We start from the raw sequence: 56,727 nt of genomic DNA on the forward strand, positions 1-56,727 counted from the left end.
GCGGGCGGCACGGCGCGTGTTGCGCAGCACGTTGGTGGCGATGCCGTACAACCAGGGGCGCAGCCCGTCGCCGTCGGGCACCTCGGCGTCTTCGTCCGGGGCCGCGGCTTCGGGTCTCAGCTTCTCCCGGAGCCGCCAGGCTTCCAGGAAGGTCAGGGACACCGCGTCCTCCGCAGTGCCCCGGTCCGCTCGGCACTTGCCGTCTCTGTGGCGACGATCACATCACGAGCGGATCCGCGAACCTGCGCGAGTTCGAGTCCAGCGTTCCAGCGCCGTGTGGAGTTGTTCGGGGTGCGGGGTGTCGGCGGCCCAGGCGATATGGCCGTCCGGGCGGATCAGGAGGGTGGTGCGCAGGGGGCCGTCGGGGGCGACCACTCGCAGCCAGTCCGTCTCAGGTACCGGGTGGCCTGCGGTGATCAGAACGAAACGGCCGTCGCGCAGCACCTCGTACAGCCGCTGCCCGCCCGCGATCCGCAGGTCGGGCGCCCGGCGGCCGGTGAGGCGGTGGCTGCCGGGCGGGGACGGGTAGGCGATGCCGATGCCGGAGAGCAGGCGCTCTCCCACGCCAGTGAGCGAGTTCGCCAGGGAGAGCAACGGCAGGGCGGCATCCCGGAGTTGTCGCACCAGGCCGCTGCGGGGGGTGTTCAACACTCCTCGGGTGATGGCCCCGGAGACGCGCAGCGCCTGCTTTCCGACGGGGTGGCGCTCTCCCTCGTAGGAGTCGAGCAGCGGCTCTCCGGCCCGGCCCTGCGCGACCGCGGCCAGCTTCCAGCCCAGGTTGGCGGCGTCCTGCAGCCCCGTGTTCATCCCCATGCCTCCGGCGGGCGAGTGCACATGCGCGGCGTCGCCCGCCAGCAGCACCCGGCCGTCGCGGTAGCGCACGGCCTGCCGCTCGTCGCTGTGGAAGCGCGAGATCCAGCGCGGGTCGTGCATGCCGAAGTCGGTGCCGAGGACGCGACGCAGCAGGCCGGAGAGTTCCTCCGGGGTCGCGGGTGCGTCGTCGGGGCGGTCGTCGCCCGCGATGCGGCCGATCGCCCGGTACCAGCCGTCGCCGAAGGGGACGAGAGAGGCGAAGCCGTACTTGTTGGAGTTGGTGGTCACCGCGTCTGCGGGCACCGCCTTGAGCCGGACGTCGGCCAGCATCACCGAACGCACCACCGAGCGGCCGGGGAAGCCGATCCCGGTCAGCCGCCGCACGGCGCTGCGTACGCCGTCGCATCCGACGACGTACGAGGCGCCGAAGGTGCCCTTGGCCGCCGTGTCCACGGCGACGCCGTCGGCCCGCTGCCGAAGCGCCACTACCTCGGCGCCCCGCACGATCCGCGCTCCGGCGGCGAGCGCGCGCCGTTCCAGCAGTTCCTCGACGTGGTACTGCGGGGTGATCAGCACGAACGGGAAGCGGGTGCGCAGCCGGTGCAGGCGCAGTTCGATCCTGCCGAACAGCCCCACCACGGGTGCCGTCCTGCCGCGGGCGACCAGTTCGTCGGCGAGGCCGCGCGCGTCCAGCACCTCCAGGGTGCGGGCGTGCACCGCGAAGGCACGGGTCATGCCGGGGTCGGCGGCGCGTTCCCGCCGCTCCAGCAGGGTGACCCGCACCCCGGCCGCGGCCAGGTCCCCGGCCAGGAGGAGACCGGTGGGCCCGGCGCCCACCACCAGGACATCGGCGTTACGGGTCATGGCGCCGTCGCTTCGATCAGGTGCTGGTAGGAGTTGACCGGCCGTACGTCCCGGACGACCAGGCCGGCCCGCTCCACGAGCGCGAGCAGGCCCTGCCGGGTGTGCTTGCGGCCGCCGACGGTGAGCAGCATCCGCAGGTCCATCGCGGTGCTGAACCGCTGCCCCGGGCCGTCGTCGACGAGGTTCTCGACGATGACCACCCTGGTTCCGGCGCGGGCCGTCCGTACGACATTGCCGAGCACGACGGCGGCGTCCTCGTCGTTCATCCCCAGGATGTTCTTGAAGACGTACACGTCGACGCCGGCCGGGATCGCCTCACGGCAGTCTCCGGCCAACAGCCTTGCCCTGTCGGCCAGTTCACCGCCGTCGCGCAGCCGGGCGTCGGCGCCCGCGACCACGTCGGGCCGGTCGAACAGGATCCCCCGCACGCCGGGGTTGCGCTCCAGCAGCGCGGCCAGCAGGAAGCCCTGTCCGCCGCCGATGTCGGCGACGGTCCGCGCACCGGACAGCGGCAGGGCGTTCGCGACGGCCGCGGCGGACTGCCTGCTGGCCTGGGTCATCGCGCGGTCGAACACCGCCGCCGACTGAGGCCAGACCGTGTGCACGTGCTCGAAGAACTCCCCGCCGTACGTGGCGGCGAACACGTCCTTCCCGGTGCGCACCGACTCGTCGAGACGGCCCCACAGCTCCCAGGTCCACGGTTCGGTCAGCCACAGCACGAGCTGGTCGAGCCGGTCCGGGGAGTCCTCGCGCAGCAGTCGCGAGAGCTCCGTGTGGACGAACCGGCCCTCGGAGGTCTCGGCGAAGACCCCGTGGCCGGTGAGCGAGCGCAGCAGTCGCCGGAGCGCGTCGGGGTCGGCGTCGACCGCCACGGCGAGGCTCTCCGCCCTTGCCGGGGTGTCGCCGAGGACGTCGGCCAGGCCGAGCTTCACGGCCGCACGCAGCGAGGCCGCGCAGCCGGCGCTCAGCGAGCGTTCCAACAGCCCCAGCACCTGCGGTTCGGTGGACGTTTCACAGGTCACGGTGGGAGGCCTCTCGGTCGGGGTGGGCTTCGACGGTGCCGGGAAAGTGCGCCTGAAGGGCCTGCCGGACCCCGTCCCGCCAGGACGTCGTGCAGGCGCCGGCGATGCTCCTGCGGCGGGTGTCGTCGAACGCGACGACGGCGCGGGTGACGTCGCTCGGCACGAAGTCGACCGGCACGCCGGTCAGTTCGGAGATGTACGTCATGAGGTCGCGCACGCCGACGACCTCGTCCCCGCCCCAGTTCACGACGGTCGCGGGGGTGCGGGCCGCGGCCCACAGCCGGGGCACGTGGCGCGCGATGTCGTCGGTGTGGATCGGGGAGCAGTAGTGCTGTTCTTCGTGAGGTACGGCGATGGGGTTCCCGGCGAGCATCTGCCGGTGCAGGATCACCGGGAGCCCGCCGTGCCCATGGGGGCCGTAGGCGACGTTGAGCCGGGCGATGGTGGTGGGCAGGCCGAGCGTCACGGCGAGCGCACGTACGGCGCCCTCGGTGGCCAGCTTGCCGACCGGGTACGTCGGCAGCCATGCCGAGACGGTGCCCAGCGGGTCGCCCTCGGTGTACCGGTGGTCCGGTGCCTTGGGCGCGTAGACCGCGCTGGTGGAGACGTACAGGAAAGCCTCGGCGCGGCGGCAGTGGGTCATCAGGCGGCCGGTGGCGACGGAGTTCACCGCCACGACCTCCTCGAAGTCGCTGCCGCCGCGCTCGACCGCCGCGTGCAGGACGTGCGTGAAGTCGTCGGGCAGACCGCCGAGTTCGTCCACGGCCATGTCCCAGCGCCACGTCCGTATGCCCCGGTCCTTCAGGCGCCGCTCCGTCTCCGGGTCCGAGAAGCGGCCCGTGCACCACACCTCGTTGTGCTCCGCGAGCGTCTCGGCCGCGGTGCGCGCCACCAGGCCGGTCGCCCCGGTGATCAGGATCTTCTTCCCGGCTAGCACTGGGGTGCACCGCCTTCTCCGAGCGCCCGGTCGAGCTCGGCCCGCAGCACCGACTGGAAGGCGGCCACATGCTTCGGTCCCATGAGGGTGTAGTGCTCGCCCGGCACATCGAGGTACCGGGGTGGCTCGCGGGTGAAGTCCGACCAGCGGCTGAGTTCGTTGTCGAGCCAGTCCTGCTTGCTGCCGCGCAGCGGGACGGCGTAAAAGACGCTCATCCGCGCGACCGTGCCGGAGGGCCGGTAGGTCCGGCCGAGGCCGGTCAGGCCGTCGGCGAGGTCCGCCCAGGCGGTGAACCTGTCCAGATCCAGGTCGAGTTCGGTGAGCCGGTCCGGGGCGGCGAGGGCGATCAGACGGGCGAGCTGCTCCTGCCTGCTCAGCGGGCGCAAGTCGGCCGGCAGTGTCTTCGCCTGCTGCTGGGAGATCAGGTCGAGGAACATCGCCAGGTTGACCGCGGTCTCGACGAAGTCCAGCTCGTCCATGCGGTACTTGATGTGCGGCGGCAGATTGAAGCTGCCGAGGAAGTCCACCCGCTCGCCCTGCGCCTCCAGCAGCTTGGCCACCTCGAAGGCCACCGCCGCGCCGAAGGAGTACCCGGCGATCGCATAAGGGCCGTGCGGCTGCTTGGCGCGGATCGCGTCCGCGTAGGTGCGCACCATCTCCGCGAAGCTCTCGAAGGGCTTCTCCCCCGGGTTGAACCCGCGTGCCCGAAGGGCGTAGAAGGGCCGCTCGTGCACGAAGTACTTGGCCAGGTTGACGAAGACGAGCACCTCGCCGACCCCGGGGTGGACACAGAAGAGGGGCGTCCCGTCCCCGCTGGTCTGCAGCGGGACGATCGGGTCGTAAGGAGTGCTCTCCCCGCTTTGGCCCGCCTCGATCCGCGCGGCCAGCTCCCGGACGCTGGGCGAGGTGAGGACCGCGAGGACCGGCAGGTCGGCGCCGGGGAAGCGCCGGGAGACCAGGCTCTTGAGGCGCAGGATGTCCAGCGAGGTTCCGCCGAGGTCGAAGAAGCTCGCGGTGGCGCTGATCGTGGACGGTTCGGCGTCGAAGAGCTCGCCGTACAGCTCCGCGAGCGTCTCCTCCGTAGGTCCGAACGGCTCGACATGGCCCCCGAGTTGACGGGTGATCAGCTCCCGGACGGAGTCCACATGCCCGGCGTAGTCACCGGCCTCCAGCCGGCGCCGCATCAGCGCTCGCGGGATCTTGCCCAGGCTCGTCTTCGGGAAGGCGTCCTTGGGCAGCGGCAGCAGCAGCGCCGGACGGAAACCCCAGTGCAGTACGACACTGTTCCTGACCGCGACGATCAGACGGTGGAGCGCCGCCTCGTCGCCGGCCACGTCGGGGGTGACGGCGAACGCGACCGCGAGCTGCTCGGTGTCGCCGCCCCGCGGGCGCGTCGGGAACGCGGCGACGAAGGACTTCTCGATGCCGTCGAGGTCGCCGAGCACCGACTCGATGTCGTGGCTGTGGTAGTTGACGCCGTTGACGATGACGCTGTCCTTGCTCCGCCCCACGAGGGTCAGCCGCTCCCCGTCGAGCCGGCCGAGGTCACCGGTGCGGAACCAGCCGTCCGCCGTGAACGCGGCCCCGGTCGCCTCCTCGTTGTTCCAGTACCCGCCCGTGATCATCGGTCCCGTGAGCTGCACCTCGCCGACCTCGCCGTCCCCCGCCGCGACCCTGATCCGCAGCCCGCGGACCGGTCGGCCGACCGAGGCGAACTCGGCGCCGTGGTCGGCGTCGGGGAACTCCCGGTTGTAGATGCTGCCGGCGCAGGTCTCGGTCATCCCGAACGCGGGCCACAGGGCCCCGCGGTGCAGTCCGTACGGGGCCAGCCGGTCGAGGAAGCCGACGCCCGTGGCGACCGGATTCGCCTCACCACCGGAGACGATGTGCCGTACGCAGGACAGGTCCAGCGGCAGGGGGTGCGGCAGCTGATCGAGGGCCTTGTTGATCAGCCCCAGCAGGAAGTTGGGGGTGAACGTCATCGTCACCCGGTGGGCGTCCATCAGCCTGAGGAAGTGCGTGGGGTCGGCCAGTACCGACTCCGGTGATGTGTGCAGCTGCACGGCGCCCACGGACAGGGGCAGCAGATGTGCCTCCAGCAGTGCGGCGACATGGTCGTAGGAGATCCAGTTGAGCGTCACGTCCGCGGGGGTGAGCGACTGCGTCTCGGCCTTCGCCGCCATGGAGGCCAGCAGGTTTCCGTGGGTGAGCCGGACCGCCTTGGCGGCGCCGGTGGAGCCGGAGGTGAGGACCAGCAGAGCGGTGTCGTCGGGAGAGGCGGGGGTCGACTCGGCCGTGTCGGTCGCGGTCAGGGCCAGCTCTTCGATCGTGGTGACCGACAGCCCCTGGACCGCGGGGAGTTCCTCGCGCGTACGGCTGTCGGTGACCACGAGCGGGCCGTCGAGCAGCGTGTCGACATGGTTCAACTGCGCTGCCCAGCGCTGCGGGTCGGTCCGGACGGGGACCAGCGGGCAGACGGGGATGCCGCCGAGCAGACAGGCCCAGAAGGCCGGGATGAAGTCCTCGGGCCGCTCCAGCAGCAGTGCCACGGCGCGGCCCGGGCGAACTCCCTTCTCGTGCAGGGCGTTCAGCAGGCGCAGCGACTCGTTCAGGAGCTGCGGATAGGTGTGCTCCAGGGGTTGCTCCGAGGAGAGGTAGCGCACCCCGTGCTCGGGGAACTCCGCCGCCGCCCGCACCAGCAGAGCGCCCAGACCGCGTCCCTCGACCGCTCGACGGACCGGTATCTCCTGGATCGTTGTCATGATCTCTTCCTTCGGCGTCGACGGCAGGTCAGGCCGGGTGCGGGACCGGGGCCTTGAAGCGCTGGGAGGGGACCTCCGGCAGGGTGCGACGGGCCAGGCCGGCGAGGGTGGCGCCGGGGCCGATGTCCAGGAACGCGGTGGAGTCCAGCTCCTCGTGGAGGACGTTCAGGGTGTCCGCCCAGCGGACCGGGCTGACCAGCTGACGCGCGCACAGGTCACGCCAGTGGCCGCCGCCTCGGTGGGGGCGGGCGTCGACGTTGGCCACCACGGGGACCGCCCCGGTGGCGAAGCTCGTCAGTTCCAGGGCCCGGCGCAGGGCCGTGCCGGCGGGCTCCATGTAGGGGCTGTGGCAGGCGGCGGTGACCGGCAGGACGCTGTAGCGCAGGCCGGCCCCGGCCGCACGGGCGGCGGTGGCCTCCACGGCACTGCGGCTGCCGGCGATCACCGTCTGCTGGGGGCTGTTGTGGTTGGCGAGCCACAGCTCGGCACCGTCCCGGCGGGCCTGCGCCACCAGGGCCGTGACCTGTTCCGGGTCGCCGCCCATCACGGCGGCCATCGCTCCGGGCCGCTGCCGGGCCGCCTCGGCCATGGCCCGGCCCCGCTCGCCCACCAGCCAGGCGCCGTCCGTCACCGACAGCACCCCGGCGGCCACCAGCGCCGAGTACTCGCCGAGGCTGTGCCCGGCGACTGCCACCACCTGCGCGGACGGTTCGTGCCGGTGGAACTCCGACCAGGCCAGCAGGGACGCGGTGAACACCGAGATCTGGGCGTGGTCGGTGCGGGACAGGGTCTCCTGGTCCGCCGTCAGCAGCAGCTCGGCGACGTCGAAGCCGGAGGCCCGGGAGACGGAGTCGACCAACTCCCAGGACGGCGTGTCCCGCCACGGCTCGCCCATACCGGGGCGCTGCACCCCCTGACCGGGGAAAAGGACGGCGTACCGCGGCTCGGCGGTGGACTCCTGAACGTGCGCGGCCATGATCTGCCCTTTCGAGATTCCGACGACGGTCGGGAACATCGTCCGAGGGGGCCGCTCAAGTTCCGGACCGCTTTTCTCTCACACCCCGCCTGCCTTTCACTCAAGGCCCGGAACAGAAGTCGGCGGCTTTTTCACGGCTTGAGTCAGGCATTGTCCAGGGCCCCGAACCCTTCTTCCGGGCGGCCTCGGTCCAGAGGGCGTCCGGATGGGAGGACAAGGCATGACCACCGTGGTCGAAAAACCCGTGGCACACAGCCCGGTGCCGCCTGCCGGGTCGGAACCCGAGCGTCCCGACAGCATGCATGTGCGCGTGGAGGAGCTGCGGCGGCTGCGCGCCGAGGTGCACGCGGGTCCCGGACAGCGGGCCACCGAGGCACAGCACGCACGCGGCAAGCTCACCGCCCGCGAGCGCATCGAACTCCTGCTGGACGAGGGGTCGTTCACCGAGCTGGAGCCGCTGCGCCGGCACCGCGCGACCGGCTTCGGCCTGGAGCACAAGAGGCCGCACACCGACGGCGTCGTCACCGGCTGGGGCACCGTCGACGGCCGCCAGGTCTTCGTCTACGCGCATGACTTCCGCATCTTCGGCGGCGCGCTCGGCGAGTCCCACGCGATGAAGATCCACAAGCTGATGGACCTCGCGGAGGCGTCCGGCGCCCCGCTGGTGAGCCTCTGCGACGGCGCGGGCGCCCGTATCCAGGAAGGAGTGACCGCACTCGCCGGATACGGCGGCATCTTCAGCCGCAACGCGCGTTCCTCGGGCGTCATCCCGCAGATCAGCGTGATCCTCGGCCCGTGCGCGGGAGGCGCGGCCTACTCGCCGGCGCTGACCGACTTCACCTTCATGGTCCGGGGCGTGTCCCAGATGTTCATCACCGGCCCGGACGTGGTGCGTGCGGTCACCGGCGAGCAGGTGAGCATGGACGAGCTGGGCGGCGCCGACGTGCACGCGTCGGTGTCCGGGGTGGCCGCGTTCGCGTACGACGACGAGGCGACCTGCCTGGAGGACGTGCGCCACCTGCTGTCGTATCTGCCGTCCAACAACCGGCAGGCCCCGCCCGTGCTGCCGGGCGACGATCCGGCGGACCGGCGCACCGACCGGCTCGCCGACCTCGTCCCGGCCGACCCCTCGCGCGGCTACGACGTGCGGGAGGTCATCGAGGAGATCGTCGACCACGGCGAGTACTTCGAGACGCACCCCACCTGGGCGGTCAACGTCGTGTGCGCGCTGGCCCGGATCGACGGGCACGTGGTGGGCATCGTCGCCAACCAGCCGCTCGCCAGCGCCGGAGTGCTGGACATCAAGGCCAGCGAGAAGGCCGCCCGGTTCGTCTCCCTGTGCGACGCCTTCAACATCCCGCTGGTCACCATGCTGGACGTGCCCGGCTTCCTGCCCGGCGTGGACCAGGAGCACAACGGGATCATCCGGCACGGCGCGAAGCTGCTGTACGCGTACTGCAACGCCACCGTGCCCCGCATCCAGCTGATCCTGCGCAAGGCGTACGGCGGCGCCTACATCGTCATGGACTCCCGCTCCGTCGGCGCGGACCTGTCCTTCGCCTGGCCCACCAACGAGGTGGCGGTGATGGGCGCCGAGGGTGCCGCCAACGTCGTCTTCCGCCGGCAGATCGCCGACGCCGACGACCCCGCGGCGATGCGCGAGCGGATGGTCAAGGAGTACAAGGCCGAGCTGATGCACCCGTACTACGCGGCCGAACGCGGTCTGGTCGACGACGTCGTCGAACCGGGCGAGACCCGCGCGGTGCTGGCCCGCTCGCTGGCCATGCTGCGGACCAAACACCGGGCGCTGCCACAGCGCAAGCACGGGATCACACCGCTGTGAACGCCGCCTTCCGTGTCGTACGCGGCAACCCGGATCCGGACGAACTGGCCGCGCTGGTGGCCGTGTTGACCGTACTTCGGACACGCGCCGCCACCGCTGACGACGCCCCCGCGCCCACCGTTCCGCGTGCGACCTGGGACCGGGCCGGCAACGGCTACAGCAGTCCGCTCGCCTGGGTGGTCCAGCGAACAGCCCCTTGAGTTCGCTTTTAGTGAGCGCTTTGCCACCTCCCCCGACAATGAAATCAAGCGAGAGAAAAGGGAATTGGATCCCATGACCTCCACCGAAAAGAAGACCTGCCTGCCGGGTGCCGCGAACCTCGAATTCATGCGCACCGTGGACCGTTCTCTGCTGCACCGCTGGGCACTTTCCGAGGTGTTTCTCACCGACGCCCGCCAGACCGGCGAGGAGGAATATCTCGCCGCCGCCCAACTCCCCCCGCTGCACGCCTACTACACCGGGCACACCTCGCGGCTCGGCTGCCCCGACCCGATGCTGCTGCTGGAGTGCTGCCGGCAGGCCGAGACCTACGGCGGCCACGAGTACGCCGGGGTCTCGCGCAAGAGCAAGTTCCTGCTGCGGAACTGGTCGATGGAGCTGCCGGGGCTGCTCACCCTCCCGCAGCAGGAGCAGCCCGGCGAGCTGCGGATCTCGGTGCGCACCAGCAACCGCCGCGGCACGCCCGGCGATGTGCGCCGGCTGTCCTTCGGCATCGACATGAAGCTCGCCCAGCGCTGCCTCGGCTTTGTGCGCATGGACGTCGGCTACATCCCTGCCGAGGTCTACGACACGGTCCGCCTGCAGGGCCGCGGCCGGCCGCTGGTGCCGTTCAAGGACCTGCCCCGCCAGACCGCGTACGTCGACCCGCACCTGGTCGGCCGCAGCGACCCGGCGAACGTCGTCCTCAGCTCCGCCACCGTGGGCAGCGACAACGCCACCGCGACCGTACGGGTCCCGCTGGAGAACCGCAGCATGTTCGACCACGGGCAGGACCATGTGCCCGGCATGGTGCTCATGGAGGCGGCCCGGCAGCTGTGCCTGCTCGGCGTGTCCGACCTGTGGGGCGCCTCGGTCAGCCGCAGCACGGTGGCCGGCTTCGAGTTCTCCTTCACCCGCTACGCCGAGCTGGACGCCCCCACGACGGTGCACATCCGCAAGACCGAGCCGTACGCGCACGAGGACAACCTCAGCCTGATGCTCCCGGACCTCAGGACCTTCCACATCGACTTCGAGCAGGACGGCGACATCATCGCCTCCGGTCAGATGCACACCACGACGGCGTCGACGGGCGTGCCGCTGCTCGACGGCGAGGAGTGCATATGACCTCCGACGACGCATGGCTCGCGCCCGCCGAGTGGCTGCCGGCCGCCACCGAGAAGACGGCGGACGCGCTGGCCGCCGGCCGGGTGACCGCCGACGAGGCCGACGCGATGGGCTACGGGCAACTGCCCGTCTCCCCCGACCTGTCCGCCCCCGAGATGGCGGTGCGCGCCGCCCGGCACGCCCTGTCCCGGGCCGGTGTCCGGGCCGGTGACCTCTCCGCCGTCCTGCACGCCTGGACGTACCACCAGGGCCACGACTTCTGGTCGCCCGCGCACTACGTGGCCGCCCGGACCGGCGCCCTGGACGCGATCCCGACCGGCGTCCAGCAGATGTGCAACGGCGCGGCGGCGGCCCTGCGCACGGCGGTGCACCAGCTCGCCGCGCGGCCCGGTGACGGCCCGGTCCTGGTGACCACAGCCGACCGTTTCGCACCGCCGGGTTTCGACCGGTGGGGCGGTGACTACGGCGTCTGGTACGGCGACGGTGCCACCGCGGCCGTCGTCGGCGCCGGGCCCCGCCCCGAGGGTGCGCTGGCACTGCGCGCCCTGCACACCCGGGCGGCGCCTGAGCTGGAGAGCGCCCACCGCGACACCGAAGCCTTCCACCCGGCACCGCACACCCGTAGTGCGGCCGTGGACGTGCGCCGGACCAAGAAGGCGTTCCTCGCCGAGCACGGCAGGCCGCGCTTCCTCGACCGGCTGCGCCGGGAGACCACGGCCGTCCTGGCCGAGGCGCTGACCGAGGCGGGCATCGGCAGCGGCGGGCGGCAGTTGAGCGCCGTACTGCTGCCGCGGCTCGGCCGGGCCACCGCACGGGACGTGTACGGCCCCGCCGTCGGCGCGGTCACCGACGCGCCCCTGGCCGACCTGGGCGAGAACACCGGCCACCTCGGCGCCGGCGACCTGCTGTCCAACCTGGCCGCCCTGGCCGCGGACACCGGCCCGCACCGCCTCGGACGCGGCGAGTACGCCGCCGTGCTGAGCGCGGGCGCCGGGTTCACGTGGAGCGCGGTCGTAGTGCAACGGACCTGAATACCCCCGGACTTCCCACCCTCTCCGCTTCGATTTCGATGAAAGGCACTGTCATGACGTTCCCTCAGCGCGAGGGCCCCGGTGAGCGGCGTCCCGTCCTCGTCGTGGGCGCGGGCCCCGTGGGACTCGTACTCGCCACCGAACTGCTCGCGCAGGGTGTTCCGGTGCGGCTGATCGACCACTCGGCCGCCGGGCCCGTCCAGCACTCCCGGGCCAGCGTCGTCTGGCCGCGCAGCCTGGAACTCCTCGGCCGTATCGGCGCCTCCGAGCCGCTGATCGAGCTGGGCAACCGACTGGACTCGGTGCAGTACTACTCGGACAAGCGGCACCTCGGCGCCATCGAGATGAGCCGACTCGCCGACACCCCGTACCCCTTCGGCGTGGTCGTCCCGCAGGACACCACCGAGGAGGTGATCCGCACCCGGCTGGCCGCGTACGGCGGCGAGATCGAGTTCGGCTCCCTCACCGGGCTCGACACCTCGGGGCCCCGGCCGGTCGCGGAGATACAGCGGGCCGACGGAACCGCCGAGCAGATCGAGGCGGACTATGTGATCGGCGCGGACGGGGCGCACAGCGCCGTGCGGCGCCTCGCCGGGATCGAGCTCCTCGGCACCGGCAACGACGTGCTGTTCGCGATCGGTGACGGTCCCGTGGCCGGCGACCTGGACCAGCACGCGCTGATGTACTGCTACTCCCGCTCCGGCGCTCTGGGCATCGCCCCCTTCGGCGGCGGGATGTACCGGCTCGCCATCAGCGTGCCGGACTGGCGCGAGGAGCAGGGGCCGCCGCCGGAGCTGTTCCAGCGGTTCGTCGACGAGCGTTCCCCGCGGGCCGGGATCGTCGGTGAGCTCGACTGGTCCACCATCTTCCGGGCGCGGCGCCGGGTGGCCGAGACCATGCGCGCGGGCCGGGTCTTCCTCGCGGGCGACGCCGCCCATGTGTTCAGCGCGGCCGGTGCGCAGGGCATGAACACCGGCATCCAGGACGCGGTCAACCTCGCCTGGAAGCTGGCCGGCGTGGTCAGGGGCGCCTTCGAACCGGGCATCCTCGACACCTACGACAGCGATCGCCACCTGGCCGCGGAGCGCATCGTGCTGACCACGGCCAAGCAGACCAGCTGGGGGCTGTTCAAGCGGCGTCACGAGCTCGCCCTGCGCGACGCCACCGTACGGCTGGCCCATCGGACCGGGGTGCTGCAGCGGTTCGGTGCCCCGCTGATGGCGCAGCACGACGTCAGCTACCGGCCGGCCGAGTCCCTGCGCGACACGCTGCCGGGGCTGACCCGCAGGATCCGCGTCGGCGACCGGCTGCCGGTGTTCGCCGCGCACGACGACTCCCAGCCGGGCGCCGAGCGCTGGCCCTCGATCGACCCGGCGCGGCTGACGCTGCTGCTCTGGGCCGGCGAGCGTCAGGACGCCGGCTGGCTGGCCGCCCGCGAGTCCGTGTCGACGGCCGCCCCCGACGGTGTACCGGTACGGGACATCTCCGCCTGGCCGGGCTTCACCCCCCTGCTCGGCACCACCCCGAAGGCCCTCGTGGTGCGCCCCGACGGGCACGTGGCGGCGATCGTCGCCCCTGAGCCGGCGGCCGTCCGTACGGCACTGCGCAGGGTGGGGAGCAGCTTCCGGGCGGGCGGCACCGTGACGGCCCTGGCCCTGCCCTCGGCCCGTACGGCCGACGAGGCCGAGGAGCTGGCGTCATGAGCCGCGCCGCTGTCCTGTGCGGTCTGGGTGGTGCGCTGCCGGAGAGGGTCGTGTCCAATGAGGAGCTGGCGGAGCAGTTGGACACCTCGGACCGGTGGATCCGTACCCGGACCGGGATCGGCCGGCGTCATGTCGTCGCCCCGGGCGAGGCCACCTCCGACCTCGCGGTGGCGGCCGGACGGGATGCGCTGGCCTCCGCCCGCCTCGGCGACGTGGACCTGGTGGTGCTGGCCACCAGCACCCCGGACCGGCCGTGCCCGGCCACCGCGCCGGACGTCGCCCACCGGCTCGGGCTCGGGACGGTGCCCGCCTTCGACGTGGCCGCCGTGTGCACCGGGTTCGTGTACGCGCTGGCCGCCGCGTCCTCAATGATCACCGCGGGGGTCGCCGAACGGGCCCTGGTGATCGGCGCGGACACCTTCTCCACCATCCTCGACCCGGCCGACCGCACCACCCGGGCCATCTTCGGCGACGGAGCCGGAGCCGTGGTCCTGCGGGCGGGCGAGGCGGACGAGCCGGGCGCGCTGCTCGGCTTCGACCTGGGCAGCGACGGCTCGGGCGGCGACCTGATCACCGTGCGCGCCGGAGGCTCCCGACAGCGCTCCACGCCCGAACCCCCGGGCGCCGGCGACCACTTCTTCACCATGGACGGCCGGCCCGTGTTCACCCAGGCAGTACTGAACATGAGCCGCTCCTCGGGGACCCTCCTCGAACGGATCGGCTGGACCCCCGCCGAAGTGGACAAGGTCGTGGCGCACCAGGCCAACATCCGCATCCTCAACGCCGTCGGCGAGCAACTCGGCCTGGAGGAGAAGCAGATCGTGGCCAACCTGGACCGGGTCGGCAACACCGTCGCCGCCTCGATCCCCCTTGCACTGCGCGACGCCGCCGCCGACGGCGATCTGCAGCCCGGCCACCGCGTGCTCCTCACCGGCTTCGGCGGCGGCCTCACCTGGGGCTCGGCCGCGCTGGTCTGGCCGGCCCTGGAACCCACCGACCACACCGACAACCCAGAGAACGAACAACGAGAGGAAACCACCATGAGCACTCCCGTCATCCAGACCCAGGAATCCCTCAAGCACCGCGTCTCCGCCCTGATCAGCGAGAAGTTCGGCCTCGACGAGGCGGAGCTGCTCTCCGGCGCCACCTTCGACGAGCTGGAGATCGACTCGCTGATACTCGTGGAGCTGAGCCTGATCCTGCGCAAGGAGATGGACATCGTCCTGCAGGAGGGCGAGCTGAAGTCCGCCTTCACCCTGGACGAGGCCGTCGCGGTGATCCGTGCGAAGGCGGATCAGGCGTGAGCGGCGTGGCCCGGGGCCGCGGAGTCGCGGTCACCGGCATGGGCCTGGTCACCCCGGCCGGTATCGGGGTGGAGGAGAACTGGCGGCGTGTGCTGTCCGGTGTCTCCGCCGGGGCCACCGACCCCGAACTCAAGGGCGAGAAGGTCGACATCTCCTGCCGGGTTCCCGGCTTCGACCCGACGGCCGAGCTGGGCCGGCGCACCGCCTGGAAGCTGGACCGCTTCACCCAGCTCGCCGTGGTCGGCGCCCGGCAGGCGGTCGCCGACTCCGGCCTGGACACCGGGTCCTGGGACTGCACCCGGGTGGGCGTGGTCATCGGCAACTCCCTGGGCGGCGCGGCCACCCTGGAGAAGCAGCTGCGCACCTACTCGGAGGGCACCCCCGAGGACGTGTCGGCGCTGATGATCCCCATGAGCATGGTCAACATGGTCGCCGGATACGTCGCGATGGACCTGCGTATCCACGGCCCCAGCCTGGTCACGGCGACCGCGTGCGCGTCGGGGGCGTCCGCGATCGGCACGGCCCGCGAATGGCTGCTGTCGGGGCTGTGCGACGTGGTCCTGGCCGGCGGCACCGAATCGGCGATCAGCCCCGGCACGCTCAACGGGCTGTCCCGGATGGGCGCCCTGTCCGGCCGTACCGACCAACCGGCCGCGGCGTCCCGCCCGTTCGCGGCGGACCGGGACGGCTTCGTGGCCGGCGAGGGCGCGGCGATCCTCGTGCTGGAACGGTGCGCGGACGCCACCGCCCGGGGCGCCCGGCGCTATGCGGACATCGCCGGCTTCAGCGCCACGTCCGACGCGCACCACGCCACCGCCCCGCACCCGCAGGGCGAGGGCCTGGCGCGGGCGCTGCGGGCCGCCCTGGACGACGCCGGAGTGCTCCCCGACGAAGTGGAGCACGTCAACGCGCACGGCACCTCCACCCCGATGAACGACCTCACGGAGGCCCGCGCCCTGCACTCGGTGCTCGGCGACCGCGCGGCGATCACCTCCACCAAGGGCGTCACCGGCCACACCCTCGCCGCGGCGGGTGCCGTCGAGGCCGCGTACACCGCACTGGCGCTGTACCACGGCGCCATGCCGCCCACCGCCAACGTCGAGTCGCTGGACCCGGCGATCGACGTCGACATCGACGTGGTCACCGGCTCGGCGCGGCACCGGCGGTTGAGTGTCGCCGCGAGCACCTCCCTGGGGTTCGGGGGGCACAACGCCGCCCTGGTCCTCACCGCCGCGGCCTGACGGGGCCGGGGTGTCCGCACCCCGGCCCCTCCGATCCCCCCTGACAGGAAGGAACTTCGCGTGAGCACGCGCAGCCTCGGCCCGACCGGACTCGACGTCCACCCCGTCGGCCTCGGATGCATGGGAATGAGCTGGGGCTATGCAGAGTCCCAGCGCGACGACGCGGTCTCGGTCGCGGTGATCCGGCAGGCGCTGGACGCCGGGCCGGTGCTGCTGGACACGGCCGATGCCTACGGCGAGGGCCACAACGAAACCCTCGTCGGCCGCGCCCTCGCCGGCCGCCGCGGCGACGCCGTGGTCGCGACCAAGACCGGCATCGTCGTGGACGACCTCGCCACCCGCGCCCTGAGCCGCGACGGTTCCCCCGAGCACATCCGGCGCTCGGCCGACGCCTCCCTGAGGCGGCTCGGCGTCGACGTCATCGACCTGTACTACCTGCACCGCGTCGACCCCGCCGTACCGCTGGAGGAGTCCTGGGGCGCACTGTCCGAGCTGGTGCGCGCGGGCAAGGTGCGCCACCTCGGGCTGTCGGAGGTGACCCGGGAGCAGGCCGACACCGCCCACCGCGCGCATCCGGTGGCGGCGGTGCAGTCCGAACTGTCCCTGTGGACAAGGGAACCGCTCGACCCCGACAGCGGGATCTCCGGCTGGTGCGCCGAACACGGCGCCGCCTTCGTGCCGTTCGCCCCGCTGGGCCGGGGTTTCCTCACCGGCCGCTACACCCGGCCCGAGGACTTCGAGGCCGGCGACTTCCGCGCCACCAACCCCCGTTTCACGGGTACGGCGTTCATCGCCAACCTGCGCATCACGCATGCGGTGGAGAAGGTCGCCGCCCGGCACGGCGCCACCGCCGCCCAGGTCGCCATCGCCTGGACCCTCGCCCAGGGCGACCACGTCGTCCCGATCCCCGGCACCAAGCAGCCCCGCTATCTGACGGACAACCTGACGGCGGCCGAACTGCCGCTCACCGCAGAGGACTTGAAGGAACTGGACGCGGCCCCGGACCCCACCGGCAGCCGCTACTGACCGCACGCCCCTCCACCCACAGGAGCACACCATGCCCGATCAGCCGGACGGCGCCCCCGCGCCGTCCCCGTACACCGTGGCCGTCGTCGGTCTGGGCGGCACCGGACTGACCCTGGTGCGCCGACTGGCCGGCGCGGGACTCACCGTCGTCGGCATCGACGACGACCCGGCGGCCCTGGTCCGCGCCCAGGAACTGCCCCCGTCCGAACGCCCCCGCACGGTGACCCGCTTCCCGGCCGGGGTCACCGCCGCCGACCTGGTCATCGAGGCGGTACCGGAACCGGCGGCGCTGAAGCGGCTGGTGCTGGCCAAGGTGCGACAGCGCGTCAGGCCCGGCACCCCGGTGCTCACCACCGCGCTGACCACGCCCCTCGCCGAACTCCAGGAGGCCGCGGGCCCGGACCTGTTCGCGCTGCGCTTCCTGCGCGCGGACGACCTGGACTCCGTGGAGGTCGCCCGCGCTCCCGGCGCCGGGGACGCCGCGGCCGAGCGGGTGGAACAGATACTGACGGCGGCCGGAATCACGGCGCACCAGGTCGTCGACCGGCCGGGCTCGCTCGCCCCCGGCCTGCTGCTCGGCCTGCTGAACCGGGCCGCGTGGATGGTCCACGACGGGTACGCCACCGCCGAGGACATCGACACAGCGGTACGGCTCGGCTGCGGCTGGCGGGAAGGTCCGTTGGCCGTGCTGGACGCGATCGGCCTGGACACGGCACGCGACCTGCTCTCCCGCCTCGCCGAGACGGCCGACGGGCACCCGGCGCCGGCCCCGGTCCTCGACGAACTGATCGCCCGGGGCGGGCTCGGCCGCAAGACGGGCCACGGCTTCCACCGCCACGACCGGGGCGAGGGGCCGCGCCGCCCGGCGGAGCCGACCGCCCCGCCCGGCCGCCGGGTGGTGGTCGTGGGCTCCGGGACCATGGCCACCGGCATCGCGGAGTCCTTCGTGCGCGGCGGCTTCGACACCACACTGCTGGCCCGGACCGAGGAGAAGGCACAAGAGGCCGCGGAACGCGTGGAGTTCGCGCTGCGGCGCACGGACGAGGAAGGAGGGCAGGGCGGCTTCACCGCGACCGCGGACCGCTCGATGCTGGGCACGGTGGACATCGTCGTCGAGGCCGTGGTGGAGGACCTGGAGGTCAAGCGGCGGCTCTTCGCCGAGCTGGGCGCGGTCTGCGCGCCGCACACCCTGCTGGCCACATCCACCTCCAGCCTGCCGGTCGCCGCGTGCACCGAGCCCGCGGGCCGTCCCGCGGACGTGCTGGGCCTGCACTTCTTCAACCCGGCTGCGGTGATGCGCCTGGTGGAGCTGGTCCCGGCGAAGGGCACCAGCAGGCACTCTCTGGCCCGTGCCCGCGCGGTGGCCGAACGGCTCGGCAAGCAGACCGTGCAGTGCGGCGACCGGGCCGGTTTCATCGTCAACGCGCTGCTCTTCCCGTATCTGAACCAGGCTCTCGAACTGCTGGACGCGGACGAGACGACGACCGCGGCGCTGGACGCGACCGCGCGCGCCGTGGGCGGCCAGCCGCTCGGTCCCGTACGGCTGCTCGACACGGTGGGCGCCGATGTGGCGCTGGAGGTGCAGCGCCGGCTCCAGGCCGACCCGCGCTGCCGGGCACCGGAGACGGCCCCCCTGCTGGAGCAGCTGGTGGCCGCGGGGCACCTGGGCCGCAAGACGCCCGGCAAGGGCACCCGCACCTACCTGGCCGCCCGCGCCACGGCGCCGGTTCCCGCGTCCGTCTGATCCCGCCGGGCGGCGGCTCTTCCCCCCTCCCCCCAGGTGGGGCCGCCGCCCGGCTTCCCCCTCCCACCGCACGGAAGGCCGTACCACCATGTCCGCTGTCCCCGGCACACCTGACGCCCCCGTCGAGATCGCCTTCTTCGACGTCGACGAGACGCTGATCACCGTCAAGAGCATGTTCCGCTTCCTGGAGTTCCACTACCGCGAGCGCGGGCTGCCGCCGTCCGCCTACGAGGAGGCGGCGGGCACACTGCGGCGCAGGTCGGCGGCGGGTGTCTCACGGCTGGTCACCAACCGTGAGTACTACCGCCTGTACGCGGACCGCCCGCGCGAGGAGCTGTTCGCGCACGGCCGCGCCTGGTTCGACGCGGAGCTCGCCGCCGGCACGCTGCTGCATCAGCCGGTGGTGTCCGCGCTGCGCCGGCACCGCGAGCAGGGCGCGCTGACCGTGCTGGTGTCGGGCTCGTTCCGGCCCTGTCTGGAGCCGGTCGCGGAGCTGCTCGGCGCCGACGAGATCCTGTGCAGCGAGCCGGAGTACGTCGGCGGGTACTGCACGGGTCTGGTGGAACACCCCGTCATCGGCGTCGAGAAGGGCCGGCTGGCGCGCACGCTGATGCGGCGGCGCGCGGTGTCCCCGTCGCACGCCGCCGCCTACGCGGATCACGCCTCCGACCTCGACCTCCTGCGCTCCGTGGGCCATCCCGTCGCCGTCGGCGACGACATGGTGCTCGGCGCCCATGTCGCCCGGGTGGGCGGAGGGACACTGCCGGGGGTCGGCCGGGTCGTGGAGGTCAGCCGGTCGGTTCCTGCGCGACCGACACCAGCGCGGTGAAGCACAGCATGCCCTCCTGATGCATCGTCACCAGGAAACGGGCACGGCCGAGTTGGTCGTCGGGCAGCAGCTGAGCCTCCACCCAGCAGGGGGAGTCCAGTTCGACGTAGCGGTGGAAGACGGTCTCCATCGCCTCGGCGACACCGACCCGGGGGTGCCGCAGGGTGCGCACGGCCTGCTTGGCCGCCTCCAGCAGGAGGATGCCCGGGGTGTGGTCGCTGGGGTGGTCGAAGTACATCGGGTGGTGGGTGTCGATCCGCAGCTGCCAGCGGTCCCTCGCGTCGGTGGGCGAGAGCACCACGTCCCGCAGCTCCTCGCCGGCGCCGGAGACCGGGGGCGGCAGCGGGCGGCTCCGGGCCAGCTCCAGCATGCGGTGCGCGTCGCCGCAGGAGCCGCGCAGCCGCTCGTAGATGGCGGGCGGCTGGATGGTGAACCGGGTGTGGGCGGTGGCCAGTTGCTCGCCGTCGCGCAGCACGGTGATGTGCAGGGACAGGGCCGAGACCCGGCCGCGGCGGCGGACCACGTCGTAGCAGCGGATGTACAGATCGGGCCGGCCGCCGATGCCCTCCTCGCGCAGCGTCCTCAGGTTGAGCGCGTAGCGGTACTCGCTCCAGAGCAGACGGTGGCCGAACGGGACGTCGTAACCGGCGTGCGACAGCAGCGGAAAGGCCTGCCGAATCGTTTCCGTGAGCAGTACGGCGCTGTCCTCGCGGCAGTCACCGCCGGCCAGGAGACCGCCGGGGTCCGTCCAGTCCGCCGCGACCAGGAACTCGTCCTCCGCCAGACGCTTCAGGCCCGACAGCAGCACCTGGCCGGCGTCGTGCTTGTGGACGAGGCCCTTCGCCACCCGGGCCGGTCTCGAAACAGCAGCTATCGCCAACTCGTTCATGTGGAATCCCCCTGTTTTCCCGCTTCGACATGCGCGCCCCCACGCAGTGGCGAAGGCGCGCCACAGCCAGTAACATAGAGGACGTTCTTTTTCTTGTCGAGACCGGGATGCAGCCATGGCACGAGCGAACACGAATCGCGCACCCAAGCAGGAGCGCGCGATTCACACCCGAGAACAGCTCCTGAAGGCGGCCGCGGAAGTCTTCGACGAGTACGGCTACGCCGGCGCCGGGATCAACAAGATCCTGCAGCGCGCGGGCGTGACGGCGGGGGCGCTGTACTTCCACTTCAAGGACAAGCAGAACCTCGCGATGGAGGTGATGAACGCCCAGCGCAGCACCATCGAGCCGCATGTGCCCACGACCGGCCTGCAGCGCCTGGTGGACATCACCCTCATCTGGTCGCACTCGCTCCAGGCCGACCCGCTGCTGCGGGCCGGCGTCCGGCTCACCGGCGAGCAGGCCGCCTTCGGCCTGCAGGACGCCACGCCGTACACGGTCTGGGCCCGCAGCTTCGAGGACTGCCTCGAAACGGCGCGCGCCCAGGGGGAGTTGCGGGAGCACGTTCGCACCGGGGAGCTGGCCGAGTTCGTCGTCGGCGCGTGCACCGGCATGCAGGAGTACGCGCAGGTCGTCTCCGGGCGTGCCGACCTGCCCCGCCGCACGGTGAACATGTGGCGCCTGCTGCTGCCCGGCATCGCCACCGACCCGGCTCTCGACGGGATCGAGAACAGCGAGGAGCGCGCTCTGTCCCTGTGGACGTCAGTGAGCGCGCCCGATCAAGGGGAGGGAACCCGAACATGACCGACCGACTCCACAAGCTGAGACTGGCGGCCGTCAACATCGACGGCGTCCTGCTGGGCGACACCTTCAGCCCGCTCATCCACCGGTTCGTCACCCGCCGCGGCGGCATCTACTCGGCCGATGTCGAGCGCAGCGTCTTCTCGCAGCGGCAGGCCGACGCCGGCCGCGCCATGGCGGCCGCGGTGCCGCAGACGCTGACCGGCGAGGAGGCCCTGGCCGCCTACTTCGAGGAGCGCGCCGCCTACCTCGCCGACCACCCCGTGGAGGTCACCGAGGGAGCCGGGGCACTGCTGCGACGGCTGCGCGCCGCCGGGCTCGACGTGGTCTGCTACGGCGGCCTGGCCAAGTCCCACTTCGACGAGCATCTCGGGGCGTACGCCGGGCTGTTCACCCCTCCCCACTACATCTGCACCAACGATGTGCGCCCCGGACTGCGGGAGATCACCGCGCACTTCGGGCTGGAAGACGGCCAGGTGCTCTTCATCGACGACGTGGCCCGGGTCGCCGAGGCGGCCAGGGCCCTCGGGGCACCGTTCATCGGCCGGCCCAGCCGGTTCGAGCACAGCCACCAGGCCGAGCTGATGCGGCAGGCCGGGGCACGCCACCTGGTGGACGGGCTGGACGAGATCGACGACGCGCTGCTGCGCACGGTCGACGAGGAGGCGACGGCCGGCACGCTGTGGCCGACCCGCGCCGCCGAACCGGTCCCGACGGCCGGTTAGCCCCTTCTCGCCCGTGGGCCGTCCGGACCCCCTGAGGGAAGCGGGGTCGCGGACGGCTCATGGGCCGCCCGGACCGTGGGGCGCCCGGGCCGTCGTACGGCATCTCCCGGCCCCCGCCATACGACACCCCCGGACAGTCGTAGAACCTCTCAGACGGCCAGCGTGCCGCCGTCGACCGGGACGGTCGCGCCCGTCACGAAGGACGAGGCACCGCTGCACAGCCACAGCGCCGCCTGCGCCACCTCGACCGGGGCGGCGAACCTCTTCTGGACGGCACGCGCGAAGAACGACTGCTCCATGCCCGGCATCTGCTCGACGACCGACTCCATCATCTCGGTGAGCGTGCTGCCCACGGCCAGGGCGTTGACCCGGATACCCCGGTCCCCGTACGAGGCCGCCGCGGCCTTGGTGAGGCCGATCACCGCGTGCTTCGCGGCCACGTAGGGCGCGCCCACTCCGGTGGCGATCAGGCCGGCCACGCTCGCGGTGTTGACGATCGTGCCGCCGCCGGTGGGGAGCATGGCGCGGATCTGGTGGCGCATGCAGTTCCACACGCCCCGGACGTTGACGTCCATGACGGTGTCGTAGTCGTCGTCCGACATCTCGTGCAGATCGACGCCGAGCGTGGCGTGGCCGGCATTGTTGAAGGCAGCGTCCAGGCGGCCGAAGCGCTCCACCGCGGTGGCCACGACCCGTTCGACGTCCTCGCCACGGCGTATGTCCCCGGTGACATACGCCGCCCGGCCGCCCTTGGCCTCGATCTCCTCGGCCACCGAGGCGAGTTGCTCCTTACGGCGGGCCGTGAGCACGACGGCCGCGCCATGCTCGGCGAAGAGCCGTGCCGCCGCCGCGCCGATGCCCGACGAAGCTCCGGTGATCATGACTACCCGGTCGCTCATTACGCACGCTTGTTCGATCATGACGGTCAGTCAAACAGGCACCTGCCAGACCGTCAGCCGGATTGGGCAGTCGTTACCGGCCAACCTGCCAAGAACGTTCCGAGCTGCTCGTTTTCCGGATCTCTTGGGAATTTCTTGACCTATGGTGGTGCCGTCGCGGGCCCGCCGCGGCACACGGGGGCGGGAGGAGGTGCGAGCACATATGCCGCGACAGGAGAGGGCCGAGCAGACCCGGCAGCGGATCGTCAGGGCCGCGGCCGCCGAGTTCGCCGAGCACGGCTACGACGGCACCTCCCTGCACCGGATCGTCAGATCGGCCGGCGTCACCATGGGCGCGCTGACCTTCCACTTCCCCAGCAAGTCGGCCCTGGCGGACGCCGTCCAGGAAGCGGGCACGACCGCCACCCGCGAGGTGATGCTCATCGCCGCCCCCGCGCCGGGACTGCAGGGCGTGCTCGACGGGGTGCTGACCCTGGCCGACGCCCTGCGCACCACACAGAGCATCCGCGCGGCCGCCCGGCTCACCCGCGAGGGGCACGCCGCCGACCACGGATGGTACGGCTCCTGGGCCCCCGGCCTGCGCGAGGCGCTGGAGCGGGCCTGGCGCGAGGAGCACCTGGACGGCGGACTGACCGCGCCGGCGGCCGCCTCCCTGCTCTCCCACGTCCTGCTCGGCGTCGAAACCGCCGCCACCGCCCCGGACGCGGTGCGCACGATCACGGGTGACGGCCCCGAGGAGACCCTGACCGAAGCCCTGAAGGCGCTGGGCACCCTTCTCGCCCCCAACTCCCCTCACTGAATGCGCAGTTCCGCACACGTGCCGTATCGCTCGATCGCCACGCTCCACACGTAGTACGGAATTTTCCGCGCCCGGTCCACTGCCCGGCGCGTCACTCCCGCCGCAGCTCAGCACCCCTGAGCGCATCGCCGCACACCCCCTCCCCGTCACCGCCGTCCCGACACTCGACCTGGAAACATAGAGAATGTTCTGTATATTTGCGGCTGACCGGGAGAGAGGAGTCCGTCCATGCATCCGGCCACAGAGCACGTCCCGCCGGCCCAGCGGCTCTTCGCCCATCTGCCGCGGGCCGACCAACGGCGGTGGGCCGGCGTCTACTTGAAGGGACTGCTGGCCACCCCGGGCAAGAAGTCGCTGCGGCGCATAGCGGCTTCGGTGACGCCGTCCCCGACGGCGCCCCAGTCGCTGCAGCAGTTCGTCAACGACAGCGCCTGGCGGTGGCGCCCGGTCCGCGCCGAACTCGCCCGCTGGGTCGCCGGGCACACCGCCGCGCATGCCTGGACGCTCTGCCCCGTGGTCATCCCCAAGCGGGGCGAGCTGTCCGCCGGCGTCCACCGGCGCTTCGTGCCCGCCTTCGGACGTACCGTCAACTGCCAGCTCGCGGTGGGCGCATTCCTCTCCGGCGAGCTCGGCGACCTCTCCGTGGACTGGCGGCTGTACCTGCCGCGGCGCTGGACCGAGGACGCCACGCTGCGGCACCAGGCCCGCATCCCCGAGCCGACCGGGCATGCCAGCGCGGCCGATCTGTGCCTCGCCCTCGCCGACCAGCTGTCGGGGATCACACCCGAGATGCCGCCGGTGGTCGTCCACACCGACGGTCACATCGACGCCATGGCCGTGATCGAGGGCCTCGGGGCCCGCGGCCTGGACTGGATCGTGGGTGTGCCCGACAGCCTGCCCCTGTCGCTCGCCCCGGCCGCCGCCCCCCACCCGGCCGACCCGGCGGCACTCCACGCGGCCCCGGAGCCGGCGGGCGACCTGCTGCGGCGGCACGCCCGGCCGGCCGCCACCGCCCCCCTCGCCCCCGGGCAGCCCCGGCTCGGCACCGTACGGGTGCTGCTCCCGGCACAGAACCGGCCGGCCCTGCTGGTCGGCGTCTGGACCGCCGCACACCCACGGCCCGACCGGATCTGGCTGACCGACCTGCTGCCGGCGTGGCGCGCCCGGGCCGTAGGACCTGTTGCGGAAGTCCCGCCGGCCCCGCGACCTTCGACACGCGCCCCCATCGCCGCACCGGGCACAAGCCCAAGTACGTCCGGACCGTCGACGAGGCCTCGCACCCGGCACGCCGGGACTCTCGCAACAGGCCCTCGCGGTCATCGGCTCCGCAACCGCCGCACGGGTCGGGGTCGCGGAGGCCGAGCTGGGGCTGCACGACTTCGCGGGCCGGTCCTATCCCGGCTGGCACCGCCACGCCACGCTGGTCTCCATCGCCTCGGCGCACCGCCGGCTCGGGCACGAGGTGTGCCTGGTCCCGTCCCCGGGCGACGGCTGACCGCCGTAAGCCGGTCGGCGACCGCCGATCGACAGCCCCTCCCCCCACACAGCACCACCGGAACCCCGCAGCGACGCAGGGCTCCCGCTGATCCGTTCGCCCGTACACCGGTACACCGCTCCCCGGGCGGTGACACCCAACCTTGAGGAGGGGCTGTGGAGTTCCGTGTCCTTGGACCGATCGACATCCGCGAGCAGGGGCGTGACATCACCCCCCGCGCGCCCAAGCAGCGGCAGGTGCTCGCCCTGCTCATGGCGAAGGCCAACCACCGTGTGTCCGTGCCGGCGCTGCTGAGCGAGGTGTGGGACGGCGAGCCGCCCCGCACCGCCACCACCGCCCTGCAGACGTACATCGGGGCGATACGCAAGGCGCTGGCCGCCGGCACCGGCGCCGGCGCCCGTGAGATCGCCGACCACCGGCTGGTCACCGACGGCAACGGCTATGTGCTGTGCCTGCGGCCCGACGAATGGGACCGTCCCCGCTTCGAGCGGCTGGTCCTCGACGCCCGTGGCCTGCTGGAGAAGCGCGAGGCGCACGCCGCCGCCGAGGTGCTCGGCGAGGCGCTGGCCGTGTGGCGCGGGGCGCCCTTCGGGAACGTCCGGCACGGCAGTCTGCTCACCGTGCAGGCGCGGGTGCTGAACGAGGCGCACCTCGCGGCATGCGAGGCGCGGATCGACGCGCTGCTGCTGTGCCGGCGCTTCCAGGAGGCGGTCGGGGAGGCCATCGCTCTGGTCGGCGAGCACCCGTACCACGAGAACCTGCACACCCAGCTGATGCGGGCGCTCTACGCCTCGGGCCGCCGGGCCACGGCGCTGGAGGTCTACCAGTCCCTGCACCGCCGTATGACCGACGACCTCGGCATCCCCCCGTCGCCCTCCACCACGACGCTCCACCACGTGATGCTCCAGGACAACCCCGACCAGCGCTATCTCGCGGCCGCGGGCGCGGGGGCCCTGCAGTGACGCCCCACCACCCTCGGCTAAGGGGCGCCCTCGTCCGTCCACAGGCTCTCCACGGCCCGCGAAGGGCCGCCCACCGCGCGTACCTGCTCCATGGCCGCCTGGACGAAAGCCCGTAGCCGGGCGGTCTCGTGGCCGGTGGGCCAGACGAAGGCGTAGTCGATGCCCGGGGCGTCCGTGAACGGCTTGAAGACCAGGCCGGGCCGGCTGTAGTAGTGGGCGCCGGCGGCCGCCACCGGTGTCACGCCCTTGCCCGCGAGAACCAGGGAGAGCGCGTCCTCCCAGTGCGTCATGGCCTGCCCGTGCGGGATGGGCCGCCCCGACGGCGTCTGCCGCGGGAAGTGGTGGTCAAGCCAGTGCGTCGGCACATTCCCGGCGACCGTCAGCAGCGTCGCCTCCGCGAGGTCCTCCACGCTCACCGAGTCACGCCGCGCGAACGGGTGCGCCGACGACATCAGCAGCACCCTCGGCTGCGCCACCAGCACCGGACCCAGCGTCAGATCCGGTTCGGCCAGCGGTGGTTCGGTGACCTGGAGCTCGATGTCCCCCGCGCGCAGCGGACCGTAGGGGTCCGAGATCTGCACCTGCCGTATCTGCACGTCCACACCCGGGTGGCGACGCCCGAACACCTCGGCGATGCTGTGCAGCAGATGGCCCGTGAACGCGCCGGAGAAACCGATCCGCAGCGAGCCGGTGATGCCCCGCCCGGCCGCCATGGCCCTGGCGACGGCCTCCTCGACCCCCCGCCACGCGGGCGCGAGCTCGCCCCCGAGCTGTTCCCCGATGGGTGTGAGGGTGACCTGACGGCTGGTGCGGTCGAACAGCTTGGCACCGATACGGCGCTCCAGCCGGGCGACGGTCTGGCTGACCCGGCTCTGCGAGACACCCACGCGCTCGGCGGTCCGCCCGAAGTGCAGTTCTTCCGCGAGGGTCAGGAAAATCTCGATCTCCTGGCGTTCCATCACCGGTTCTCCCGCGCCCCTCACTTCCGCGACCTCGAACGATGAGCCCAGCGAATCGATCGTTGCACAGATCGTCCTTGTTGCGCAGGTCCCCCGATTCGAAGCTGGACATGCCAGCGAGATCATCAGGAAGGACCGCTCATGGCCGTCACCGAATCCTCACCGCCCACCAACCCCACGCACGAGGCCGTCGCACCACCCGGGCCCGTCGCCGACAGCACCGTCTTCGGGACACGCGAGTGGCTGGTGCTGATCACCCTGTGCTGCGCCACCTTCATGTGCGGCCTGGACTTCTCCATCGTCACCGTCGCCCTGCCCGACATCGGCACCGCTCTCGGCTTCTCCTCGGCCGGCACCCTGCAGTGGGTGGCCACCGCCAGCCTGCTGCCGTCGGCGAGCCTGCTGCCCCTGTTCGCCCGGGTCGCCGACCTGATCGGCCGCAAGCGGCTGTTCACCCTCGGCGTCGCCGTCTTCACCCTGTTCTCGCTCGGCGCCGCCCTCGCGAACAGCCCCGGCGTGCTGATCGCCACCCGCATCGGCCAGGGCACCGCCGCCGCGATGATCGCCCCGTCCGCCATCGCCCTGATGACCGGCTACTTCCAGGAGGGCCCCAAGCGCGCCCGCGCCCTGGGCCTGAACGGCGCCGTGATGTCGCTGGGCTTTGTGCTCGGCGCGCTCGGCGGCGGTGTCATCACCAACGGCTTCAGCTGGCGCTGGACCATGGTCGCGCTGTGCGTGATGGGTGCGCTGGCGCTGGCCGGGGCGCTGGCCCTGCCGGCGATCCACGAGTCCGGTGCCGCCCGCCGGATGGACATCCCGGGCGCGATCCTGGCCACGCTCGGCCTGTTCGGCCTGGTCTACGGCATCTCCACCGGCGGTGACCAGGGCTGGACCCGTCCCGCGGCGCTCGGCCCGATCGTCGGCGGTCTGGTGCTGCTGGCCGCGTTCCTGCTGGTCGAGCGGAGCCACCCGGAGCCGCTGGTGCCGCTGTCGGTGCTGAACCGGCCGTCCGTGAAGTGGTCGGGGCTGTTCGGTGTCATCACCTTCGGCATGTGCGCCGGTACGACGGTGCTGCTGAGCCTGTACATGCAGGACGTGCTGGGCTTCACCGCCCTTCAGGCAGGGCTGAGCTACCTCGGCGAGGGCGCGGCCGCGACCATCGGCGGCATGTACGTCGCGAAGCTGCTCGGCCGGTTCGGCGGGGTGAAGGTGCTGGCCGCGGGTCTGCTCATCCAGGGCGTCGGCACGGTCGCGATGTTCGCCCTGCCGCAGGACGTGAACCTGGCCGCGCTGCTCGTCACCTCCTCCGTGATGGGACTCGGCCACGTCTTCAGCGTCGTCTCCTTCATCACCGTGATGACCACGGGCGTCACCGAGGAGGACCAGGGCGTCGTCGGCGGTCTGTCGCAGCTGCCGCAGTACGTGGCCGCGATCGGTGTCTCGGGGCTGAGCGCGATCGCCGCGGCCCGCACGGGCGCCCTCTCGTCGGGCGCCACCCCGTCCCGCGCCGACATCCTGGGCGGGCTGCACGCGGGCATGGTCACGGCCGGTGTCGTCGCCCTCGCCGGTGCCCTGCTCGTGGGCGCCGTACTGCGCAAGCGGACCACGGCCTAGGCGGCCTTGCCGAATTCCGGTGCGGTACCGCGCCCTAAGGGGCGCGGGGCTGTGCTTGATATGCGGCTCCGCCGCGTGGGCGCGACCAGCCACGGCGGCGCCGCAGACGACCGACGGCACATCAACCGTCCGCGCCGTCCCCGTATCCGAGCCGCTCCGGGCGCCTTCGCCGCCTGCGAGGAGACCATCCGTGAACGACAGCCGACTGCGCAGGCCTTCCGCCGTACGTACCGTGCGCGTGGGCGAGATGAAGGTCAGCTATGTGCCCGACGGGGCGATGCTGCTGAAGCCGGCCGGCCGTCTGCCCGCGGCCGTCGACCGCCACTGGAGCAGTTACAGCGCCCACCTCAACGACACCCGCCGGCTCGTCGCCAACACCGGCGGCCTGCTCGTCGAGCACGGCACCCGGGCTCTGCTCATCGACGCCGGGTTCGGCCCGCGCGCGGTACCGGAGGACCCCGCCCACCCCGACCGGGGCGCGGTGCACGGCGGCTCGCTGCCCGGCAATCTGGCCCTGCTGGGGCGCTCGCCCAAGGACATCGAGACGGTGGCCTTCACCCACCTCCACGCCGACCACATCGGCTGGGCCTGCGTCGACCCGCCCCTGTTCACCCGGGCCACCTTTGTCGTCCCCAAGGCCGAATGGGACGACCGCGACCCGGCGGTGGCGGCCCTCGAACCCCGCACCCGGCTGGTACTCGCCGGTGACGAGGTCTTCCCCGGCGTCCACGCCGTGGCCCTGCCCGGCCACACCGCCGGTCACACCGGCTTCGTCATCGCCTCCCACGGCACCCGCCTGCTCGCCTTCGGCGACGCCCTGCTCTCCCCCCTCCAGATACGGCACCCCGAGTGGTCCGCGATCGCCGACGCCGACGCCGACCCCGCCCGGTCGGAGCGCCACCGCCGCTGTCTGATCGCCGAACTCCTGCGCCCGGACACCCTCGGCTTCGGCATCCACTTCGCGGACGTGGTCTTCGGCCGGGTGCGGTCGCACGGGCAGCGGGCGGCCTGGCATCCGCTGTGACTCTGCTCGGAGCGCTGAGCGGTACGGCCCTGCGCCGGCACAGTCCGCGTGCACCCGGCCGAACCGATGCGAACAGGGCATGTCCGCCGACTCTCCGACATGGTCCAATCGGTCGGACGGCCGACAGTGAGTGGGGACGTGACCTATGGAGCACGCCGACGGGGAGGGGGCGAGACGGGACGCCCCGGGGCCGGGCCTCCGCCCGGCTGCCGGGCTCCGGGTCGGTGTCCTCGGTGAGTTGGCCGTGACGTACGACGGGCGGGCCCTGAGCCTCGGCGGGCCCCGGCCGCGTGCGGTGTTCGCGCTGCTGGTGCTGGCCCGGGGCGCCGTGGTCACCGGCGACCGGCTGATCGACGTCGTGTGGGGCGAGGAGCCGCCGCCGAGCGCGGTCGGTGCTCTGCAGGCGTATGTCTCGCGGCTGCGGCGGGTCCTGGAACCGGCCCGGACGGCCGGTGCCCGCAGCAGTGTCATCGTGCGGGAAGGCGCCGGTTACGCGATCCGTCTCGCCGCGGACGAGGTCGACGCCCGGCGGTTCGAGGCGCTGCTCAAGCAGTGCGGGCAGGCCGTGCCGCCACCGCCGGCGGAGCGGGTGGCCCTGCTCACCGAGGCGCTCGCCCTCTGGCGAGGCCGGGCCTTCGCCGGGTTCGCGGACGAGCCGTGGGCACGGACGGAGGCGGCGCGCCTGGGCGAACTGCGTGAGGTGGTACGGGAACAGCTGCTGGCCGCCCGCCTGGAGTGCGGGCAGCACACCGAGGGGCTGCTCGCCGAGGCCGAGGCCCTCGTCGCCGAACAACCCCTGCGCGAGGAGCGCTGGTCCCTGCTGGCCCTGGCCCACTACCGCGCCCATGGCCAGGCCGACGCCCTCTCCGTACTCCGCCGCGCCCGCCGCACCCTCGCCGACCGGCTGGGCATCGACCCCGGCCCCGCCCTGCGCGGCATCGAGGCCGAGGTCCTGTCCCATGCACCGCGTCTCGCCGCACCCCGGCCGGCCGCTCCGCCCACTTCCGCGCCTGCGTCCGTACCCGCCGCCGTATTCGGTCAACTCGTCGAGCGGGAAAAGGAGTTGGCTGAGCTACGGCACTGTCTGTCGGACGCGGTCGCGGGCCGGGGCGGGCTGGTGTGTGTGCAGGGCCCCGCCGGGATCGGCCGGAGCGCACTGCTGGCGGAGGCGGGGCGGCTGGGCAGGGAGTGGGGCGTACGGGTGCTGGACGTCGGTGACGGTCGTCCGGAGGCCCTCGATGCTCTTGCGGAGGCGGAAGCCGCCCCGGGCATCCGGCCGTACGAACCCCACGACGTCGTACGCCGGTTGCTCGGCGCGGTGGCCGCCGGGCACGAGGACGACACGCTGTCGGCCGCCGCCGTGCCGGTGTTCGAGGGGGCGGCCGCCGACGGACCCGACGGCTTCGACGTCCTGCACGGGCTCTACCGGATCGTCGAGCGCCTGGTCACCGACGACCACCCCGCACGGCGGCGGCCCCTGCTCCTCCTCGTGGACGACCTCCAGTCGTGCGACACGGCGTCCCTGCGTTTCCTGGCCCATCTGCTGCCGCGTGTCCAGGCGCTGCCGGTCCTCGTCGTCACCGCACTGCGCGCCGGGGAGCCCCCTGCCCGGCGCGAGAACGAGCAGGTGCTGGCCGACATCGTGCAGGACCCGACGGTGGTCCACATCCGGCCCGCGCCGTTGAGCGCGGCGGGTGTCGCCCAGGTGGTACGCCGGTTGTTCGGCGCCACGGTGGACGAGGAGGTCGACCGTGCCTGTCACCGGGTGTCGGCCGGGCTGCCGCTCCTGCTGACACACGTACTCGGGGCGCTGGAAACCTCGGGGACCGATCCGCGCGCCGTTGCGGAATCGGGCGTCCGTGCCGTCTCCGACCTCGTGCTCAGCGTGCTGGACCGGCTGCCGTCCGCCGCCACGGCCGTCGTACGGGCGGTCGCGGTTCTCGACGGCGGCAGCGGCGAGGGCGGGGCCTCGCTGCCGACGGTCGCCGCCTTCACGGAACTGTCCGAGCAGGACGTGGCCACGGCGACGGCGGCCCTCGTACGGGCAGAGGTGGTCCGTGACCAGTACCCCTTGGCCTTCGTCCATCCCCTGGCCGGCGAGGCCGTGCTGCGGACGGTGTCGCCGCGGGAGCGTCCGGCCCTGCACGAAAGGGCGGCGAGGCTCCTCGACCGGGCCGGTGCGGCCGAGGAGCGGACCGCCGCGCATCTGCTCCTGGTCCCCTACCGGAGCGACTCCTGGGTGGTCGGCGTCCTGCGCACCGCCGCGGCCCGCGCCACCGCCCGCGGCGCGAACGACGCGGCCGCCACCCTGCTCACCCGCGCGCTGCTCGAACCGCCCGCACCGGACGTCCGGCCCGAGGTGCTGCTCGAACTCGGGCGGGCCGAAGCACTCGTCGACGGGCCCGCCGCGGCCCGTCACCTGCGGGAGGCGTACGAGACGTCGCCCCTCGGAGCCGGCGCCGCACGCCTGCTCGCGCAGACGCTGATCTACACCGGCAGGCCCGGCGAGGCGGCCGAGTTCGCGGCCCGGGCGGCGGCGGAGCTGCCCACCGGGGAAGCCGCGACGGCCGATTCGGCCGACGAGCGGCAGGGGCTGCTGGCCCTGGCGCGGCTCGGCGCCTTCGCGCACGGGCTGTACACCGTGGGCACCAGCGGCCCGGACGTCCCGGCGCCGGCTCCCGTCGGGGACGGGCCCGGCGCCCGCATGCTCGCCGCCGAGGCGGCGCGGGACGCCACCGTGTGGGGGCTGGACCGGGCAGCGGCCGTCGCTTCGGCCCGGTTCGCGCTCACTGACCGGGTGCTGCTGCGCAGCGGAAAGGTGCTCTCGTGGTGCACGGCGGGCCTCGTGCTGCACCTGGCCGACGACGACGTCAGGCTGCTGTGGGACGAGACGCTGACGTACGCCGGGCAGCGGGGGTCGCTGATCGGCACGCTCTCGGCGCACCTCTGGAACGGGTTCACGCAGTGGCGGCACGGCGAGCTGCAGCAGGCCCGTCGGTCGCTCGAAACCGCGCTGGAACAGTTCGGCGCGTGGGGGGTCACGCCCGGTGCACCGCAGTGCCGCGCGTTCCTGACGGGGGTGCTGCTGGACCTCGGGGACATCGCCGGCGCGCGTGCCTGTCTGGAGCGGATGGAGCGGCTGAGGGCGCGGTCCGGGGGCGCCGAGGGGGCGCGGCTGCGCGCGGAGAGCGAGGCGCGGGTGCTGATCGCCGAGGGCCGGTGCGCGCAGGCGCTGGCCGTGCTCGACGGCGTACGGCATCTGCAGCCTGCCGTGGTGAACCCCGTGTGGTGGGACGGGGAACTGCTGCGGGTGCGGGCGCTGACCGGGCTGGGTGAGCGGGCGCGGGCCGAGCGGCTGGCACGGGAACAGCTGCTGATGGCTCGCAGATGGGGCGCGCCCGGCACCGTCGGCCGGGTGCTGCGGCTGCTCGGCGAGGCACGCGGGCCCGACGGCGGCCCCGAACTCCGGGAGGCGCTGGCCCTGCTGGCCGACGGCCCGGCCCGCCTTGAGCAGGCCCGCGCCCAGCAATCCCTGGCCGCCTTGACCTGCGGGGATACCGCACACGACGCCGCCGGACGCCGATTCCCCCCAGTGTGACCGGCGTCCGACGGCCCGTCGGGACGAGAATCCGGCGGCCGACTTGCGATCGGCTTGCAAGCGGTTCGCAAGACCGGTGGCGCATCATCCAAGCCGCAACCGAATCAGGCGCACCACGCGTCAGACACACCACGCAGAACGAACGGGGGCGGCCCGGGGGACGGGTCGGGGGGCGAAGCACATGAACGAAGCAATGCGCGACGGGGACCAGTGGGCGCTCCCCGGCTACACGCAGATCAAGGAGCTGGGCTCCGGGGCGAGCGGCCGGGTGGTCCTGGCCACGCACGACACGACCGGCACCCACGTGGCGATCAAGTACCTGGCCGAGAAGCTCCGTGACGACCCCGCCTTCCGCGAGGTCTTCCGCGCCGAGGCCCGGCTGCTGGGCGAGCTCCGCTCTCCCCATGTCGTGGAGCTGTACGAGTACGTGGAGAGCCCGCGCGGCGCGGCCATCGTCATGGAGCTCGTGGACGGCGTACCGCTGCGCAAGCTGCTGCTTGAGCACGGCGCCACGACCCCCGAGGCCGCGCTCGTCGTCCTCAAGGGCTCACTGCTCGGCCTCGCGGCCGCCCATGCGGCGGGGGTCGTGCACCGCGACTACAAGCCGGACAACGTCCTGGTCGCCGCCGACGGTTCCTCCAAGCTCGTGGACTTCGGCATCGCCGTGCCGAGCGGGGCGGCCGCCAATGCCTCGGGCACCCCGATCTACATGGCGCCCGAGCAGTGGACCGGCGGCGAGGCCGGACCGGCGACCGATGTGTACGCGGCGACGGCGACCTTCTTCGAGTGCCTGACCGGAATGAAGCCCTACGCGGGCCAGACGCTGGCCGAGCTGGCGATCCAGCACATCGAGGCGCCGATCCCGGACGGACTGGCTCCCGAGCCGGTGCGCCCGCTGATCCGCAGGGGCCTGGCCAAGACGCCCGAGGAGCGCCCGGAGAACGCGGCGGCCTTCGTCGAGGAGCTCGAAGCCGTCGCCACGGCCGCGTACGGCGAGGAGTGGGAGGAGCGCGGCCGACGCGAACTCGCCGCGCTCGCCGCCCTGTTCCTCCTCTTCTTCCCGCTGGCGGACGGTACGGCCTCGGGTACGACGGCCCTGGCCACGACCACCCTCGGACAGGGCGCCCGGCGGCTCCCGGGCCGGAGGGGGAAGATCCTCGCCGGACTGGCGGCGGGGGTCGTGCTGGTGGTGGGCGGGGTCGCGGTGACGGCGGTCGCCACGGGCGCGGGTGCCGGGCACCGCAGGACGAACGCGGCCGGATCCGGTCCGGCGGCGGACGGATCCACCGACGGGACAGGTGCGAGCGGGTCGGCCGACTCCCCCGACGGGACCCCCTCGGCCTCGGACGTCTCCTCGTCGCCCTCGGGAACCGGGTCGCCCTCCGCGTCGGCGTCCGGGAACGACAGCGCCTCGCCCGGCGCGGACGGAACATCCGGCGGGTCCACGTCCGGCGGGGCGGGCGGCACGGGCGGCGGATCGTCCGGCGCGGGAGGTACGACCACGACGGGCGGCGGTTCGAGCAGCACGGGCGGCGGCACGGGAACCACCGGTGGCAGCACCTCCGGCGGCGGTACGGCCACGACGAGCGGCGGCGGTACGACGACGGGCGGCGGCACCACGTCCCCACCCGCGCCCACCCTCGACGTGAAGTCCGTGCAGATCAACGCGGTCGGCCCGATGTCGGCCGCCTGCACGATCGTGGCCTCCGTCAGCGTGACGACCGACGGCGCGGCCGACGGCACGCTCTACCTCAGCTGGTTCGTCAGCGACTCGGCCGGCGCGGTCGGGACCGTCGTGGCAACCGACTCGGTGGCGCTGCCCAAGGGGAAGACGCAGATCTCGAACCGCTACACGCACTCCTTCGCCATCCCGACGCGCTACGACTACCTCGGCGTCAAGGTCACCACCGACCCGGCCGCCGACTCGGGCAACGGCTCCTTCCAGTCCACCGCCGCACCCGTCGATTGCGACCCGCCCCGATGAGCACACCTTCCGAGGACCCCCGGCTGCGGTTCGCCCGCACCGATCCGGCGGCCCGCGCCGACGACCCCGATCTCGCCGCCACCCTCCCACCGGCGGATCCGGCCGCGACCCTGCACCTCCCGCCTTCGGAGGCGGCCGAGGCGGAGACCCGTTTCGGGCCCGGGGTGCCGGGTGGGTCGGGCACGGCCGACGACCGCGCGACGGGGATCTGGCGGGGCACGGTCACCCCGGAGGGGTCCTCCGCGGTGACCACCCGCCGCCCTCGGCCCAGGTGGCGGCGCGAACTGCCGTCGCTGCTGGTGGTGGTCGCAGTCGTCGTGGCCGTCATCGTGGGCCTGCGCTCCTGCTCGGCCTCCGATCCCCTGCATGTGCTGGACGCCACGGTCAGCACGCCCGAGGTCGGCCGCTGTGCGAAGACGGTCCTCGTCACCGGCGTCCTGAAGACCGACGGCCATCCCGGCACCGTCGACTACCGCTGGAAGCGCAGCGACGGCACGGCCTCCGAAGTCCTCCACCAGAAGGTCGGCAGGAACGTCGAGCGCTCCGAGGTCGTGCTGCGCTGGAGCTTCGACGGCCACGGCACGATGAAGGCCACCGCCACCCTCGAAGTGCTGTCGCCGGACCCGGTGACGGCCTCGACCAGCTTCACCTACGCCTGCTCCTGACCACCGGTTTCACATGCCCCGTTCCTCGTCTACGGCGGATATGGCGGCCATGGCGGCCATCGCGGCCACGAGACCCGCCGCCCCGCACTCCCGCGCGATGGCCTGCCCCCGGCTCAGCAGGGCGGCGGCCTCCCCCTGAGGCGCTTGCCCGGCGAGCGCGTACAGCGCACGGGCGTACTCCAGGCGTGCCGGACCGGGCGCCAACAGGGCGACGGCCTCGCGCAGTTCGGGCTCGCCCTCGGGCCCGCGCAGCTCTCCGGCGATCCGCAGCACCCGCCCCAGCGTGCTGGGCGCTCCCCAGCCCCGGGCGACCTTCAGCTGCTCCTCCGCCAGGGTCAGCGCCTCGGTCCGCCGCCCCGCGCCCGCGAGCGCCTGCACCCGCAGCAGCGGCCACGGCCACCACGCCGGGTTGGCCACGGCGGGCTGGAGGTGCCGTACGTCGTCGAGGGCGGCGAGTGCCTCCTCGTAGCGCCCCTCCGCGTTCAGCACCCGGGCCTCGCTCTCGCCGAGAAGTCGCTGCCCCTCCGCGCCCCGGATCCAGCCGCGCATCCGCTCCAGGCAGGCCCGTGCTCCGGCGGTGTCGCCCAGGTCCAGCAGGACGGCGGTCAGGAAGGTGCGGCCCTGCGGGGCGCCCGGTGCGAGGCCCCAGATCTCCGACTGGCCGACCGCCGTCTCCAGCGAGCGCCGAGCCGCGTCCAGAGCCCCGTGGTTCCACTGGGTGAAGCCGCGCCACAGATGCGTGGCGAGGACGGAGAAGAGCGAACCGCGTTCCACGGCGCGGGCCACCGCGGCGTCCCAGAGCTCGCCCACCTCCTCGTCGGCGAGATGCAGCACGATGCCGGCGGTGTACCAGAGCATCTCCTCCCCGGCCGCCTGGAGGACACCATCGGCGACGGCGAAACGGGCCAGCTCGACCGCCCGGTCCCGGTCGCTGCCGTCCGACGCCGCCTCCCGGGAGAGGTTGGCGGCGAGCATCCGGGCGCCGGGCCCTTCGCCCTCGACGACCGGGTCCTCGACCGTGCGCCACAGCTTCTGGTCCAGGCCGTGCATGAACCCGCTGATGCGCTCCAGCGCCAGCAGCCCCTGCCGTTCGTCGCTCAGCTCGGCGGGCAGTTCCGCCGCCGCCCGGCGGGCGAACTCGGTCGCCTGACCGTGGCCGCCGGCGAAGACCAGGATCCGGGCGAGCAGCAGTGCGGCCGCGGCCCTGCGGCCCGGGTCGGCGAGGGTGTCGTACGCCTGGCGCAGATGCTCCACGGCGGCCGGACCGTTGCCGAGCGTCTCGGCGCGCCCGAGTCCGAGCAGCACCTCGGGGCGGAGTTCGGCAGCGGGCGGTTCGTCGAGCGCGCGGGTGAGGTACGTGGCGGCGGCGTCGGGGGCGCCCCGGCCCGCGGCCTCCCGCGCCGCCGCGCAGAGGACGTCCACGACTGCCGCATCGCCCCGGTGCGGGGCGAGCAGCAGCTGGGCCGCCGTCCGCTCGGGCGGCGCGTCGGCGGCGGACAGCGCACCGGCCGCCCGCTCGTGGTGCAACTGCCGTTCCCCGGGCGGCAGTTCGCGGTAGATGGCCTCCCCGACGAGGGGGTGCACAAAGGCGTACGGGTGGCCCTCGCACAGGATCTCGGCCTGTACGAGCGGCACGATCGCCTGCGCCGCCTCCGCCTCGGGCCGCTCCATGAGCGCCGCCACCTCGGCGAGCGTCGCCGCCCCGTCCCCCAGCACGGCCACGGCCTGCGCCGCGGCCCGCGCCCCCTCGGGCAGCCGCGCGATACGGCCGAGCACGAGCCCGGACACCGCCCGCGCCCCGGTCTCCGCGACCTCCCCGCTGTGCGCGGCGTCGGGCCGGGTCCCGCGCGAGTGCAGGGCTCGCAGCAACTGCCGCAGCAGCAGCGGGTTTCCGGCCGTGGCGCGATGGCAGGCCGCGGTGAACTCTTCGTCCGGCTCCTCGCCGAGCGTCTGCCGTACGAGACCGGCGACCCCGGCCGCCGTCAGCGGCGTCGGCCTGATCCGCACCACCGAGGGGTCCGTCGTCAACGTCCCGGGCAACTCCTCGCCCTGCTGGGGCTCCCCCGTCCGCAGCGTGGCGGCGATGAGCACCGGCAGCCCCTCCAGCCGGCCCGCCAGATACGCCAGGAACCGCACCGAGCCGCTGTCGCACCACTGCAGGTCGTCCACGGCCAGCACCAGCGGTCCCGCCGCCCGCACCAGCTTCCGCGTCAGCTCGTACAGCCCGTTCAGTACGGCGAAACTCTGCGGCTGGGGCCCCCGCACCGATCCGAAGACGGCCCCCGCCGCGACGGCGGCCCCGCCGAGCAGCGATTCCTCGCTGTCACCCACCACCCGCTCGAACAACTGGCGTACGGCCCCATAGCCGTAGTCCTTCTCCCGCTGACTGCCCCGCGCGGTCAGGGTCAGCACCCCTTGCCCGGCCGCCGCCCCGGACACCTCGCCGAGCAGACGGCTCTTGCCGATGCCGGCCGGACCCTCGATGAGCACCACATGGGGTCTGCCGTCCAGGGCCGAGCGCAGGCTGTCGTGCAGCTCGGCGATCTGGAGGGCGCGGTCCACGAGGACGTCGGTCCGGGGGGCGGGGGATGGCAGCGGTCCCGCCGGGCCGACTACGGGCACGGCGGACTCGGAGGCGGTGTCCGGCACCCGGCGGGCAGGAGCGTCGAGGTCGGGCGACTGGGCCAGGATCCCCGCCTCCAGGTCGCGCAGGGCGGCCCCCGGGGTTCCGGATCCGGCGGGCAGCAGCTGCCTCGCGCGGCGGAGCGCATCGAGGGCGTCGGCCTGGCGGTGCGCGCGGTAGAGGGCGAGGGCGAAGAGCCGCCAGCGTTCTTCGCGGAGAGGATCCTGGGCGACCAGGGATTCGAGTTCCGGCACGAGTACGGCGTCCTCGCCCCGGGCGAGGCGGGCGGCGAGCAGCCGTTCGCGGGCCAGCTCGCGCAGTTCGGCGAGGCGGGCCGACTCCTGGTGGGCCCAGGGCTCGTCGGCGTACTCCGCGTAGGCCGGGCCCCGCCACAGCGCGAGCCCGGACTCCAGGACGGACACGGCCTCCGACGGCCTGCCCTGGTCGGTGTGCACGGCGGCGGACCGCAGCGCCTCCTCGAACCGCCAGGCGTCCACCGCGTCGTCCGGCAGCCGCAGCGCGTACCCCGCCTGCTCGCTGACGATGACGCCCCCGCGCGCCCTGGCCTCCCGCTCCGGCTCCAGACAGCGCCGCAGATGGGAGACATGCGCCTGCAGCGAGGCGGCGGCACGCAGCGGCGGCCTGCCGCCCCAGACCCCTTCGACCAGCCGGTCCCGGGTGACCACCGAGCCCCGGGCGACGATCAGCAGGGCGAGAACGGCCCGCTGCCGCCGCCCGCCCAGCTCCAGCGGGCGGTCCCGGAACGCGGCTCCGACCCCGCCGAGCACCGTCATGCGCAGTTCGTGCATCGACACACAGCGCATCAAACCAGAACATCAATTCGCCAATGCCGTCCACAAGACCCTGGGGTCGAGATCAAGTGCGCGGTAACGGTCAGTGGGCCGCCGCGGGCGCGGTCTTCCTGCGGGCCCGGTACGCGGCTGCCTTGATCTTGTTGCCGCAGGACTCCATCCCGCACCACTGCCGGCGCATACCGCGCGAGCGGTCGATGTAGGTGCGGGTGCACTCCGGGTTGCCGCACTCCTTGAGCAGGGGCACGTCCGGCCCGCTCAGCAGCTCGACGGCATGGCGCGCCACCATGGAGAGGGCTTCTTCCGGCGTCGCCTGTGTCCATCGCCCCGCCGGAGTGAGCTGCGGCACCGCCGGCGGCCTGCGCGCGGCGTTGTTGACGACGGTCAGCGCCGATCCGTCGTAGTCCTCTCCGAGCCGACGCGCGGTGACCAGCTGGTAGATGGCTTCTCGTACGGTCTTCGCCTGCTCGACGTCGGCTTCCTGAGCGGGCGAGACCGCGTCCACGACACCGGACTCCACGTACCATGCGCTGAGCCTGTCCGGCCTCGCGAACATCTCGAAGCGGACCGTGCGGCGGGCTCGGAGCGTGGCGGCGAAGTCGAGCGCCGGGTTTCCGCAGACGAATACATGGATGGCACTGTCGAGGTTCACATCACCATCCTGGCAGGTGACTGTCACGCCGGGCAAGGTGTGTCACCCCGAGGCCTCCGGTCAGAGGCCCAGGTCGACGGCGAGGCAGGAGAAGGACGTCCACGATCGTTCGGGGTCGTAGGCGTACCGCGTAGGGTCGTGAGGAACAACCGCCTTTTCCTCGGTCATTTCCTCGTAGCGGATACGCTCGGGCAACTTGCCGAACCGCGCCCGACGGGCCGCCGCGGCACCTTCAGTGGTGTGCTGGTCTTCCATGGTCGTATTCCTTTCGGTCTACAGACGAGCAGAGGGTCACCGGTCGAGAAGGTGACCGGAGTGATGACCGGGATCAGAAACGGTCCACGTCGATGACGGCCTGGGCGAAGGCGGCGGGTGCCTCCTGCGGCACGTTGTGGCCGATCCCCGCGAGGGTGCGGTGCTCGTACTCGCCCGTGAACCTGTCCCGGTACGAGGTGCCGTTGCCCGGCGCGGTGAAGGGATCCCGCTCGGGGTCGAGGGTGATGGTGGGCACCGCGATGAACGGCCGCGCGGCAAGCCGCTCCTCGATGCCGTCGTAGCGGCGCTCGCCGTCGGCGAGGCTCAGCCGCCAGCGGTAGTTGTGGATGACGATCGCCGCGTAGTCGGGGTTGTCGAAGGCCGCCGCGGTGCGCTCGAACGTGGCGTCGTCGAAGTCCCACGTCGGGGAGACGGTGTCCCAGACGAACCTGGTCAGGTCGTGGCGCAGGTCCGGCTTCTCCATGGCGAGCCGGCCCCGCTCGGTGGCGAAGTAGTACTGGTACCACCAGGTGTGCTCGGCCTGCGGTGCGATCGGGTCGAGGTTGGCCTTGCGGTTGGTGATGAGATAGCCGCTCACCGAGACCAGGGCCTTGCAGCGCTCGGGCCGGAGCGCGGCGATGATGTCCGCGGTGCGTGAGCCCCAGTCGAAGCCGGCCAGCACCGCCTTCTCGATCTTCAGGGCGTCCATCAGGGCGATGATGTCGAGGGCGATGACCGACTGCTGGGCATTGCGGAACGTCCTCTCGGAGAGGAAGCGCGTCGTGCCGTGGCCGCGCAGGTACGGGACGATCACCCGGTAGCCCGCCTCGGCCAGCAGCGGGGCCACGTCGACATAGCTGTGGATGTCGTACGGCCAGCCGTGCAGGCAGATGACCGCGGGACCGCGGGCGGGGCCGAGCTCGGCGTAGCCAACGTCCAGCAGGCCGGCCCTGATCTGCTTCAGGCGCGGAAATGCAGTGTGCACGGCCGGTGTCGCGGAGGCGCTCCCGGCGGCGTACGCGGTCTGCCCACCCGGCAGCCCGGTCAGCGATACGGCGGCCGCGCCCGCGCCCATCCCGAGGGCCTTGCCGAAACCACGCCTGTCGATCATGCGGATCCTCCGTGCGGTCAGGTGTACCGGCCTGTGCGATGACTGACTGTGGCACGGGTGGAGTAACCAGTCAAGCAGGTGACGAACATTCTCCCCACGGGTTGCACACTGGGTACCAAGGTGTTGCGTCACAGCCTGAACAGGTGACGAAAAAGGCCCGAGCCAGAGGCTCGGGCCTTTCTTGCGAACGGGTTCAGCGGGACAGAAGATCGTCCAGTTCGGCTTCGAAGAGGAGTGCCGGGTCGAAGCCCATGCCGGTGAAGTGGCCCGCGAGTTCGAGTGACAGCAGGCCGTGCAGGCGGGTCCAGAAGGCCAGGGCGCGGTGCAGGGCGGCGGGTGGGGCGGGGTGGCCGTCCGCCCAGTCGCGATGGGACGCAAGGTGCTCGTCGAACGGGGTCCCGGGGGCGCTGGACCGGGGCAGCGCGGCGCAGGCGTCCAGCAGGGTCGCCATGATCTCGGACGCAATCCCGGTGACGTCGTCGGGGGCGTGGTAGCCGGGAACAGGGGTGCCGTAGACGAGGAAGTAGCGGTGGGGGTCGGCAAGGGCCCAGGCGCGCAGGGCGTGCGCGAGGGCGGATACGTCGGGCCCCCCGGACCGCTGCGCGGAAGCACTCATGGCGTCTGCGGCGCTTCGATACGCGTCCCTGATCAGCTCCGTGATCAGTTCGTCGCGGCCGGCGAAGTAGCGGTACAGCGCCGGCCCGCTCATACCCATCTTCTTGGCGATCGCGTTGAGGGAGAGCCCGGACGCCCCCGCCGTGGCGATCTGCTCCCACGCATGTTCCTTGACCTCCGCACGGACCTGGGCGCGGTAGCGCTCGCGGGGGGTCTTCGCATCCTCTGCTTCCATCACCGTTAGAGGTTATCACCATCGCTATTGACAGTCACAGTCGGGAGCGGTTACAACTTCTAACGAACACGAAAGCCGCTAACCAGCGCACCACCACACCGACACGGAGGTAGTCATGAACACCGAAGACACCCAAGAACTCGTCGAGATCGTCCTGCCGGGCAAGGTCGAGCCGGAGGGGCTGCAGATCCGGCACGGGGCCATTCCCGTGCCCGGTCGCGGTCAGGTCGTGATCCGGATGGAGGCCACCGGGGTGTCGTTCGCCGAGCAGCAGATGCGCCGGGGGCGGTACTACGACCAGCCGCCGTTCCCGTTCGTGCCCGGCTACGACCTGGTGGGCCGGGTGCACTCGACCGGTGCCGGGGTCGAGCCGGGGCTGACCGGTGTACGGGTGGCGGCGCTGGTGAAGACGGGCGGCTGGGCCACCCATGTGCTGGTCGACGCGGCGGACGTGGTGGCGGTGCCCGACGGGGTCGGCGCGGCGGAGGCGGAGACCCTGGTGGTCAACGGCATCACCGCCTGGCAGATGCTGCACCGCAAGGCGCGGATCCGCGCGGGCCGGACGATCCTCGTGCACGGCGCGAACGGCGGTGTCGGCACGGTCCTCGTCCAGCTGGCCCGCGCCGCCGGCGTGAAGGTGATCGGCACGGCATCCGCCCGCCACCACGACGCCCTGCGGGAACAGGGGGTCGTCCCCGTCGACTACCGGGGCGGAGATGTCGCCGCCCGGGTCCGCGAGCTCGCCCCCGGTGGCGTGGACGCCGTCTTCGACCACGTCGGCGGAAAGGGCATCGTCGACTCCTGGCGACTGCTCGCACCCGGCGGCACCCTCGTCTCCTACGGCAGCGCGTCCACCCGGGACGACGAGGGCTCCAAGCAGTGGCCGGTCCTGAAGCTGCTCGCCCGGGTGTGGCTGTGGAACGCCCTGCCCAACCGCCGCCGCGCCTACTTCTTCAACGTCTGGGCCGGACGCGCCCTCTCCAAGACCCGCTTCCGGACCCGGCTCCGCATCGACCTCACCCAGGTCTTCACCGCCCTCCAACGCGGCGACGTGACCCCGCGGATCGCGGCCCAGCTCCCCCTGGACCGCGCGGCCGACGCCCTACGGCTGGCCGAGTCGGGCACGGTCGCCGGGAAGGTCGTACTGAACCCGTGACGCCGCACGGATGCGGGGCAAGTGAGCCCTCGCCCCGCCGTTCTCCGGGGCCGGGTGTCAGAGGCATCTGGCAGGGTGACGAAGGACGGCACCGTCCCGGATCTGCCGGGGCCGTCGAGGAACCTCCGGGGGGACGGTATGCCGAAGATCTCGAAAGGGCGGCGCGTGGGGCAAGCCGCCCTGAATGCGCTGCGCACCCTGCTGGAAGAGCACGACCACATCGTTGAAGAGATCTCCGGGCAGAACGACTTCGGCGAGGACTTCTACGTCACCTTCACCGACGACGGGCATGTCACGAGCGACACGATCAAGGTCCAGGTCAAGGGCGGCAACAGCCGACGCCGGGGCAACGGCTACGCGGTCCGTGTCGACCAGCACGGCGACACCTGGGCGAACGGGAACATACCCGTCTACTGCGTGGTGTACGACCCTGACACCGGACAACTGCACTGGGCGAACGCCACCCAACAGCTACGCCGGTCCGGTCCGCTGAATCCGCCGCGCTTCATCGGCGTCAGCCCCAACGCGGTGCTGGACGAAAGGACCATGGCGTCCTTCGTCGCCCAGGCGCGCCGATACGTCGGCCGCTACCGAGGCCGACAGGCCGTCCTGACCCACCTGGGCGAGATGTCCGGAGTCGATTTCGATCCGGCGGACCACGTTCTGCACTTCGTCAACGGCTACGACGAAGACCTCATCTTCTGGAAGAGCCCGGGGGACGCACTGGCGACGCTGCTGCTCAGCGCGCACGGCTGGGAACGGTATCTCGTCAGTCTGGAGTCCCTGATGCGCTCCGAGATTCCACCGCCGGAGGACGGAAGTGGCAGCGGTCCCGGGGGGCAATGGGGCGACCCCGATCTGTCGACCGCCGAGGATCTGGAGCTGAGCCGGTCCGAGATCATGTGGGTGGCCTCGTGCTTCATTTCCACTCAGGAGGCCGACGAAGGACCGGAGGACGACCTCGTCGAAGCCGCCGAGTGCGAGGGGTGTCCGAGCTGCACCGGCGAGGAGCCGGTGGAGCACGCCAACATCGCGGCGGACGTGCTCCACGACTACGTCATCGCCCGTATCGTCGACCGGGTCGAGGCCGAGCCCGACCTGCTGCGGCGCTCGATCCTGGCCATGCGCGAGGAGGCCGAGCTCGAACCGGAGATCATCGCGGAGCTCGGCCCCCTCGAAGCCGACCCACGCGTCGTCCGTCAGGTGAACCGGCTGAGCCGGGCAACGGTGACAACGGCGGACGACATCGAACCGGCGGCCTTCCAGCTCGCCATTCTCTATTTCATCCACCGCATCTATATCGGCGCCCCCTCACTCCCTCTGCACGAGCAGGTCCGCATCGTCTGGCGCATCCCCGAGCCCACAACATCCGGGAGGACGGCCGGGAAGCCGGCAAGCGAGCTCAGGGACTCCCCGTAGCCCCCACAACAGCAGAAAAGATCTGCTCCTGCGAGGTCGTCGGCACATGGAAGAAACCGTTGTTGCTGCCGAGCCGAAGCACGGCCGCCTCGTCCGCGACGGCCTTGACATCTCCCAGGTTGTGGCTGATGAGGATCACTCCGATGCCCCGCTCGCGGAGCTCGTCGACGACGTCCAGGATGTGGCCGGCCTGCCGGATGCCGAGTGCGGCGGTGGGCTCGTCCAGGAGGACGGCCTTCGGGCGGCCGAGGAGGGCGCGGCAGATCGCGACGGTCTGCCGCTGGCCTCCGGAGAGGGAGGCGACCGGGGCACGCACGTCGGGGACCCGGATGCCCATTTCGTCGAGCTGGCCGCGGGCCTCCCTGCGCATGCCGCCGTAGTCGATCAGCCGGAACAGCCGGCCCCGGAGGCCGGGGCACCGCCGCTCCCGGCCAAGGAAGAGGTTCTCGGCGACATCGAGGTCGTCGCACAACGCCAGGTTCTGGTACACGGTCGCGATGCCCAGCCGCTGGGCGATCCGGGGGGTCCTGATCTGGACGGCCCGGCCCTCCCACTCGATGACGCCCTTGTCTGCGGGGTCGACACCGGCGATGACCCTGATGAGGGTGGACTTGCCGGCTCCGTTGTCACCCACGAGAGCCACGACCTCACCCGCGCGGACCTCCAGGTCCACGTCCTTGAGCGCCTGGACGGCGCCGAACCGCTTGGAGATTCCGCGTACCGCGAGCAGGGGCGGACCGGTCAAGCGAACCTCACCTTCTCCGCGCGATCGTCCTCGGCACCATCTTTCGTCGCAATCAGTACGTATGCAATGCAGGACGTACGAACCCGGCATGATAATTGTGATCAAGACAGACGGAGGAGGGTGTCACCCATGGCACACCACCACACCGTCCGACCCCGACAAGGGACGACGCTCCTCCTGGTGGGCACGCTGGTGGGCACCTTGGTGCTCGGGGCCGCCGCCTGCGGCGGGACCCAGGACTCCTCGGGTGCCAGCGGGAGGCGGAAGGTCACGATCGGCCTGGTGACCAAGACGGAGACCAATCCGTTCTTCGTGACCATGCGCAAGGCCGCCGAAGCCGCGGCGAAGAAGAACCACGCCGGGCTCATCGCCCTGTCCGGCAGGTTCGACGGCGACAACGAGGGCCAGGTCGCCGCGGTGGAGAGCCTCATCGCCCGCCATGTGCAGGGAATCCTGATCACGCCGTCGAACACGACGGGGATCCTGGGCGCCATCGCGGAGGCCCGTCGGCAGGGCATCCTGGTGGTCGCGCTGGACACCGCGACGGACCCGGCGAACGCGGCGGACGCCACGTATGCGACCGACAACTTCAAGGCCGGCCGCCTCCAGGGCGCCTATGTCAGGGCCGTCCTCGGCAACCGGGCCCCCAAGCTGTTCATGCTCGACGGCACGGAGGGCTCCACGGTCAGCCAGTTCCGGCACGACGGCTTCCTCGGCGGCTTCGGGATCAAGAACGACTCACCGGCGATCCGTGGACAGGCCGGCACCAACGGCGACCGCAACCGGGCACAGACCGCCACGGAGAACCTGCTGCAGCGCACGACCGACGTGAACTCGCTCTACGCCATCAACGAACCGGTGGCCAACGGCGCCTACACCGCCCTCGCCGAACGCGGCCTCAGCCGTCGGGTGACCATCGGCGCCATCGACGGCGGATGCGACGGCGTGCGCGACGTCAGAGCCGGCAAGTACGCGGCCACCGTCATGCAGTTCCCGGTCAGGATGGCCGACCAGGGGGTGGCCGCGGTCACCGGCTTCGTCAGGAACGGGAAGAAACCGTCCGGCTTCACGGACACCGGCACGACGCTCATCACCGACAAGCCGGTCCGGGGACTGGCGTCCGAAAACAGCGCCTGGGGACTGAGGCACTGCTGGTGACCTGCTGACACCACGCGGCGAAGGGATCAGTAACGGATCATGAGATCTCCCGTGACCGCCGGTCCCACCGACGACGGCGAACCGGGCACCGGGCTGCGGAGCGGTCTGCTGCACGCCCTGCGCACCCCGACCGTCGGCCCCCTGGCGGCCCTGGCCCTCGCCGTACTGGTCTTCTCCCTCACGACGGACACGTTCCTGACGGCGGAGAACCTCTCCCTGGTGCTACAGCAGTCCATCGTGATCGGCATCCTGGCGCTGGGCCAGACCCTGATCATCCTCACCGCGGGCATCGACCTGTCGAACGGGGCCATCGCGGTTCTCGGCACGCTCGTCATGGCCAAGCCCGTCTACGAGGGGAACGGCGCCGCGGCGGCCCTGCTGCTCGGTCTTGCGGTGACGACCTGTCTGGGGCTCGTCAACGGTCTGCTGGTGGCCCGGCTGGGCCTGCCACCGTTCATCGTGACCCTGGGTGCACTGACCGTCATCTACGCCGTGAGCAGGCTCTACTCCGAGTCCCGCAGCTATCCGGTGACCGACGACCTGCTGGTCGTGTGGGGGAACGGCTTCCATCTCGGCAGCGCGCTCATCACCTGGGGGACGCTCATGCTCGTGGGGCTGTACGCCTTCTTCTGGTACGCGCTCGGCAGGACCGTCTGGGGCCGGCACATCTACGCCGTCGGCAACGCACCCGAGTCCGCCCGGCTGACCGGTATCAGCGTGCGGCGCGCGGTCCTGTCGGTCTACGTCACCGCCGGTCTGCTCTACGGCATCGCCGCGTGGCAGGCCCTCGGCCGCATTCCCAACGCCGACCCCAACTCGTACCAGACGGCGAATCTGGAGAGCATCACCGCCGTCGTCATCGGCGGGACCAGCCTCTTCGGCGGCCGGGGGAGCGTCGCCGGAACGCTCATCGGGACGCTCATCGTCACCGTGCTCCGCTCCGGCCTCACCCAGGCGGGCATCGACAGCCTCTACCAGGACGTGGCGACCGGGACCCTCGTCATCGTCGCGGTCGGCGTCGACAAGATCCTGCGCCGAGGCAGCACCCGCTGACATCGATGCACGATCGACGTACGACCGGCGTACGGGGTGTCAGCCGAGCGACCGGTCGACGGAGCCGTACGACAGGTCGGGGGCGGGCGCGGGCTGCGGCGGCGCGGTCTGGCAGGTGAAGCCGAGACGGACCAGCGCCCGGACCATCTCCGCGGCGGTGAAGTCACGGGGGTCCTGGCCGGTGATCACCGCTCCCACCTGCTTGACGGGGTAGGTCCGGTCCCCGATGACGACACAGGCCCCTGTCGCGGGCTCGGGCCGGACGTTCTGCATCGACTTCTCCACCTCGGCCTTGGACAGGTCGAAGGGGTAACGGGCGATCACACAGCGCATGGGGCCTCACCAAGGTCGGGGCGGCGGAGAAGGGCGCGAAAACGGATACAGAAACGGACAGGGGCCCGCACTCGAAGTGCGGGCCCCTGTTTCGCCGTATGCGGATCAGGCGGGGACGATGTTCTCCGCCTGCGGGCCCTTCTGGCCCTGCGTGACGTCGAAGGTCACCTTCTGGCCTTCCTGCAGCTCACGGAAGCCCTGGGTGGCGATGTTCGAGTAGTGGGCGAACACGTCCGGGCCGCCACCCTCCTGCTCGATGAAGCCGAAGCCCTTTTCCGCGTTGAACCATTTGACAGTGCCGGTGGCCATGCGTTTTCTCCTGATTAGGCAGTGCTGGAACCCGCACCTCGCGGACTCCTCATCGCTGTGATGATCACCTGCCCCGGAAAACCGGTAAGAATGGCAACCACAACTGCAACTGAGATCCAGCCTAGCACGGGAGAAATCGACGACAAGGGATGCCAGGAAAAGGAGAGAAGACGGCCGGGAAAACAGGCTGTATACCGGGATATTCTTTTTCGGAACCGGTTGGATTTCTGTTCCGGCGACGTCAGATTTTCACTCGTCGCGACGCAGTTCCTCGTTGACGCGCAGGGCGTCCGCCAGCTGGTCCTCCAGGCCGATGATCCGGCAGGCCGCCTCGATCGGAGTGCCCTGGTCGACCATGTCGCGGGCCCGCGCGGCCAGGCGCAGCTGGTGGCGCGAGTAGCGGCGGTGGCCGCCCTCCGACCGCAGCGGCGTGATCAGTCCCGCCTCGCCGAGTGCCCGAAGGAACCCGGGGGTGGCACCGATGACCTCCGCGGCGCGGCCCATCGTGTACGCCGGGTGGTGGTCGTCGTCGAGCCGGTCGGCAGCGTGCGACCGGTCTTCCGAGGGCATGCGTACCTTCCCGCGGACCGCCGAACGTCACGGCCCGCAACAGGGAGCTGGTTCCCGTACCAGAACTCTAGTGGGCCCTGCGGAAATCCTCCTGCGGCGGGCGCAGAATGTCCGCCGCCTTCAGCGGGGCCGTTCGGCGGCCGAGGGCGTGGCGGACGAGGGCGTGACGGTCGGTGTTGCGGTGATCGGTGTTGTGGCGGTCGTCAGTGAGATGGCGTCGCTGCGGCCGATCCGGTCGTAGAACCACTTGGCGTCCTCGGTGCCGAGGCCGATCACGCGGCCGCTGACGTCGTACTGGCTGAGGAGCTTGAGCTCGGGGGTGAAGGCGCCGACGTAGAGCGGACGTCCCTCGTCGTCGCGCAGTTCGACCGCATACCGGACGTCCACCGTGACGGGGCCTTTGGCGCGCACGTCTACGGTCAGGCTTCTCCGCACGTTCTTCGCGACCGCCGTCATCGGGCTGGTGGTGCCGGCCGGGACGTCGAAGTCCGTGAGGACCGGCAGCACCCGGCCGCCGAGGGTCAGGGTGTGTCCGGCCAGGTCGAGGGTGCCGGAGACGGGCACCGGGGCGGCCGTCGACGGCGGGGCGGAGCGGGGTTGCGTCATGGCCGGGGCGCGGTGCGCGGCCCCGTGGTCCGGGTCCGAGTCGAGGTGCAGGGTCAGCGCGACGCCCAGCAGCGCGAGGGCCGCGGTGCCCGCGCCGAGGGTCACTGCGGTACGGCGGCGGCGCCTGCGGCGTATCGCCCGGGCGCGGGTGGCGGGGCCGCCGACGACCGGGGGCCTCGCCTCGGCGGCGGCCAACTCGCGCAGGGCGGCGGAGAGTTCATCGGACACGGCCGCTCTCCTTCCCGAGGACCGGCGCATCGGGCTCGTCCCCAGCGAGATGGAGCGCCAGCGCCGCCCGGCCGCGGGTCAGTCTCGCCTTGACCGTCCCCACGGGCGCGCCGGTCTCGGAGGCTACCTGCTGCACACTCAGGTCGCACAGATGGTGCAGGACGATCGCCATGCGCTGGGCCTCGGGCAGTTGGCGCAGTGCGGCCACGAGTGCGGTGTGCTCGGGGCCGGGTCCCGGAGTGGAGTCGGGCGGCGGGGTGCGCCGCACCAGTTCCAGCCACCGTTTCGCGCGTCGCCAGCGGCTCACCGCCAGCCGCATGGCCACCGTGCGGATCCACGCCTCGGGCGCGCTGTCCGCCAGGAACCTCTCCCGCCGGTCCCAGGCCCGTACGAACGCCTCCTGTACGACGTCCTGGGCCTCGCCGTGGTCCCCGGTGAAGGCGTAGAGCTGTCCGGTCAGCCGGGGGAACGCGGTCGCGTAGAACGCGTCGAACTCGTCCTCGGTCATGCCTCCACCGGAATCCGTGCCCTGTTCCATGCCCTTCCCTGCAACCCCACCGTCCCCGCCGTGCGTACAGGTCCCGTACGGGAAGACGGCGCACAGGAGTCCCAGGCTCCCCTTTTCTCAACGGTGTCGGCTCCCCGGCTGCTCAACCTACCCGTAGGACCGCCCGAGTTCCCGAGCCGAAGGACCCCCTACGTGCCACCGACCCACGACACACTCCCCGCAGGCCACGACTTCGCCGCGTACGCCCGGACGCACTGGTCCGGGCTGCTGGCGACCGCGCGGCTGCTCACCGAAGACCCCGGTGCGGCGGCGGAGTTGGCGCGGAGAACGCTGGTGCGGATGTGTGCCCGGTGGCGGCAGGTCCCGCGCAACGACGTGGACTTCCACGTACGGCGCTGTCTGGTCCGGGGCCATCTGCGGCGGCTGCGCGGACGGCGGGCCGCGCGGCGGCGGGCCGTACTCGTGCTGCGGATCTGGGAGGGGCTGGCGGACGCGGAGATCGCGCAGCTGCTGGGGTGTTCGGTGGGGGCGGTGCGGGCCCATGCCCGGCACGGGCTGAAGGCGGCGGGCTCCGATCCGGGGCGGCTGCGCGAGGGGTACGCCCGTGCCGTCGAGGACCTCGTCCCGTCCGAGGTGCCGCTGGCCTACGTCCAGGCGCGGGGGCGGGTCACGCGGCGGCGCCGTATCGCCGTGGCGGCGGCCGTCTGTGCGGCGCTGCTCACGCCCGTCGGTCTCCTTGCCGCCGACCGCTTCGGGGGTGGCGGTGTGCAGGACGAGGCGTCCGGAGCCCCGGCAGGGTCCCGTTCGGCGACGAGCCCGGTCCGGGTCGTGGCGCCGGGTGAGCGGGTGACCGCCGGGCCGGACGTGCGGGTGTGGCTCACAGCCGACGGAGGGCACTGGTCGGTGCCCCTCCGCCTCAAGGGACTTGAGGACAGCGAGCCCGCGCCCGGCAAGGCGGGGGTGTCCCTGCGGTTGGACACCGTCAAGGGCGGGTTCTTCCTGTCGGGGCTCTTCCGTGGCCTGAGCGGCGATCCGGGCCGCGTCGAGGTGAGAACCGGCGACGGCACGGTCACCGCCAAGGTCCTCGTCCTGGCGGGCAGTCCGGGCTGGGGCATCTGGTACGCGAGCGCACCGCTGCCCGTGAAGGACGTGAAGACGCTGCTGTCCACCGGCGGGGACGAGCGGATCGTCACGGTGTACGACGCCTCGGGCAAGGTCGCCGCTCGCTCGGCCGACACATGGGGGCGGATATGAGCGGGGACGGGAACGGGACGCCGTCGGTGCCCCGGCACCGCGAGCGCGTACCGCTGCGGATCCGGCTGCGGCGCAACCGGGGCCGACGCCTGCGCCGACTGCTCTATGTCTGCCTCGCGCTGGTCGCCGTGGTGTGTACGGCGGCCGTGGTGGCGTACCGGCTGACGCCCATCCCGAAGCCGCACCCCGAGACCGTCACCCAGTCCACGGTGTTCCTCGACTCGTCCGGCGCCTATCTGGGCCGGCGCGGGCCGGTCGACCGGCAGGACGTGCCGTTGTCCGCGGTGCCCCGGAATGTCCAGGACGCGGTGATCGCCGCGGAGAACCGCTCCTTCCGTACGGACAGCGGGGTCTCGCCGAAGGCCATCGCGCGGGCCACCTGGGCGACGCTGACCGGCGGCGAGTCGCAGGGCGGCTCCACCATCACCCAGCAGTATGTGAAGAACGCGCTGCTGAGCCCGGAGCACTCGCTGTCCCGCAAGGCGCGCGAGGCGCTCGTCGCGATCAAGCTGGACCGCACCCGCTCCAAGGACGAGATCCTGGAGGGCTATCTGAACACGGTGTACTTCGGGCGGGGTGCCGCCGGCATCCAGTCCGCCGCGCGCAACTACTTCGGCGTGGACGCGAAGAACCTGACGGTCGCGCAGGGCGCGGCGCTCGCGGCGATCGTCAACATCCCCTCGTACTACGAGAAGGCGGGCTCCGATCCGAAGGTGACCGCGAAGCTGGAGCACCGCTGGGAGTGGGTGCTCGACGCGATGGCGGCGAGCGGGAGCATCACGGCGAAGCAGCGGGCCGCGGCGCGCTTCCCGGCGTTCCGGTTCTATCCGCCGGGCGAGACCGACGGGCAGCGGCAGTATCTGATCGACATCGCCGCGAAGGAAGCCGCCGACCGGCTCGGCATCACCGAGGACCAGCTGGCGGGCGGCGGCTACAGCGTGACGACGACCTTCGACCTGGAACTCCAGGACAGGGCAACGGAGTTGGTCCAGAACCCACCCGCGCACAAGGGGATCCGGGTGCACACCGCCGTCGTGGGGACGGTGCCCGGCGACGGGGCGGTGCGGGTGCTGTACGGCGGCTCGGACTACGCGCGGCAGCCGTTCAACGACGCGGTGAGCGGGGCGGTGGAGGCGGGCACGGCCCTGGAGCCGTTCGGCGTGGTGCGGAGGGCGGCGGGCGAGCCGCTGCGCGGACTGCTGAAGGCGCCGGCGCCGACCCCGCTGAACCTCGCGTCGGCCTACGCGACGGTGGCGGCGAACGGCAGCTACGCCACCCCGTACACCGTCGCCCGCATCACGCAGAAGGGCCGCACCGTCTACCGGGCGCGTCCCGAGGTGCGGCGGGTGCTGGGCGAGAAGGCGGCGATGGTGGCGGGCGCGCAGTCGGGGGCCGGGCCGACACCCGTCGCCGTCGCCCCCGGAGGCGCGGTGAAGGCGGAGGCGGAGGCGAAGGTGTTCGCCACCACAGGGGCGGGCGGCGGGATCACTCGGCGGACCGTGTGGACCACGGGGTACGACGACCGACTCGCCCTGACGGTGGCGCTGTTCGCCGACCGGGCGGGCAGCAAGAAGGGCACGACGGTCCCCGCGCAGCTGCCGAACGAGCCGTCGCCGACCGAGTTCACGCAGAGCGTGGCCGCGGGGGTCTGGACGGCCGCCACGAAGGGGGACACCTCCGTGCACCGGCCGGGGTGAGCGGCGGGTGGTGTGGTGTCGCCGTACGCGGTAGGCGCAGGTCTTGTGGTGGTCCGGGCAGGGGAGCGGAGGCGCTATAGGCTCCCGGCGTGTCGATCATGCGCGAGTTGTCCCCGTTGTCCCCGGATGCAAATCAGCAACTTCGGTTCGCTCTGCTCGGGCCGCTCCAGGCCTGGCGGGGCGATACGGGTCTGGAGCTCGGACCGGTTCGCGAACAGGCCCTGCTGGCCTGTTTGTTGTTACGGCCGGGCAGGACGGTCAGCCGGCCGCAACTGCTCGACGGAGTGTGGGGCCCGGAGCCTCCCGGCACGGGCGACCGAGTGATTCCGGTGTATGTGCATCGGTTACGCCGGAGGCTGGATGCAGCCGTCATCGAGACCGTTCCCGGTGGCTATCGTTTCGCCCCGGCCGGTGCTGGTGTGGACGTGGACGTGGCGCGCTGTGAGGAGATCGCTGCCGAAGGGCGCTCCGCGCGGGAGTCCGGCGACCTCGACGCCGCGGTGGAGGCCTGGTCCAGGGCGCTGGAGCTGTTTCGCGGGGAGCCCTTGGCCGGGGTTCCCGGGCCCTTCGCGGAGGGGGAACGGTTGCGGCTGGTGGAACAGCGGCTCGTGCTGGTGCAGGGCAAGGTGGACTGCCAGCTGCGGTTGGGGCGGCACGGCGAGGCCGTGGGCGAGCTGTACTCCCTGACCACTGCACACCCCTACAACGAGGCGCTGGCCGCCCTGCTCATGCGTGCCCTGCAGGCCGGCAACCGGCAGGCCGACGCGCTCGACGTCTACGCCACGGTCCGCCGCCGTCTCGTGGACGAGCAAGGGGTGGAGCCCGGCGCCGAACTGCGGCGGGTGCACGAGGCGGTTCTCCGGGGCGACGACGCGCAGCCGAGCGGGCCCCGGCGGGCGGGGGCGGCTCGCCCCGAGCGCCGGGTGCGTCATGAACTGCCCGTCGAGATCGGCAACTTCACGGGGCGGGAGCGGGAGCTCGGGCTGCTCGCCGCGACCGCCGACGCGCGGGTGGTCACCGTACGGGCGGTGGACGGAATGGCCGGGGTCGGCAAGACCGCCCTGGTGGTGCGGGCGGCGCGGGCGCTGCGGGAGCGGTACCCCGACGGCTGTCTGTTCCTGGAGCTGCACGGGCACCGCGAGGACCGCGAGACCGCGGGACGGCAGCGCGTGCTGCGCCGGTTGCTGCGGGCGGTGGGTGCCGGTGAGGGGCAGGACTCCGAGGACCTGGACGAGCTGGCCGCGTCATGGCGGGCCGCGACCGCCTCCCTGCGGCTGCTCCTCGTCCTCGACGACGCCGCCCGCGCCGAGCAGGTACGGCCGCTGCTGCCCGCCGGCTCCGGCAGCATGGTGCTGGTGACCAGCCGCCGGCGCCTGACCGGGCTGGACGCGGACCGCAGGATCTCCCTCTCCCCGCTCGGCATCGACGAGGCGGCGGGACTGCTGACCCGCATCGTCGGCGGCGACGGCTCCGACCGCGAGCGCGCCGCCGTACGCGAACTGGCCGCACTCTGCGACCGGTTGCCGCTGGCGCTGCGCATCGTCGGGGCACGGATACAGGACCGCCCGCTCTGGGCGGTGGAGGACCTGGTGGTACGGCTGGCCGACGGCGAGCGCCGGCTCGACGAGCTCGCGGTGGAGGACCGCAGCGTCGAAGCCGCGTTCCGGATCTCCTACGACCAGCTTCCGGCCCCCGAGCAGCATGCCTTCCGCGCGTTGGGCCTGTCCCCCACCGTGCGGCTGGACCGGCTGACGCTGGCCGCCCTGCTCGACGGGACACCCGCCGAGGCCGGGCGCCGCCTGGAGAGCCTGGCGGACGCGAGTCTGGTGCAGCGGGTGACCGCCGACCGCTACCGCTTGCACGATCTGGTGGCGGCCTACGCCCGACGCGTCGCCGTCGCCTCGCCCGACGAGGCCGCGGCGGGCCGCAGCGGTGTGTTCCGGCTGTATGCGGCCGCCGCCCGCTGCGCAAGCGACTGGGGCACCTCCTCGCCGACCGGCCCCCGGGGCACCGGGCCCTTCGCGGACTGGGAGGAGGCCACGGTCTGGCTGGACGCGGCGGGCGGCGAACTGGTCGATGTCATCGCCCGGGCGGCGGCCACGGACCACCTCGACGAGGCCTGCTGGATCGCCGAGGGCCTGGTCGACTACCTCACCCGGCAGGGCAGGTTCCACGAGTGCCGCACCGCACTGGAGATGCTGCTGCCCCTGGCCGGCCGGGCCGCCGACCGGCGGATGGTCTCCGCACTCCGCACCGGCCTGGGCATGATGTACGGGCTGCAGGGCCGCTACGAGCAGGCCCGCGCCTGGTTCACCGAGGCGCTGGACATCGGCCGCCGGGCCGGTGACGCGCGTGAGCAGGCGATGGCCGCGGCCGGACTCGGGACGTTCGCCAACCTGGAGGGGCGGATCTCCGAGTCCATGACCCACTTCGCCGAAGTCGCCCGCCTGGTGGGCGAGTTGACGGACGACGACTGGCTCACGGGATCGGTCATGACCCGCGTCGGCGACATCCACCACCAACTCGGGGAGTACGACAAGGCGTACGACCGCTATCTGGACGCCATCGCCGTCGCCGAGAAGACGGGCAGCCCCAGACTCCACGGCAAGACGCTGCTCCGCCTCGGCGGTCTCCAGCTCGACCTCGGCCGGCCCGCCGAGGCCGTCGGCACGCTCGGGAAGGCCGAGGATCTGGCCGGACGGCTCGGGGACGTCCCCCTGTACTCCGCCGTCCTCGGCAGACTGGCCACGGCCGAGGCGGACCTCGGCAATCCGCAGGCGGCCGCCGAACTCCGCCGCCGCTCCCGCGCGATGCTGGACGAGCAGACCGGCACGGCGTCGGAGATCGCGATACGCCACCGGCTGCTCTGGCACGGCGCAGTGGCGGAGGACCTGGCGGGAGCGCGGGACTTCTTCGAGCGGGGCACTGCGCTTCCGGATGCCGACGCCAATCGGGCAAGGATCTCGCGGGTGTTGGACGACATCGGGCGTCGGCGTGGGGGCCGGTAACCCCTCGGACAGTCCGTCAGTCCGTCGCACGGATGCGGCCCGGCCGAATTGTGGTCGGCCGGGCCGCTCCCCCGTCCCCCGGTTCTCTGTCCCCCGTCCCCCCTTCCGTCAGGAGCCCTACACGGGGCTCCCGTCGGCGTTCCTCCACTGGACCCCGTCCTTGCCGTGGTCGGCGAGGGTCTGGGGGATGACGAACTGCGGGTACTTCGGGTGCAGGTCGAAGTAGTGGGGCAGGTTCAGCGGGGACCTCAGGTCGCAGATCGGGTCGGCGGTGATGCAGTACCGCGTGACCGGAATGCCGTTGAACTCCACCGGGCCCACGCCGGGAGCAGTGGCCACGCCGGGGATGCCCAGCCAGTTGGGGAGATGCGCCCCGAGGCCGGTGTCGGGCTGCATCGGGTCGGCGTAGAGCATGCCGTCGACCTGGGCGCGCGGAATGCCGGAGTTGCCGCTCGCGATCGTCTGGAGCACCCGGTCCGCGGCCTGTGCGCCCTGGGAGTAGCCGGTGATCGTGATCGTGGCGTCCGGATGCGCGTTGTGGGTGTCCTGC

Annotated in this window: 46 protein-coding genes and 4 pseudogenes (2 of these 50 cut by a window edge); 29 read left to right on the plus strand and 21 right to left on the minus strand. The window is 72.4% G+C overall.

All coding sequences use genetic code 11. The annotated features are described in order from the left end of the window. The 6 genes and pseudogenes from P2Q00_RS36805 to P2Q00_RS36830 form a co-directional block, all read right to left on the minus strand. Positions 1–186 (minus strand): annotated as a pseudogene (locus tag P2Q00_RS36805) (RNA polymerase sigma factor); its annotated part reaches 12 nt to the left of the window's first position; the annotation flags it as partial. Between the two features lie 36 nt (positions 187–222). Continuing rightward, a complete protein-coding gene (locus P2Q00_RS36810) occupies positions 223–1,677 on the minus strand; it encodes an FAD-dependent monooxygenase (RefSeq protein ID WP_275778400.1) in 1,455 nt (484 codons plus the stop codon). Then, positions 1,674–2,699, minus strand: a complete 1,026-nt coding sequence (locus P2Q00_RS36815) for a methyltransferase (protein ID WP_275778401.1) — start codon at positions 2,697–2,699, stop codon at positions 1,674–1,676. Before P2Q00_RS36815 ends, P2Q00_RS36810 begins: the two co-directional genes overlap by 4 nt. Next, positions 2,689–3,636 (minus strand): NAD-dependent epimerase/dehydratase family protein, encoded by a 948-nt coding sequence (locus P2Q00_RS36820; protein WP_275778403.1) that lies wholly within the window; start codon positions 3,634–3,636, stop codon positions 2,689–2,691. Before P2Q00_RS36820 ends, P2Q00_RS36815 begins: the two co-directional genes overlap by 11 nt. Continuing rightward, positions 3,630–6,398: a non-ribosomal peptide synthetase gene (locus P2Q00_RS36825; protein WP_275778405.1), complete on the minus strand. Its 2,769-nt coding sequence runs from the start codon at positions 6,396–6,398 to the stop codon at positions 3,630–3,632. The genes P2Q00_RS36820 and P2Q00_RS36825 overlap by 7 nt, the downstream gene beginning before the upstream one ends. A 28-nt stretch (positions 6,399–6,426) precedes the next feature. After that, positions 6,427–7,374, minus strand: a complete 948-nt coding sequence (locus tag P2Q00_RS36830; protein WP_275778407.1) for an ACP S-malonyltransferase — start codon at positions 7,372–7,374, stop codon at positions 6,427–6,429. 298 nt (positions 7,375–7,672) lie between these two features. Here P2Q00_RS36830 and P2Q00_RS36835 point away from each other — a divergent pair, with 298 nt between their 5' ends. The 11 genes and pseudogenes from P2Q00_RS36835 (at position 7,673) to P2Q00_RS36885 (ending at position 19,418) form a co-directional block, all read left to right on the plus strand. After that, a complete protein-coding gene (locus P2Q00_RS36835) occupies positions 7,673–9,217 on the plus strand; it encodes an acyl-CoA carboxylase subunit beta (protein WP_275778552.1) in 1,545 nt (514 codons plus the stop codon). After that, the gene (locus P2Q00_RS36840) at positions 9,214–9,417 is read left to right on the plus strand and encodes an acyl-CoA carboxylase subunit epsilon (protein WP_275778408.1); all 204 of its coding nucleotides are present in this window, start codon (positions 9,214–9,216) and stop codon (positions 9,415–9,417) included. Before P2Q00_RS36835 ends, P2Q00_RS36840 begins: the two co-directional genes overlap by 4 nt. 73 nt (positions 9,418–9,490) lie before the next feature. Continuing rightward, a complete protein-coding gene (locus P2Q00_RS36845; protein WP_275778410.1) occupies positions 9,491–10,540 on the plus strand; it encodes an AfsA-related hotdog domain-containing protein in 1,050 nt (349 codons plus the stop codon). After that, entirely contained in the window at positions 10,537–11,571 is a 1,035-nt protein-coding gene (locus tag P2Q00_RS36850; RefSeq protein WP_275778412.1) for a ketoacyl-ACP synthase III family protein, read from the plus strand. Before P2Q00_RS36845 ends, P2Q00_RS36850 begins: the two co-directional genes overlap by 4 nt. 53 nt (positions 11,572–11,624) lie before the next feature. Next, positions 11,625–13,274 (plus strand): FAD-dependent monooxygenase, encoded by a 1,650-nt coding sequence (locus tag P2Q00_RS36855; protein ID WP_275778414.1) that lies wholly within the window; start codon positions 11,625–11,627, stop codon positions 13,272–13,274. After that, a pseudogene (locus P2Q00_RS36860) lies at positions 13,271–14,266 on the plus strand (beta-ketoacyl-ACP synthase III); the annotation flags it as partial. The gene P2Q00_RS36855 and the pseudogene P2Q00_RS36860, both read left to right, overlap by 4 nt. A 48-nt stretch (positions 14,267–14,314) precedes the next feature. Then, the gene (locus tag P2Q00_RS36865; protein WP_275778554.1) at positions 14,315–14,578 is read left to right on the plus strand and encodes an acyl carrier protein; all 264 of its coding nucleotides are present in this window, start codon (positions 14,315–14,317) and stop codon (positions 14,576–14,578) included. A 5-nt stretch (positions 14,579–14,583) separates the two neighbouring features. Then, a complete protein-coding gene (locus P2Q00_RS36870; RefSeq protein ID WP_425579563.1) occupies positions 14,584–15,819 on the plus strand; it encodes a beta-ketoacyl-[acyl-carrier-protein] synthase family protein in 1,236 nt (411 codons plus the stop codon). 60 nt (positions 15,820–15,879) lie between these two features. Further along, complete coding sequence (locus tag P2Q00_RS36875; protein ID WP_275778417.1) at positions 15,880–16,845, plus strand: aldo/keto reductase; 966 nt, start codon at positions 15,880–15,882, stop codon at positions 16,843–16,845. A gap of 31 nt (positions 16,846–16,876) precedes the next feature. Then, positions 16,877–18,589: a 3-hydroxyacyl-CoA dehydrogenase family protein gene (locus P2Q00_RS36880; protein WP_275778418.1), complete on the plus strand. Its 1,713-nt coding sequence runs from the start codon at positions 16,877–16,879 to the stop codon at positions 18,587–18,589. A gap of 88 nt (positions 18,590–18,677) precedes the next feature. Continuing rightward, positions 18,678–19,418, plus strand: coding sequence for an HAD family hydrolase (locus tag P2Q00_RS36885; protein ID WP_275778420.1), 741 nt, complete (start codon positions 18,678–18,680; stop codon positions 19,416–19,418). Here the strand turns inward: P2Q00_RS36885 and P2Q00_RS36890 are convergent. Beyond that, positions 19,378–20,307, minus strand: a complete 930-nt coding sequence (locus tag P2Q00_RS36890) for a ScbA/BarX family gamma-butyrolactone biosynthesis protein (protein WP_275778422.1) — start codon at positions 20,305–20,307, stop codon at positions 19,378–19,380. The genes P2Q00_RS36885 and P2Q00_RS36890 overlap by 41 nt on opposite strands. Before the next feature lie 115 nt (positions 20,308–20,422). Here P2Q00_RS36890 and P2Q00_RS36895 point away from each other — a divergent pair, with 115 nt between their 5' ends. Next, entirely contained in the window at positions 20,423–21,109 is a 687-nt protein-coding gene (locus tag P2Q00_RS36895; protein WP_275778423.1) for a ScbR family autoregulator-binding transcription factor, read from the plus strand. Next, entirely contained in the window at positions 21,106–21,831 is a 726-nt protein-coding gene (locus tag P2Q00_RS36900) for an HAD family phosphatase (protein WP_275778424.1), read from the plus strand. The genes P2Q00_RS36895 and P2Q00_RS36900 overlap by 4 nt, the downstream gene beginning before the upstream one ends. A 149-nt stretch (positions 21,832–21,980) precedes the next feature. On the opposite strand, the gene P2Q00_RS36905 is transcribed toward P2Q00_RS36900, so the two are convergent. Next, on the minus strand, positions 21,981–22,751 hold the full coding sequence (locus P2Q00_RS36905; RefSeq protein ID WP_275778426.1) for an SDR family NAD(P)-dependent oxidoreductase: 771 nt from the start codon (positions 22,749–22,751) through the stop codon (positions 21,981–21,983). A 181-nt stretch (positions 22,752–22,932) separates the two neighbouring features. Here P2Q00_RS36905 and P2Q00_RS36910 point away from each other — a divergent pair, with 181 nt between their 5' ends. The 4 genes and pseudogenes from P2Q00_RS36910 to P2Q00_RS36925 all read left to right on the plus strand — a co-directional run bounded on the left by P2Q00_RS36910 (position 22,933) and on the right by P2Q00_RS36925 (position 25,986). Beyond that, entirely contained in the window at positions 22,933–23,529 is a 597-nt protein-coding gene (locus P2Q00_RS36910; protein WP_275778428.1) for a TetR family transcriptional regulator, read from the plus strand. Positions 23,530–23,757: 228 nt separating this feature from the next. Continuing rightward, positions 23,758–24,712 (plus strand): annotated as a pseudogene (locus P2Q00_RS36915) (IS701 family transposase); the annotation flags it as partial. Positions 24,713–24,850: 138 nt separating this feature from the next. After that, positions 24,851–25,024 (plus strand): annotated as a pseudogene (locus P2Q00_RS36920) (IS701 family transposase); the annotation flags it as partial. A gap of 155 nt (positions 25,025–25,179) precedes the next feature. Next, positions 25,180–25,986 (plus strand): AfsR/SARP family transcriptional regulator, encoded by an 807-nt coding sequence (locus P2Q00_RS36925; RefSeq protein WP_275778430.1) that lies wholly within the window; start codon positions 25,180–25,182, stop codon positions 25,984–25,986. A gap of 17 nt (positions 25,987–26,003) precedes the next feature. Here the strand turns inward: P2Q00_RS36925 and P2Q00_RS36930 are convergent, their stop codons facing one another. After that, positions 26,004–26,945 (minus strand): LysR family transcriptional regulator, encoded by a 942-nt coding sequence (locus P2Q00_RS36930; RefSeq protein ID WP_275778432.1) that lies wholly within the window; start codon positions 26,943–26,945, stop codon positions 26,004–26,006. Between the two features lie 141 nt (positions 26,946–27,086). Here P2Q00_RS36930 and P2Q00_RS36935 point away from each other — a divergent pair, with 141 nt between their 5' ends. The 5 genes from P2Q00_RS36935 (at position 27,087) to P2Q00_RS36955 (ending at position 35,830) form a co-directional block, all read left to right on the plus strand. Further along, positions 27,087–28,559, plus strand: coding sequence for an MFS transporter (locus P2Q00_RS36935; RefSeq protein WP_275778433.1), 1,473 nt, complete (start codon positions 27,087–27,089; stop codon positions 28,557–28,559). A 190-nt stretch (positions 28,560–28,749) separates the two neighbouring features. Further along, the gene (locus P2Q00_RS36940) at positions 28,750–29,583 is read left to right on the plus strand and encodes an MBL fold metallo-hydrolase (protein WP_275778435.1); all 834 of its coding nucleotides are present in this window, start codon (positions 28,750–28,752) and stop codon (positions 29,581–29,583) included. A gap of 145 nt (positions 29,584–29,728) precedes the next feature. Further along, entirely contained in the window at positions 29,729–33,181 is a 3,453-nt protein-coding gene (locus tag P2Q00_RS36945; protein WP_275778436.1) for an ATP-binding protein, read from the plus strand. A 181-nt stretch (positions 33,182–33,362) separates the two neighbouring features. Continuing rightward, a complete protein-coding gene (locus P2Q00_RS36950; protein ID WP_275778437.1) occupies positions 33,363–35,165 on the plus strand; it encodes a serine/threonine-protein kinase in 1,803 nt (600 codons plus the stop codon). Then, a complete protein-coding gene (locus tag P2Q00_RS36955; RefSeq protein WP_275778438.1) occupies positions 35,162–35,830 on the plus strand; it encodes a hypothetical protein in 669 nt (222 codons plus the stop codon). Before P2Q00_RS36950 ends, P2Q00_RS36955 begins: the two co-directional genes overlap by 4 nt. A gap of 9 nt (positions 35,831–35,839) precedes the next feature. On the opposite strand, the gene P2Q00_RS36960 is transcribed toward P2Q00_RS36955, so the two are convergent. The 5 genes from P2Q00_RS36960 to P2Q00_RS36980 all read right to left on the minus strand — a co-directional run bounded on the left by P2Q00_RS36960 (position 35,840) and on the right by P2Q00_RS36980 (position 42,133). Then, positions 35,840–39,262 (minus strand): ATP-binding protein, encoded by a 3,423-nt coding sequence (locus tag P2Q00_RS36960; protein ID WP_275778555.1) that lies wholly within the window; start codon positions 39,260–39,262, stop codon positions 35,840–35,842. An 85-nt stretch (positions 39,263–39,347) separates the two neighbouring features. Continuing rightward, positions 39,348–39,917 (minus strand): CGNR zinc finger domain-containing protein, encoded by a 570-nt coding sequence (locus tag P2Q00_RS36965; protein ID WP_275778440.1) that lies wholly within the window; start codon positions 39,915–39,917, stop codon positions 39,348–39,350. 60 nt (positions 39,918–39,977) lie between these two features. Next, positions 39,978–40,172 (minus strand): hypothetical protein, encoded by a 195-nt coding sequence (locus tag P2Q00_RS36970; RefSeq protein ID WP_275778442.1) that lies wholly within the window; start codon positions 40,170–40,172, stop codon positions 39,978–39,980. Between the two features lie 73 nt (positions 40,173–40,245). Further along, on the minus strand, positions 40,246–41,283 hold the full coding sequence (locus tag P2Q00_RS36975) for an alpha/beta fold hydrolase (RefSeq protein WP_275778444.1): 1,038 nt from the start codon (positions 41,281–41,283) through the stop codon (positions 40,246–40,248). A 193-nt stretch (positions 41,284–41,476) separates the two neighbouring features. Continuing rightward, positions 41,477–42,133 carry a TetR/AcrR family transcriptional regulator gene (locus P2Q00_RS36980; RefSeq protein ID WP_275778557.1) on the minus strand — a complete coding sequence of 219 codons (657 nt, stop codon included), beginning with the start codon at positions 42,131–42,133 and terminating at the stop codon, positions 41,477–41,479. 115 nt (positions 42,134–42,248) lie between these two features. Here P2Q00_RS36980 and P2Q00_RS36985 point away from each other — a divergent pair, with 115 nt between their 5' ends. Then, complete coding sequence (locus P2Q00_RS36985) at positions 42,249–43,289, plus strand: medium chain dehydrogenase/reductase family protein (protein ID WP_275778445.1); 1,041 nt, start codon at positions 42,249–42,251, stop codon at positions 43,287–43,289. Positions 43,290–43,454: 165 nt separating this feature from the next. Further along, on the plus strand, positions 43,455–44,708 hold the full coding sequence (locus P2Q00_RS36990) for a DUF4365 domain-containing protein (protein ID WP_275778447.1): 1,254 nt from the start codon (positions 43,455–43,457) through the stop codon (positions 44,706–44,708). On the opposite strand, the gene P2Q00_RS36995 is transcribed toward P2Q00_RS36990, so the two are convergent. After that, positions 44,692–45,453, minus strand: coding sequence for an ATP-binding cassette domain-containing protein (locus P2Q00_RS36995; RefSeq protein WP_275778449.1), 762 nt, complete (start codon positions 45,451–45,453; stop codon positions 44,692–44,694). The two genes, P2Q00_RS36990 and P2Q00_RS36995, sit on opposite strands and share 17 nt — an antisense overlap. Positions 45,454–45,582: 129 nt before the next feature. Between P2Q00_RS36995 and P2Q00_RS37000 the strand changes: the two genes are divergently transcribed. Both P2Q00_RS37000 and P2Q00_RS37005 read left to right on the plus strand, forming a co-directional pair. Continuing rightward, the gene (locus tag P2Q00_RS37000) at positions 45,583–46,611 is read left to right on the plus strand and encodes a substrate-binding domain-containing protein (RefSeq protein WP_275778451.1); all 1,029 of its coding nucleotides are present in this window, start codon (positions 45,583–45,585) and stop codon (positions 46,609–46,611) included. Positions 46,612–46,650: 39 nt separating this feature from the next. Continuing rightward, positions 46,651–47,664 carry an ABC transporter permease gene (locus P2Q00_RS37005; RefSeq protein WP_275778453.1) on the plus strand — a complete coding sequence of 338 codons (1,014 nt, stop codon included), beginning with the start codon at positions 46,651–46,653 and terminating at the stop codon, positions 47,662–47,664. 39 nt (positions 47,665–47,703) lie between these two features. Here P2Q00_RS37005 and P2Q00_RS37010 read toward each other — a convergent pair whose 3' ends face one another. The 5 genes from P2Q00_RS37010 to P2Q00_RS37030 all read right to left on the minus strand — a co-directional run bounded on the left by P2Q00_RS37010 (position 47,704) and on the right by P2Q00_RS37030 (position 50,218). Next, positions 47,704–47,997, minus strand: a complete 294-nt coding sequence (locus tag P2Q00_RS37010) for an SCO5918 family protein (protein WP_275778455.1) — start codon at positions 47,995–47,997, stop codon at positions 47,704–47,706. A gap of 105 nt (positions 47,998–48,102) precedes the next feature. Then, the gene (locus P2Q00_RS37015; RefSeq protein WP_046247661.1) at positions 48,103–48,306 is read right to left on the minus strand and encodes a cold-shock protein; all 204 of its coding nucleotides are present in this window, start codon (positions 48,304–48,306) and stop codon (positions 48,103–48,105) included. Positions 48,307–48,555: 249 nt separating this feature from the next. Further along, positions 48,556–48,876, minus strand: coding sequence for a MerR family transcriptional regulator (locus tag P2Q00_RS37020; RefSeq protein WP_275778459.1), 321 nt, complete (start codon positions 48,874–48,876; stop codon positions 48,556–48,558). A gap of 120 nt (positions 48,877–48,996) precedes the next feature. Then, positions 48,997–49,710: a hypothetical protein gene (locus tag P2Q00_RS37025; RefSeq protein ID WP_275778460.1), complete on the minus strand. Its 714-nt coding sequence runs from the start codon at positions 49,708–49,710 to the stop codon at positions 48,997–48,999. Beyond that, positions 49,700–50,218, minus strand: a complete 519-nt coding sequence (locus P2Q00_RS37030; protein WP_275778462.1) for a SigE family RNA polymerase sigma factor — start codon at positions 50,216–50,218, stop codon at positions 49,700–49,702. Before P2Q00_RS37030 ends, P2Q00_RS37025 begins: the two co-directional genes overlap by 11 nt. 192 nt (positions 50,219–50,410) lie before the next feature. Here P2Q00_RS37030 and P2Q00_RS37035 point away from each other — a divergent pair, with 192 nt between their 5' ends. The 3 genes from P2Q00_RS37035 to P2Q00_RS37045 all read left to right on the plus strand — a co-directional run bounded on the left by P2Q00_RS37035 (position 50,411) and on the right by P2Q00_RS37045 (position 56,177). Then, positions 50,411–51,472 carry a sigma factor-like helix-turn-helix DNA-binding protein gene (locus P2Q00_RS37035; protein WP_275778463.1) on the plus strand — a complete coding sequence of 354 codons (1,062 nt, stop codon included), beginning with the start codon at positions 50,411–50,413 and terminating at the stop codon, positions 51,470–51,472. Further along, positions 51,469–53,169, plus strand: a complete 1,701-nt coding sequence (locus tag P2Q00_RS37040; RefSeq protein ID WP_275778464.1) for a transglycosylase domain-containing protein — start codon at positions 51,469–51,471, stop codon at positions 53,167–53,169. Before P2Q00_RS37035 ends, P2Q00_RS37040 begins: the two co-directional genes overlap by 4 nt. Positions 53,170–53,267: 98 nt before the next feature. Further along, positions 53,268–56,177, plus strand: coding sequence for an AfsR/SARP family transcriptional regulator (locus P2Q00_RS37045; protein ID WP_275778558.1), 2,910 nt, complete (start codon positions 53,268–53,270; stop codon positions 56,175–56,177). A gap of 117 nt (positions 56,178–56,294) precedes the next feature. On the opposite strand, the gene P2Q00_RS37050 is transcribed toward P2Q00_RS37045, so the two are convergent. After that, positions 56,295–56,727: the 3' portion of a cutinase family protein gene (locus tag P2Q00_RS37050; protein WP_275778465.1), read on the minus strand. It continues 356 nt past the right edge of the window; 433 of the gene's 789 nt are visible here — the last part of the coding sequence; its start codon lies off the right edge, out of view — the gene reads right to left on this strand; it ends in the stop codon at positions 56,295–56,297.

The sequence above is a fragment of the Streptomyces coacervatus genome, assembly GCF_029223485.1.
Taxonomy (GTDB): Bacteria; Actinomycetota; Actinomycetes; order Streptomycetales; family Streptomycetaceae; genus Streptomyces; species Streptomyces coacervatus.

What these genes read in the sequence shown, in the direction of transcription:
- P2Q00_RS36880 (WP_275778418.1), top strand. Translation starts at nt 16,877, where the DNA reads ATGCCCGATCAGCCGGACGGCGCCCCCGCGCCGTCCCCGTACACCGTG.
- P2Q00_RS36970 (WP_275778442.1), bottom strand. Translation starts at nt 40,172, where the DNA reads ATGGAAGACCAGCACACCACTGAAGGTGCCGCGGCGGCCCGTCGGGCG.
- P2Q00_RS36835 (WP_275778552.1), top strand. Translation starts at nt 7,673, where the DNA reads ATGCATGTGCGCGTGGAGGAGCTGCGGCGGCTGCGCGCCGAGGTGCAC.
- P2Q00_RS36885 (WP_275778420.1), top strand. Translation starts at nt 18,678, where the DNA reads ATGTCCGCTGTCCCCGGCACACCTGACGCCCCCGTCGAGATCGCCTTC.
- P2Q00_RS37040 (WP_275778464.1), top strand. Translation starts at nt 51,469, where the DNA reads ATGAGCGGGGACGGGAACGGGACGCCGTCGGTGCCCCGGCACCGCGAG.
- P2Q00_RS36910 (WP_275778428.1), top strand. Translation starts at nt 22,933, where the DNA reads ATGCCGCGACAGGAGAGGGCCGAGCAGACCCGGCAGCGGATCGTCAGG.
- P2Q00_RS37000 (WP_275778451.1), top strand. Translation starts at nt 45,583, where the DNA reads ATGGCACACCACCACACCGTCCGACCCCGACAAGGGACGACGCTCCTC.
- P2Q00_RS36825 (WP_275778405.1), bottom strand. Translation starts at nt 6,398, where the DNA reads ATGACAACGATCCAGGAGATACCGGTCCGTCGAGCGGTCGAGGGACGC.
- P2Q00_RS36950 (WP_275778437.1), top strand. Translation starts at nt 33,363, where the DNA reads ATGAACGAAGCAATGCGCGACGGGGACCAGTGGGCGCTCCCCGGCTAC.
- P2Q00_RS36810 (WP_275778400.1), bottom strand. Translation starts at nt 1,677, where the DNA reads ATGACCCGTAACGCCGATGTCCTGGTGGTGGGCGCCGGGCCCACCGGT.
- P2Q00_RS36855 (WP_275778414.1), top strand. Translation starts at nt 11,625, where the DNA reads ATGACGTTCCCTCAGCGCGAGGGCCCCGGTGAGCGGCGTCCCGTCCTC.
- P2Q00_RS37015 (WP_046247661.1), bottom strand. Translation starts at nt 48,306, where the DNA reads ATGGCCACCGGCACTGTCAAATGGTTCAACGCGGAAAAGGGCTTCGGC.
- P2Q00_RS37020 (WP_275778459.1), bottom strand. Translation starts at nt 48,876, where the DNA reads ATGCCCTCGGAAGACCGGTCGCACGCTGCCGACCGGCTCGACGACGAC.
- P2Q00_RS36960 (WP_275778555.1), bottom strand. Translation starts at nt 39,262, where the DNA reads ATGCACGAACTGCGCATGACGGTGCTCGGCGGGGTCGGAGCCGCGTTC.
- P2Q00_RS36935 (WP_275778433.1), top strand. Translation starts at nt 27,087, where the DNA reads ATGGCCGTCACCGAATCCTCACCGCCCACCAACCCCACGCACGAGGCC.
- P2Q00_RS36945 (WP_275778436.1), top strand. Translation starts at nt 29,729, where the DNA reads ATGGAGCACGCCGACGGGGAGGGGGCGAGACGGGACGCCCCGGGGCCG.
- P2Q00_RS36975 (WP_275778444.1), bottom strand. Translation starts at nt 41,283, where the DNA reads ATGATCGACAGGCGTGGTTTCGGCAAGGCCCTCGGGATGGGCGCGGGC.
- P2Q00_RS36865 (WP_275778554.1), top strand. Translation starts at nt 14,315, where the DNA reads ATGAGCACTCCCGTCATCCAGACCCAGGAATCCCTCAAGCACCGCGTC.
- P2Q00_RS36955 (WP_275778438.1), top strand. Translation starts at nt 35,162, where the DNA reads ATGAGCACACCTTCCGAGGACCCCCGGCTGCGGTTCGCCCGCACCGAT.
- P2Q00_RS37045 (WP_275778558.1), top strand. Translation starts at nt 53,268, where the DNA reads ATGCGCGAGTTGTCCCCGTTGTCCCCGGATGCAAATCAGCAACTTCGG.
- P2Q00_RS37010 (WP_275778455.1), bottom strand. Translation starts at nt 47,997, where the DNA reads ATGCGCTGTGTGATCGCCCGTTACCCCTTCGACCTGTCCAAGGCCGAG.
- P2Q00_RS37030 (WP_275778462.1), bottom strand. Translation starts at nt 50,218, where the DNA reads ATGACCGAGGACGAGTTCGACGCGTTCTACGCGACCGCGTTCCCCCGG.
- P2Q00_RS36890 (WP_275778422.1), bottom strand. Translation starts at nt 20,307, where the DNA reads ATGAACGAGTTGGCGATAGCTGCTGTTTCGAGACCGGCCCGGGTGGCG.
- P2Q00_RS36900 (WP_275778424.1), top strand. Translation starts at nt 21,106, where the DNA reads ATGACCGACCGACTCCACAAGCTGAGACTGGCGGCCGTCAACATCGAC.
- P2Q00_RS36850 (WP_275778412.1), top strand. Translation starts at nt 10,537, where the DNA reads ATGACCTCCGACGACGCATGGCTCGCGCCCGCCGAGTGGCTGCCGGCC.
- P2Q00_RS36905 (WP_275778426.1), bottom strand. Translation starts at nt 22,751, where the DNA reads ATGATCGAACAAGCGTGCGTAATGAGCGACCGGGTAGTCATGATCACC.
- P2Q00_RS36830 (WP_275778407.1), bottom strand. Translation starts at nt 7,374, where the DNA reads ATGGCCGCGCACGTTCAGGAGTCCACCGCCGAGCCGCGGTACGCCGTC.
- P2Q00_RS36985 (WP_275778445.1), top strand. Translation starts at nt 42,249, where the DNA reads ATGAACACCGAAGACACCCAAGAACTCGTCGAGATCGTCCTGCCGGGC.
- P2Q00_RS37005 (WP_275778453.1), top strand. Translation starts at nt 46,651, where the DNA reads ATGAGATCTCCCGTGACCGCCGGTCCCACCGACGACGGCGAACCGGGC.
- P2Q00_RS36980 (WP_275778557.1), bottom strand. Translation starts at nt 42,133, where the DNA reads ATGGAAGCAGAGGATGCGAAGACCCCCCGCGAGCGCTACCGCGCCCAG.
- P2Q00_RS36895 (WP_275778423.1), top strand. Translation starts at nt 20,423, where the DNA reads ATGGCACGAGCGAACACGAATCGCGCACCCAAGCAGGAGCGCGCGATT.
- P2Q00_RS36845 (WP_275778410.1), top strand. Translation starts at nt 9,491, where the DNA reads ATGACCTCCACCGAAAAGAAGACCTGCCTGCCGGGTGCCGCGAACCTC.
- P2Q00_RS36930 (WP_275778432.1), bottom strand. Translation starts at nt 26,945, where the DNA reads ATGGAACGCCAGGAGATCGAGATTTTCCTGACCCTCGCGGAAGAACTG.